Origin of the sequence: Amycolatopsis sp. NPDC004169, from assembly GCF_040610315.1 — a bacterium.
Taxonomy (GTDB): domain Bacteria; phylum Actinomycetota; class Actinomycetes; order Mycobacteriales; family Pseudonocardiaceae; genus Amycolatopsis.
On record NZ_JBEXMD010000014.1, the window covers coordinates 169,706 to 215,903 of the forward strand.

A 46,198-nucleotide genomic window follows, 5' to 3' on the forward strand; every position below is an offset into this window, starting at 1 on the left:
CTTCCCCGTGCCGCCGACGATGAGGATCTTCTGCATATCGGACAGTCAACTCCCCGACTCGAAGACGATCCATGGGAGAACGTCGAGAAACCCTTTGCGATCGTCTACGGTGAGCGGGTGGACGTGCTCAGCGACCTGCTGGTCCGGGCCCGCGCCGGCAACACCCGAGTCCGGCAGCTGATCCGGCGGCCACCGTGGTCGGTGACCTACGCCGATCCACCACCGTTGACCGTCGTGGCCACCCTCGGCGGATGCGCCTCGGCCAGGTTCGACGACGCCGGCGCCGCGGCGGCGCCGCTTGCCCCCGGGGATATCGCCCTCATCAAGGGACCCGGCCGCCACACGATCGCCGACGACCCGTCCACCCCACCCGGCTTCGTCATCCACCGGGGAAAGAAACACTTCCCCGACGGAGGCGAGGTGAAAGAGCAGGCCCAGCAGCCCTCGGCACCCCGCACCTACGGCGACAGCCTGCCCGGGGCAACCACCATGCTGCGCGGCGCCTACGACCTCCACGGTGACGCCGGTGCGCGGCTGCTGGACATGCTTCCACCACTGGCGGTCGTGCCCGCCGGGCCACGGACCCGGCCGGCACTGGATCTGCTCGCCACCGAGATCGCGCAGGACGAACCCGGCCAGGACGCCGTCCTCGCCCGATTGCTGGATCTGGTGCTCGTGCTGGCCCTGCGCGCCTGGTGCGCCGGGCCGCAAGCAGAGCTCCCGGCCTGGTACCGGGCGTTGGAAGATCCCGCCATCGGCGACGCTCTGCGTTTGATGCACGCTGATCCCGCCCATCGATGGACCGTCGCTGCGCTGGCCACCAGGGTCGGCATGTCCCGCGCCGCCTTCGCCGCCCGCTTCACCACCTTGGCAGGCCAGCCACCGCTCACCTATCTCACCGGCTGGCGGATGACCTTGGGAGCGGACCTGCTCCGGGACACCGAAGCCACCGTCGCCGCCGTCGCCCGCGCGGTCGGCTACGAAGACGCCTTCGCGTTCAGCGTCGCATTCAAACGCGCCCGCGGCGTCAGTCCCTCGACCTGGCGCCGCACATGCGGCGACACCGGCGCCACGACCGGCAGGTGAGCAGCCACCTCCGTCCGGCCGCAGCAATTCGGAACAAGCACCACCCCGCGCCGCACAGAGCCGACGTAACGTCAGCGGTCTTCTCGTCCGGGTCGTCGGGCCCTCGCTTGGGAAACAGGCACCGCCAAGTCGCCGACGACATGCTCGGTAGAGCCCCCATGGAGCGGCAGCCGCCACAGCTGCGGGTGGGCGGGGCCGGCGCATCGAGAGTAAGAGCTGCTGCTTCATCATGGCTGCCGAGGAGGTCCAACTGCTGACACGGATGCGCGCAGCGCGCGGGCGTAGACCCGGACAGCCTCGCTATACCAGCGCCGGGTGGCGTATCGCTCCACCGCCGCCACCAGCACGACCAAGAACGCGGTCAAGGCCCACGAGAACCCGTCGGTGGCCAGGTTCGTCGCCACTCCGACTACAGCGGCGCACCACATCGCCGATGTCTGCTCAAGCCACTGGTCGGGCCTACGTCCTGCGAGGTGCCGATCGTGCTACAGCCGCCTGGTGGTGACCAAGGAGGGTCCGTGGACCGCGTCCACCTGCTCACGCCCGGCTTCGGTAAAACCGAGCTTCTCCAGCACGCGGCGGGAGGCAGCGTTCCACTCCCACACCGTGGCCCACACACATCTGTACCCGGTCGACCTGGCCCAGTCCAGGACAGCCAGCGAAGCCTCCGTCGCGTAACCCCGCCCCCACGCACGACGCAGCAGCTCGAAGGCCAGCTCCGGTTCTTCCTCGAACCCGCGCGTCCTGTCGATCAGCCCGCAGTACCCGATGACGTCGCCGACGGCTTTCCGCTCGACCGCCAACAGCCCAACCGACAACCGGCCCGCACGAATCGCCTGCTCGAGCTCGGCGACAGTGGGATGACCGTCAGCATCGATCCGCCGATGCGACGGCACTCGCGGATCACGTTCGACCCACAGCTCGCGCTGCACAGCCGCCTCGGCCACCCGCCACGGCCTAAGCAGCAGACGATCGGTCTCGAGCACCACCTCAAATCCCCCGGTCTCTCCAGCTGCCACGAGAACGATCTCCCACGCACACGGCCGGTCATGCCGAAGAGCGGACGCCGATGCGGTCAATCGGTACAGCCCGTTGCGACTGCATCGGCTCTCTCAGTCAGGCATCCGACGCCGGCCAGGTGCCGTCGAGAAGAAACTTTCGACACGGAGCCCGCGTGCGGCGAGGCAATGACGAATCCAGTCCTGTTGGTGCCGACTTCGGTTGTCCCAGGTGAACTGCAACGCGTCTTGAGGGCGACGCGGACCGGCCGGCCGCAATCCGGGCACGAGGTTGTCGCACAAGTCCGCCAGCTCATGAATCTGCTGCTGGTAGTCACAACCAGGGAAGAACTCTTCACACATGCCTTCCCGCCGATGCGACATCGCCCTCATCAGCAAAACCGATTCGTGAACCACCGTAACGATCGCCTCCGCGACCACCGACGTCCGGCCGGACTTGCGCCGCCACATGAAGCTCAGTCTCCCAGAACCGTCCTCGCCGGCTAAATCGTCGCGCAGGACAGAACCAACGTCATATCTCCGGATTAGGTCCTGATAAACACCGCCACACCCTGCGCCTGACCGGCGGCCGAGGCAAGCAAGAGCGAACGTGCTCAGGAACCGGCACACCGGCCGCGACAGCATCGACGTACTCTTTAGCGCCTTGCGCTCCGAGATCGGACGCAAACACCCGCACGAACCGGAGCGCCTCGAGGCGCTGACTGGAATCGATCAGCTCGGCGATCCGGGACCGCAGCGGGTCACCGCGTTCAAGCCCGCGAACCTGCTCGAGATAGTCCTCGATCCACTCACCGGACTCAAGATCAACGGTCGCGTGCAGCGTGTGCAAACTGCCGTCCACCCCATCGACCAGGAAGGGACCGTGGCCCACCACCATGTCGATCATTTCCTGGGTGCGCACATAACGCTCGCTCTGAGTGTGGACCACCCAACCGAGCCGATGCGGACCGATGTCGGTGATCACCATCGTTGGGCCACCCCGCGTCGACCACCCCGCCAGATGCCGCTCCACGACCTGGACGGCCCACGCCTTCGACACCATGACGACAGACTATGGGAGGAAGCACGCAGTAGCCGTCCCGCCGGGGATCGAGATCAAGCGATCAGGCTCCCGGCGCGTCAGGCTATACGCCCCCCATAGCATGGGCGCCGGCGTAGAGATCACGGGAAGCCACACGCACCCAGGCCAGCTGAACGACGTCCTCACATGCCGCTGACCGGTCGTCCGTCCGGGGGCACGCTCGTGCCGAATTGAGACGCACGGCGGAGGCTGATCGAGGACAATCCCCGCATGCATCCTGTAGCCGGCTGGATTTTCGAGGAGAACCTGACCAAGGTCGTGGAGTTCATCGCCGCGCTCGTCGGCTACAGCTTGGACGAGTTCGACGACGGTGCTCTGGAAGCCGGTATCCCGAAGACGGACGCAGACCTTTCACCCGACACGTGGTTTGAGTATCCGGTCACGGGAGCCCCAGACCTCACCCTCCGAATCGCACGCGATCATGGCACCGGAATCCTGAGCATGATCATCGACGGTGAGGTAGACGACGTGCTCGCTGCTCGCTTCGAGACGCTGCTGGATCTCCACTGACAGACACCGTCGGTATCCGCTGTGCCGCGAGCCGCCGACGGCGGACGGGCAGGCGCGCGCTCATGCCGACGAGCGCACGGGCCGACGTGACACATCGGGTCCAGTTCGCTTCCCACGCGCGACCGGCGGCCAGCGGAGCCTGACCCGGATCGCCTGCTAAGCCTGCGATCCCAGCTGATCCTCGGCGATTCCGTTCATCTGGTCGCGAAGTTGATCGGCCATCGACACTCCGAGCGCCGCGACGACTCGATCCTGCGCCGAGCGCCACAACACGAGCGCCTGCTCGAACCGCCGGCGCCCCTTCTCCGTGAGCGCGACGTTGACGCTGCGGCGATCGGTGGTGTCCTTGTCCAGACGGATCAAGCCACATCCTCGTCACCGGCGCCACCGGCAAGACCGGAACGAACACCACACGCACGCTGCTCGACCAGGGACACCATGTCCGCGCTCTCGTCCACCGAGCCGACGACCGGGCCAACCGGCTTGCCCGGGCCGGCGCCGAGGTCGTCGTCGCGGACCTGCTGGACCTCGACGCCGTGAGCCGGGCCGCCAACGGTATCGACGCGGCCTATCTCACCTATCCGATCGCCCCGGGGTTACTGGAGGCCACTGCCACGCTGCTGCAGGCGGCCGAGGAGAACGGTGTCGGCGCCATCGTCGGCATGTCGCAGATCTCGGCCCGGCGCGACGCCGCCAGCAACGCCGCCCGCCAGCACTGGCTCGCCGAACGCCTCCTGGACCACTTCACCGGCGCCGTCATCCACATCCGGCCGACGTTCTTCGCCGAATGGCTGATCAACTTCTGGGACCCCACGACCGGTGAGCTCCGGCTACCGTTCGCCGACGCGCGCCACGCCCCCATCGCCGCCGAGGACCAGGGCCGTGTCATCGCCGCGGTTCTGGCGGCCCCCGAACCGCACGCCGGCAAGACCTATCGGCTGCACGGGCCGGTGGAACTCGACCACCACCAGATCACCGACGCGATGAGCCGGACCCTTGGCCGAAAGATCACCTACGTGCCGATCGAGCTGGACGAGTTCCGCTCGGCGCTCGAACAGCGCGGGCTGGAGCCTCACTTCGTGCAGCACCTGATCAGCGTCGCGGTCGACTACCGCAACGGGATCTTCGCCGGCACCAACGACAACGTCCGCGCGCTGACCGGCGTGGAGCCGCTCACCGTCGAAGCATTCATCGAACGCAACAAGCAGTACTTCGACGGCCGCGAAAGCTCGGGCAACCGCTGAACCGGGCCTGTCGACGGAAGGATCAAGCCTCGGCGCGTCGCTGACGCAGCAACTCGGCCGCGATCGAGTACGGGGGTGCCGCCGCCTCCGACCGAGCAGCGTGCTCGACGATCGCGTCCTGCAGGAAGCGAGCACCGGTGGGTCGCGGATACCGGGCGTAGACCGGCCGCACCCGGTCGGCGTCGAGGTCGGTGAAACGACCTCCGTCGATGAACACGCCCTTGTGCGTGAGGTAGGTCAGCACGCCGCGGCGGTCGGCCAGGCCCAGGGAGGAGTGCAAGGCGATCGCCTCCCACACCCGGTCGACGTCCGCGGCGGGGACGCCGTGCTCGGCCAGCACCGAGGCCGCCAGGTCCGCGCCCTCCACCTCGAACCGGGCCTGTCCCGCCGCAAGGGTGCCCAGGCCCAGGTCGTGCAGGACGCAGGCGGCGAAGAGCAACTCCTCGTCGTAGGCCGCGTCCTGCACGGAACCTTCCTGCTCGGCCACGAGGCGGGCGAACAGGAAGCTGCGGATGCTGTGGTCGGCGATGGGCCTGCTCTCCGACTGCCGGGCCAGGGCGAGGCTCGCGTCGGCCAGTGGCCCGCTGGGTAGCGCAAGGGCGTCGTTGTTCATGCACTGGACCGTAGGAGCCGGCCGGCGCACCGAACAGTGGCCCGAGTGCCATCCATCGCTATCATCGGGCCATGACCATGTCTGCGGATCGGCACCGGGTCGCGGTCCTCGTCCTGCCCGGCGTGCCGGCGCTGGAGTTCGGCATCGCGACCCAGGTCTTCGGGACTGATCCGCACTACGAGCTGATCGTGTGCACGGCAGGCGGCCCGGGACCGGTGCCGGGCGCCGGTTTCACCGTCACCGCCACGGCCGGCCTCGCCACGCTGACCGAGGCCGGCACCGTGATCGTCCTGGCCTACCAGGACATCGGCACGCCACCGGCGGCCGACGTCCTGGACGCCCTGCGCGCGGCACACGAGAACGGCGCCCGGCTCGTCTCCATCTGCGTCGGCGTCTTCGCCCTCGCCGCGGCCGGCCTCCTCGACGGACGCCCCGCGACCACGCACTGGCAGTACGCCGCTCAACTCCGCCGGCAGTACCCGGAGGTGCGGGTCGTGCCGGACCGGATGTACGTCGACGACGGCGACATCCTCAGCTCCGCCGGGGTGACCGCGGGACTCGACCTCTGCCTGCACCTTATCCGCCGCGACCGGGGCCCCGCAGCGGCCAACACCCACGCACGCTTCCTCGTCGCCCCGCCGCGGCGCACCGGCGGGCAGGCGCAGTACGTCGAACGGCTCCGCGCCGACGCGACCGGCGACCAACTCGCTCCACTGCGGGACTGGATGCTCGACAACCTTGCCGGCGACCTCACCATCGACGCTCTCGCGAAACGCGCCCACATGTCCCGGCGGACCCTCATCCGCCGGTTCCGGGAGGAGACCGACACCTCGCCGATGGCCTGGCTGGCCGACGCCCGCATCGACCGCGCGCGCGAACTACTGGAGACGACCACCCTGCCCGTGGAACGAATCGGCCGCCTCACCGGACTCGGCGCGCCTTCTTCGGTGCGCGCGGCATTCCACCGGCACCTCGGCACCTCACCCCAGGAGTACCGGGCGCTTTTCCGGCACAGCACCACACTCTCATGCCGCTGATCGTGCGCTTGCCGCCGAATCGGCGAGTGGACACGTCGGATGCGTGGAGCGGCCCGTGACCGAAGCGGCCACGGGCCGTCGCCCTCAGATCAGGATTCAATGAACGCGAGCAGATCCGGGTTGAGGACGTCGGCGTGCGTGGTCAGCATGCCGTGCGGATACCCCGCGTACGTCTTGAGCGTTCCGTTCTTCAGGTGCTCGACCGCCCGCGGCACCGAACTGCCGAACGGCACGATCTGGTCGTCCTCCCCGTGCATGACCAGGACCGGCACCGTGATGCGCTCGAGGTCGGCGGTGTAGTCCTCCTTCCACGAAAACACCGTCTCGTAGGCGGCCTGGATGCTGCCGGCCATGCCCTGGCGCCACCAGTTCGCGATGACCGCCTCCGAGGGCACCGCTCCCGGGCGGTTGTAGCTGTAGAACGGGCCTTCCGGGACCTCACGGAAGAACTCCGCACGGTTGCCCAGGATGCCCGCCTGCACCGCGTCGAACCACTCCGGTGGCTGCCCGGCCGGGTTGTCCTCGGTCTGCACCAAGTTCGGCGTCAGCGAGGCGACCAGCACCGCTTTTGCCACGCGGTCCTGGTACCGGGCGACGTACCGGGCGACCTCGCCGCCGCCGGTGGAGTGGCCGATGTGCACCGCGTCGCGCAGATCGAGGTGCTCGGTCAACGCCGCCAGGTCGGCGACCCAGTGGTCCATGTCGTTACCGGTACCGATCTGTGACGACCGGCCGTGGCCACGCCGGTCGTGCGCGATCACCCGGTATCCCTTGTGCAGGAAGTAGATCATCTGGGCGTCCCAGTCGTCGGCCGTCAGCGGCCACCCGTGGCTGAAGACGATCGGCTGTCCGGTACCCCAGTCCTTGTAGAAGATGTCCACGCCGTCGGAGGTGGTGATGAAAGGCATCGCGTCGTTCCTCTCCATCGCGGTCCACCCGCATCCAACGAGATCCGGCACGATTCTTTGTGAGCGACCACGACGGGCGATCCACTGGTCGTCAACTGCGCGTCAACAAGAGGACGCCAGCCCGGCCAGGAATTCTTCCGTCCGGCGCGCGAAGAGATGAGCACCGCGTTGGACCGACAGGGTTCTGGCCTTCTCGGCCGCCGCGCGGACGACCACCTCGGGCTCGCCGGCGGCATCGAGCAGACGCGCGCGCAGCAGCAGGAGCAGGCCCTCCGCGTACCGCTGGTTGTGCGCCTCGAGGAACCACTCGGCCCGCTCGAGGGTGCCACGCGCCTGCTCGGTCATCCCCGCGGCGAGGAACATGTCGGCGATCAGCCCGTAGTGGAACGCAATGCCGAACCGCACCGGCTCGAGCAGCGTCGTGACCAGGACCCGCTCGGCCTCGGCCGCGGCTTCCGCCGGATCGCGGCCGGTCAGGGCCCGCGCCCAGCACGAGGTGATCCTCAGGTACGAGTCGACGGAGTGGAAGATGTGCCCCGGGTCCGCGGCACTCCAGCGCCGCGCTGCTCGCGTCGCCTGGTCGAGGTCACCGGCCATGGCCGCCGCCATGGCGGAGAAGTGGGCCCAGACAGTGATCGCCTGCGGATCGTCGCCCGCGTCGGCTTCCTGGTCGTCGAGCAGTGCGTGGGCCGCGTCCAGCTCGTCGTGCATGGTCTCCACCACGGCTTGCAGCAACGGGCGGAGCGTTCGCACCTCACGGGGCAGCTGGTCCCGCTCCGGAGCGGGACCGGCGTCGAGCGGCACCCTGCTGCTTTCCCGCAGGTATCGCCACGACTGGTCGATGTCGCCGAGATCCCACTGGTGCAGTCCCCACGCCGCGGCTCCGAACGAGCGCAGTACCGGGTCCGCGGCGGCCTCGCCCTGCTCGAACAGCCGGCGGGCCAGTTCGGCACGCTCGGGCCGGGCGCCGCTGGTGGCCAGAGCCAGGTGCAGCAGCAGGAACTCGGTGGCTTGGGTCGTCCGGCCGAGGGCGTCGGCGAGGTGCCGGGCGCGTTCCAGGAGCTCGGCGTACGAGCGGACGAAGTCGTGCTGGCTCCAGAAAACCGTGACCAGCAGCGACACCGCGGACAGCTCGAGTTCCGCCTGACCGGCCTCGCCGGCGAGGCGCGCCGCCGCCTGCAGGTGCCGCTCGGCGGCTTCGAAGGCGAACTTGGTCACCGCGTGCCGTCCGGCCCGCACGAGCGCGGTCGCCGTGCGGACCGGGTCGGCCAGCGGGCCGGACGCCCACAGGTGGTGCGCGAGCTGCTCGGCAACCCGGTCGTCGGCCCCGCCCCCGCGTTCGATCGCGTCCGCGATCTTCAGGTGCAGGGCGGCCGTACGCGACACCGGAAGACCGGCCACCACGGCTTCCCGAACGAGGTCGTGGGAGAAGCGAAAGGTGTACGGATCGTCCGGGACCGGCTCGACCAGGCCCAGCGCTCCGAGGGGTTCGAGCAGGTCGAAGCAGGCCTGGACATCGAGCTCCAGCACGGCGGCCGGCAGGCGCAGCCCGACCTGCCGCCCGATGAGCGCGGCGACCTGCAGCAGATCGAGGGCGGTCTCCGCCAGATCGGCCGTCCGCGTCCTGACGACGTCGCGAACCGTGGCCGGGACGGTCCCGGCGGTGGAAGAGACACCGTCGAGACGTCGCGACAGCTCCATCACGAGATAGGCGTTGCCCGAGGTGCGGGCGTGGATCTCGGCGGCCGCCCCACCGGGGTCCCGCCCGGACTCGCGGTGGAGCAACTCCGCCACCTCGTCGACCGTGAACGCCCGGAGCGGGATGCGGCGGTGTCCCGGTACCCGGCTGACCGCGCCCAGCGTCCGCGACAGCGCCGCGGTGGGTGCCGGGGCGCGATCTCGGAGAACGGCGACGAGCACCGTGCGGTGCGGCGGCCGGGCGACGAGGTGACCGAGGAGCTGCAGCGAGGCGGGATCGGCCCAGTGCAGGTCATCGAGGACGATCTGCACCGGGCGTTGTTCCGCCACCTCCCGGACCAGGGCCAGCACCTGCTCGAAGAGGCGGAACTGCGTGCCGCTCTCCGGCAGCGGCCGGACGCCGTCGCCGCCGTCGCGTGACTCGATCAGGCGACCGAGCTCACCGTCGAGCCACGGCTTGCGTGTGCCGGCGGGAAGGCTGTCGAGGATGGCCCGGAACGCTTCCAGCCACGGCCACATCGACGGCGTTCCCGCTCCCTCCAGGCACGAGCCCCACGCCACGAGCGCGCCCCGCCGCTCCGACTCGGCCGTGGCTTCTCGCAGCAGGCGCGTCTTGCCCACTCCCGGCTCGCCCTCGATCACCACGACGGCGCTTCCGCCCGCGAGCGCCGTCGTCAGGGACTCCCGCAGCACGGCCAGCTCCGCGGTCCGCCCGACCAGGCCGGCTCGAGCGCTCCGGCCGCCGTCGTCGGCGGCCGCCGTGGGCAGGGTCTGGGTCAGCGCACGCCGCTGGGCCGTGCGCAGCGCCGCTCCGGGATCGATGCCGAGCTCCTCGGCGAGACGGGCCCGGATGGTCCGGAAGACGGCGAGCGCTTCCGCCCGGTGCCCGCCGGCCGCGAGCCCGATGATGAGCGCCGCGTGCACCGCTTCGTCCAGCGGGGCCATCGACGCGGCCAGGCGCAGCGCCGGAAGAACCCGCTCCGGCCGGCCACGGCGTACCGCGAGGTCCGACGCCACCAGGCACGCGTCGAAGAACTCACGGTCGAGGGCGACGAAGACCGGCACCGGCCCGAAACCGTCGGCGGCCGGCCCCCGCCACAGTGCGAGCGCTTCCGCGAACCGGTCGAGCGCCGCTTCCTGTTCCCCGCCGGCGGCCGCGGTGCGTCCCGCCTCGACGAGCCGGCGGAACGTGACCAGATCCAGCTCGCCGGTTCCGCAGTCGAACAGATAACCGTCGCCGCGCCGCTGGAGGTACGACCCCGCGTCCCGGACGGTAAGCCCCGGTTCGAGAAGCCGGCGCAACGAGCCGACGTACTTGTGGATCACGTTGAGTGCGCTCGCCGGCGCTTCCTGCCCCCACAGCAGATCGATCAGCTCCACCCGGCTGACCGGCTGCCCCACCCGGGCGAGCAGCACGGCCAGCAGAACCGCCTGCTGGCGAGGCCCCGGAGCGAGCTCGGCCCCGTCACGCCACAAACGGACCCGGCCCAGGATCTGCAAGCGAACCCGGGCACCGAGCGGAGCGGGCGGTGGGGCCAACGCCTGGCGACTCCCCGAATCGATCTGACCGGCGGACTCCCGGAATCTAGCACCGCGCGAGCGCTCGCGGAGCCCGGCGTTCGGGCCTCCTGCGGAGTAGATCTTCCAGGAAAGCGAACCGGCACAAGCAGTGGCGTTCCCGGGCCGCCGGCGGATCAGCCCACGGTGACCACCCGCGCCCAGCCAGGTGGTGTGTCCGGCACATAGCCGGGGTTGTTCTCGTCCGGTGGTCGATGCCGGGGGAACAGGCCCACGATCGTCCGGCCCGGCGGTCTCTCGTCGGGCCAGGGCGTCTGGCCGTCGGTCAGCGCCACGAAGACGTCGGGGCGAGGATTGCCTTTCAGCGCCTCGGCGAAGCCGGTGCGCAGGTCCGTCCCGCCACCTCCCACCAAAGGGATTCCCTCGGCGCGGCACAGCTGATGGGTGATGTGGGCGGCGGCGTCGCACGACAGCACCGAGACGAGATCGCGCCGCCCGCCGACGGCTCGGACGATCGCGGCGATTTCGAGGAGCGCTGCTCCCAACTCGGCGTCGCTCACCGAACCGGAGGTGTCGACGATCACGCAGACGCGCGGCGGCCGGCGCCGCAGGCTCGGCAGGACGACGCCGGGCAGGCCGGCCGACCTGCGCGAGGGCCGGCCGTAGGTGTAGTCCTCCCCCGCGCCGGACATCGCCGAGCGGACCGCCGCGCCCAGCAGTTCCCGCCACGGCTGCGGCGGGTGGAACGCCTCCTCCGCCCAGCGTCGCCAGCCCTTCGGGACGTCGCCTGGGCTGCCGTTGATGCCCTGTGCCACCCGGAACCGGACGGCGTCGCGTTCCTGCGCGCTGAGCCCGTGCGCACCGTCGGGACCGAGATCCCAGTCGCGCTCCAGCCCGTCCGCGCCGCTGCCGCAGTCGAGCCAGGCGTATCCGGCGGTGTAGGGCCCGAGGCGGAACTGGTGCAGGTAGTCCTCCATCAGCTCCCCCTCGCGAAGCCTGAGCGTCGCCGGGTGGACGGCTCCCTCGGGCCGCACCAGGCCGTCGCCGAACACGTCGTCGTTGATTTCGCAATCCGCGGCGATGTTCATCCGCAACCGCTCCGCGGGCCCGGTCAGTTCGTGCTTCGCGGCGAACCGGTCGCTGCGCCCGTGGTGGTCACGCAGCAGGTGCGAGACCTCGTGCACCCAGACCCCGGCCAGCTCCGCCGGCGGAGTCCGGTCCACGAACCCCGGCGAAACGTAACAGCGCCAGTGGCGGTCCACGGCCATCGTCGGCACGCGCCGGGATTCCACCGCGTGCAGGGCGAACAACGCCGTCGCCAGGTACGGCCGGTTCCGGACGGCGTACAACCGGGCGGCGAACAGCTTCTCCTCGTCCATGCTCGGCACTGTCATCGGCGCTCACCCACGCCGACGGCGGCCTGATCCGCCTGCCGCGACAGCGCCACCGCCCCGGACAACCGCTCGATCGCCGCCGGCACCTGCCAGCCGTCGCGGCGCAGCGCGGCAAGCGTGGCGGCCGGCACGACCACCAGGTCCGGGGCTCCGGTCTCCAGCGCCCGCGCCAGCAGGGACCACGCCGCGTCCCAGCGGGCCTGCTCCGGCCGCTTGCGCACCGCCGCCACCACGCCGTCGAGCACCGTCCGACGCAGGTCACCCCGCTCGGGCAGCACCGCCGCCTCCGGGTCCGCGAGCAGCGTTTCGGGGTCCGGCAGATCCATCCGATCCATGGCGGCCAGCAGCTCCAGACCCGGTCCGTCGCCGACCGCTCCGCGCACCAGCATGGACACCACCTCCCGGGAGACGGCCGCCGCAGCGCCGAAAGCAATCAGGCGCAGCGCCATCTCCCAGCTGCGCGGGGAGGGCCACGGACCGCCACGGCGCGCTTCGTTCTTCGGCAGCTGGTGCGCCAGATCGGGCCGGGCGGTCAGGAGACCGCACACAGCTCGGCGGGCGAACGTCACTGCGTCGGGCAGCCGCTCCCGGTCCAGCCCGGGCAGGGCCGCCTCCGGCCACGTCCCGCCCAGTCCCCGCAGCACGACGTCGTGGTCGTGGGTCCACTGCAGGTGGACGAACCGGTTGGCCAGCGGCGGGCTCAGCTCCCACCCGTCGGCCGCCGAGGAACGCGGGTTGGCGGCAGCGACGATCCGGATGCCGGGCGGTAGCCGCAGGGCACCGACCCGCCGCTCGAGCACGACGCGCAACAGCGCGGCCTGAACGGCCGGCGGCGCCGTCGACAGCTCGTCCAGGAACAGCAGACCGTGGCCGGCCCGGGCCAGGCGCACGGCCCAGTCCGGCGGGGCCATCGGCACTCCTTGCCGCGCGGGATCGTCGCCGACCACCGGCAGCCCGGCGAAGTCGGACGGCTCGTGCACGCTGGCGATCACCGTGGTCAGTGGCAGTTCCAGCGCGTCCGCGAGCTGGTTCAGCGCCGCGGTCTTGCCGATGCCCGGCTCACCCCACAACAGCACCGGCAGATCGGCGGACACGGCCAGCGTCAGGGCTTCCAGCTGAGCGTCGGCACGCGGCTCGGTGGTCGTCTCGTGCAGCAGTGCCAGCAGCTCGCCGGCGACGTCCAGCGGTCGGCGGTGCGGTGGTTCGGCAGAGACTTTCCTGGCAGCAGACAGTTTTGATCACCTTGGGTCGAATCGGGGCCGGGCGCCGGCCAGGCGAAGTGGGCGTCAGTGAACGTTCGCGTGGCGCGGATGGCGGCGGCGCACGCGACGGCGGTTGTCCTTTGTGGACGGAAGCGGCCCGCATCCGGCGAGTCCGGTCCGGTACAGCCCGTGGAGCACTTGGCGGCGAGCCGCCGTTTCCAGTTCGTCGCGCAGCGCCCCGCCGCGTACGAGCACGTCCGGCCCGAGCAGGGTTTCGACGGCGGCGCAGGCCCCGGCGGTGTCGCCGTGGTCCAGCCGCGCGCGAACCTCCTCGAGGTTCTCGGGATGCCGATGGGCTTCGTCGATGGCCTGCAGGCACGGCACCTCGGGCCCGCCCAGCGCACCCAGCAGCTCCTCGCGGCGGATCTCGCCGGGGTCGTGGTCCAGCGGGGCGAGCACCCCGTTCACGACGGCGATCCGATGCGTGGCACCACGACACTCGACGAGGCGCAGAGGTTCTGAGCCGCTCGGCCGGCGTTCTGCACCGGCCGGCCGGCCGCCGGGTCGCAGCGCCGACGCGACGAGCGGGTGCAGCCGCTCGACGTCGACCAACCCGGCGTGGAGCAGCCGCAGGTCGGGCAGGACCCAGGTCGCGGCGTCGGGCAGGACCGGCACCGCGCGACCGCCGACCGCCTCGTCCGGTGGCCCCAGGTTCAGCAGCACCCGGTGCCTGCGGGTGAGCCGCACGGCGACGACGTTGCCCGGGCTCGTTTCCGCGCTCAGCAGCAGCGCCGCCTCGGCGGCCCACCGGTCCACGGCGCAGGCGTCCACCCCGACGGGAATGCCGGCGTGGGCGGCATTCCCGTGCGAAGGCCAGCGGCCGGATCGCTTGAGCAGCTCGCCGGCCCGGCGCACGTCCCACAGGTGGCGGTGCAGGTCGAGGCGATACCGGCGGTCGGGGCGGGGATGGGGATGGAGCCCGGCGCCGGGCTCGGATGGCTCCCACAGCGCGAGGCTGATCCGCTGGCCGCCACCCGCCCACGCCGGTGGCGTGCGCACCACGAGGTGGATCGCGCCGCCGCCGGTTGCCGCCGGGCCGTAGCGAGCCAGGGAAACCGTGAGTCCCGGTCGCAGCAGGCCGTTGGGGCCGATACGCGGAAAATGCCACCGCAGCAGGTCAGGAGCCAGGTGCCGGAGATCGGCGCGGACCCGGGCGACCAGCTGGCCGCCATGGGCACGGCCGGCGGCCCGTAGGTCCAGATCCACATCGACACGCGCGGCCGCGCAGGCCCCGGCCCAATCACCCACCGCACGGCGAGCGGTCGCCGACTCGATCATCGACGGCGGCACTGCGAACTCACGGACGCGTGCCCAGAAAGAAAGGCGGAAGTCTTCGTTCGCGGTCAAAGGGTGCATCAGCACCCACCTTTGACGAACGAGACCCCCGATCTGTTCGAGTAGGTCATCATCGCGATAAGAGTAGCAGGCTCGACGCGGCAAGAGCGGCCGTATCGAGGTTCGAGCGGATGGTTCGGGTTGCGGCGGCGACAGACGACGTCGGTCGGGTCGGCTCGTTCGCATCTTCACGGAACCCTGTAACAGGGTGCGGCCGGCAGCGACCTTCACGTGTGCTCTTTCCGTCCCGTCGCCGCCTGTTCGCGGTGCTCGCCGCTCTGGTCGCCGTTGTCGGTTATGTGCTGGTGCGAGCGCCGTTGGAGACCAGCAACGCGCTGGCGAGCGTGCTCGCCGGTTTGCTGGCGCTGGCCGGGGGATTCGCCGCTCTGGCGCGATTTCTCGCCGTGCGCCGGAAAGCCGTCGACACGCTGGCCGAGGGGACCGCGCTCGCCGCGGAACTGCTGGACCGCTGGGGGCCGGAGCTGGTCGCGCGCCGGCTGCGCTCGGGTGCCGATGACGCGCTGCCGGTGCAATGGCACCAGGTGGGCGCGACCGCGAAGCCGCGCCGCGTCGTCACCGGAAATCCCGAGCAGGCCGTTCTGGACGTCGCCGCCGCCTTCCGGGCCCTGCCGAAGCAGCGTGCCGTGCTCCTCGGCGAGCCCGGCGGGGGCAAGACGTTCCTCGCCATCTCCCTCGTCGTCGGCCTGCTGGCCGAGCGGACGGCGGGCGACAAAGTCCCCGTGCTGCTTTCGCTGTCGGCGTGGGATCCGGTCGCGGACGATCTCGACACGTTCATCGTGCGCGCGCTGGCCGCCGCCCACTACGCCGGAGCCGAACGCATCCCGCGGGCGCTGCTGGAGCAGAACGTCATCTTCCCGGTGCTCGACGGCCTCGACGAACTGCCCGAGCACCTCCGTCGTCGCGCGCTCAGCCGCATCAACGCCACCCTGGCCGGCCATCGTCCGATCCTGCTCACCTGCCGTTCCGTCGAGTACGCGGAGGGCGTCGCCGCCGGGGCTCCCGCCCTGCGCCAGTCACCGGTCTTCGAGGTCCTGCCGCTGACGCCGGGCCAGATCGGCCGGCGCCTGCAGGACGACGTGCGCTGGGCGCCGGTCGCGGATGCCGTCCGGGCGGACCCTGCCGGTCCTCTGGGCATCGCGTTGTCGACGCCGTTGATGCTTTCGTTGTTCACCAAGGCCTATGCCGACCGGGACCCCTCCGACCTCCTCGCCCTCACGAGCGGCAACGACGTGCGGGACCGCCTGGTCGACGTCCTGATCGACTCCGTCTACCCCGAGCACGGCCACGGGTGGACGGCGGGCAAAGCACGGCGGTACCTGACCTACCTGGCCCGCCACCTGCACCAGCACGCCGAGCGGGAGCTGAACCGGTGGCGGCTGCCCAACCGGGTGCTGTCGCCGTGGACCGGCGCGCTCGTCGGCTTGGCCGGCGGCGGGGTCGTCGCGGCGGTGCTGGCCCCGCTCCACATCAAGGATCCGACGAAAATCCTGAGCTCGCCGTTCACCTCGGCGGCCGTGTTCGGGCTCTTCTGCACGATCCTGTGGTTCCTGGGCTTGGGCCGCCGGGTCGACCAGCGGCGGCTGGGCTTCCGTTCCGGCGCACGCGACGGGGCGCTCCTGGTCCTGGTGCCCGCCGCCATCGCACTGGTCATCCTCCTGGCGACCGACAGCATCAACCGCGCGCCGGACCGGAGAGTGGCGGGGGCGGTGAGCTTCGTGTTCACGATGGCCGCACTCGCCGCCGTCTGCGCGCTGGCGGTCGGTCTCCACCGGCACCTCATCGCACGCGCCGCCGTGGTCGGCCGGGCCGAGCCGGCCGACGTCCTGCGCCGCGAGCGGCGCGCAACGCTGCTCGGTGCGGCCGGCACCCTGGTGGTGGCCGCCACGCTCACGGTTTCGCTGTGTATCGCGGCCGCCTGCCTGGGCATGCAGGCCGGCCAGCGGGTCGCCGCCACACTGGGCATCCCCGTTGTCATCCGGCCGGTCCTCGACCAGATGCCCGAACCCACCGAAAAGAACGTGACGGCGTTCGCCGTCCAGACTCTCGTGATCACCGTGCTGCTGGTGGTCGCCGTGCTGCTCACCAGCCGCTGGCCCCGGTACGTGGTCGCCAAGGTGCTGCTGGGGGTAGCCGGCCGGCTGCCGCTCCGGCTGGAGCGATTCCTCGCGGACGCACGGGACAAGGGGCTGCTGCGGGCCGGGGTCGCCGGGTACGAGTTCTGGCACGTCGCCCTGCAGGAGCGGCTGGTCATCGAGAGCAAGGACGTGCGGACCGGGCGCCCCGGTGTCCGCGTGGCCGCGTTGTGGCTCTCGGCCGTCACCGTGGTGGCCGCGGTGGTGGTGGTCGACCTGGCCCAGCCCGCCGCCTGTGGCTCGACCGGTCTGCCGCACGCCGACACCACCCTCGTCACCGTCGTCGATGCGGACGGGACCGCGCAGTGCGCGGCGGTGCTCGACGCCGACGACGTGGCGAAGCTGATGGGCAACGGCTCCTCGGTCACTCAGGCGGAGAAGGTGCTCGAGCCGGACACCGAGACCAGCGACCTGATCTCTCCAGTGGCGGTTCTCGGACAGTTCTCGGACATGGCTCCCGGCACGTTCAATGCCGTGACCGAGGGCATCGACGCCTCCCACGTCACCAGAACGTACCGGCTGTACACCACACCGCAGAACGGCCCGATCGCCGATTCCGCCGTCTCCCTGCTCTCCTCCAAGCTCACCACCGGGTACACCGCCCTCTTCGTCCGATTCGACGGATCGGTCCTGGTCGCCGGGAACGGAATTCCGTCGCTGACCACCAGAGATCCGACCAGAATCGCCCAGGCGGTCATCGAGAACACGATCGGGCTCCCCTCCGCTCTTGCGGCAGACAACGTCCTGGACGGGGTCGACGCCGGTGAATGCACGATTCTCCAAGCCGAGCGGTTCGCGAAAACCATCGATCTGAGAGGCAAGTACGTCAGCGAGAGGGTCTTGAGCACGTTGACCGCGTGCGGCAAGGTCGCGATCGCGGTCGACCAACCGATCAGGGCGTCGTCCGCGCCGGTCGAAGTTCGGTACGTGACCGACGAACCTCTGCGGAAAGCCGAGGAATGCCAACGGACACTGCCGTTCCGGAACGAGGTCTCGGTGGCCGCGTGTACGGTCGCCAAGTTGTCCGACCGGATCTACAGCGGACTCGTCAGCTGATCCGCAGCTACCGACGAGCAGGCGGAGGCGTGCTCCGGCTGCTGTGGGACGAATGTTTCCCCCCGGGCTCGAGGAGTGGTGCGAATGTGGTGGTCGAGGCCTCGGCGTCGACGTGCGCCGCAGTCGTCCGGGCTCGGGGTGTTCCTGCTCGGGATCGGCATCGGTGTGCTCACCAACCTGGTGACCGCCAGCCCGGACCGGTGGCCGGGGTGGGCTCAGCCGGTGGTGAAGTGGTCGTGGCTGATCGGCGCGGCCGTGGTCGCGGCGGTCAGCGTGCGCGCCGGGTGGCTGTGGTTCCGTGCGCGGCTACCGGCACCCGAGTGGACGGGCGAGAACCCGTATCCGGGCTTGGCCGCCTACGGCGGTGACCGGGCGCCGGTGTTCTTCGGACGTACGGACGATCGGCGTGACCTGGTGCGACGGGTGCAGGGCGCCACGGCACCCTCGCTGCGGTTCGTGCCGGTGGTGGGGCCGTCGGGCAGCGGCAAGTCCTCCCTCGTACTGGCCGGGCTGCTGCCGGCGCTCGGTGACCGGTGGACGGTTCTGGGACCGATCACCCCGGGCACATCCGGTGTCGACGAACTCAGGCAGTTGTTGGGCACGCAGGTTCGCGGGGCGGCGGAAACCGTGCTGGCGGCGGTGCAGGACGGCGGCCCCGCACCGGGGCCGGAACCCGTGTCGAAGGCTGTGCGGTTGGCGAGAGGGACTCGGCCGCGAGTGCTGCTGGTCGTCGATCAGTTCGAGGAAGCGGCGGTCCAGCACACCGAAAAGGAACGAAACCTGTTTCTGGCGCTGCTGTACGCGCTGGTGACGCAGGATCAGAGGCTGCACGTGGTGGCCACGGTGCGGTCGGAATGGATCGGCCGGTTCCAGGAAGGACCCGGCGCCGGCCTGTTCACCGAGCCGTTCATGGTGAACGCGCTCGAGCCTCGGCAGATCCGCCAGGTCGTGGCCGGGCCCGCCGGCCTGACCGATACGACGTTCGAGGCCGGCCTGGTGGAGGAGATCGTGCGCGACACCGGCCGGGGTGACGCGCTGCCGCTGCTCAGCTCGCTCCTCAGCGTGCTGTACGACGGCCTGGGCCGCGATCGGTACATCAGCTGGGCCGACTACGGGAATGCCGGCAAGGTGGGCGGGGCGGTCGCGGGCCGCGCGGAAGCGGCGGTGGCCGCGTCCGGGCGCGAGCTGGACACCACGCTGACCACCCTGCTGCTGTTCGTGGACCTGCAGGGCGAGGAACCCACCCGCCGACCGGTGTGGGACGACACGCTGGCCGCCGCGCAGCGGGATGTCGTGGTCGCGTTCGTCCAGGCACACTTGCTCACGAGCGACACCGGCCCCGACGGTCGCGTTCTGTACGAGGTGACGCACGAGGCCTTGCTGCGCCAGTGGCGGCCACTGGCCGACCACATCACGACACACCGTGGCACGCTGCAGCGGATCACCGAGTTGCTGGCGCTCGCGAAGGCGTGGGTGAACGCCGGGCGGTCCACCGGCTACCTGGTTCCCGTCGCACGATTCGCCGACCTGACCTCGGACACCACAGTGGCGCTGCCCGAGCCGCTCGCCGAGTTCGCCGCCGCGTGCACGGATCACGACGAGACCGATCTTCAGCGCCGCGCGAACGTGGCGGCCGAACACGCTCTGGAGATCCTCGACGACGACCCGGCGACCGCGATCAGCCTGTCGCTGGCCGCGTGCACCGAATTGGCGCCGACCTCGACCGCGAGCACCGCGCTTTACCGGTCGCTGGCCACCGGCCTGCGGCACGTCCTCACCGGACACAGCGCGGACGTGTGCTGTGCCCGCGTCGCACCAGACGGTCGCCTCGCCACAGCGGACAAGCAGGGCACGATCCGGATCTGGTCCGCGGAGGGCACCCTGCTGCACGAACTGACGGGAGATCGTGAGCCAGTCAGTGCGCTCGCCTTCGGACCGGACGGCCGGCTCGCCTCCGGGGACGCGGCGGGACGTGTCACCGTGTGGGGTACCGACGGAAAGATGATCCACCACCTCGACGACAACATGGACCGGGTCACCGACCTGGTGTTCGCCGCCGACGGCCGGCTTGCCGCCGCAGGCCACCACGTGCTGAGCCTGTGGGGTTCCGACGGAAAGCCGATTCGCCGGTTGACCGGTGACGGAGAGCGGACAGCTGTCGTGTTCGCGCCCGACGCCCTGCTGGTCACCACCGGTGAGAACGGGGAGATCCGCACCTGGGGCAGCAGTGGCCCGGAACAACGCCGCTTACAGCCTGCCGAGGAGTCGCCGGTCACCGCGCTGGCGGTGGACAGCGATGGGTGGATCGCTGCAGGCTACCGAAACGGCGAGGTGCGGGTCTGGCAGCCGGACGGCGCTCCCCCATGGTCTGATGACTCGGTAGAAGACACCCCCGTGACGATCGCCGGGCCGGTGCGTGATCTCGTTTTCTCCCGCACCGGCCACTTGTTCGCAGTCGGCAGCAACGGGAGTGCGCTCAGCTGCACACTGAACGGCTCGCACCAGAAGTTCATCAAGGCAGCCGATCCGGACATGACATGGGGGGTCACTTCGCTGGTGTGCGGACCGGATGAGCTGCTGGCCACAGTCACACCAGGCGGGGTGCGGTTGTGCGTTGCCGAAGGCGTGGTCGCTCGCATCAAGATGGCGGACTCGTATTTCGCGACTGTCCTCGATTTCAGCATGCACGGCCGGCTTGTGACGGCCACATCCAGCACGGTGTACGTCTGGGACGTCAATCGGCTCACGCGATTGCTGCCTCGAGGTGCAGGTGCTGCCCGGTTCAAAGAACTTGCCGTTTTGGGTGCCGGGCTGATGACGGATGCGGTCAGCGTTCTCCGTGCCGATTCCGGGTGGTGGGCAGTCGGCCCGGGACGTCGCCGCGCCGAAGCCGATGGCACGACCGTGAAAGTCAGGACGGCCGACGGTACCCTGATCCACACGCTCGCCGGAGGCCAGGACCTGAACGCGCGCCACCTGGCGTTCGCCCCCGACGGGCGTCTCGCCGTCGCATTCGGCCACACGGTGCGGGTCTGGGACTGTGACGGCACGTTGCTGCACACCCTCGACGCGCACGAATCGCCGGTCGGCCGGATGAGCTTCGCGCCGGACGGCCGGCTCGTCACCGCCACCACCGGCGGAGCGCTCCGGATCTGGAACACCGCGGGCGAAGTCCAGGTGCTCGAAAAGGCCGAAGACAACGAAGGAACTCTTGCCTTCGCGTGCGCCGAAGACGGTCGGCTGGCGGCCGCATCGGCCGGCAACACCGCTCGCCTCTGGGACCGAGACGGCGTCCTGCACCATGCACTCACAGGTCACACCGAGCCGGTCGAACACCTGGCCTTCGCCCCGGACGGCGCCCTGCTCACTGCAGCCGGGGACGGCAGCATTCGCCGCTGGAGCCGGGACGGGGCCGCCGTGCAGGTGCTCGGCGTCCCCCGCGACGGCAAGGTCCGCGGTCTCGCGGTCACCGACGCGGGGTTGGTCGTCGCCGGCGGCGGCTGGGATCACACCATGTGGGTGTGGGCCCCGGATGGACGGCTGCTGTACGAGCTGCTCCCCGGCGACCACAGCCTCGGTATCAGCATGCTGGCGTGCGGCCCGGAAGGCCGGCTCATCACGGCCGGCGTCGACAGAGTCAGATACTGGCCGGGAGTGCTTCCCCTGGCGGATCTCATCACCGACGCCGGACGATGCGCCCTGCCACCTCTCGCGCCGGCACTCCGCCACCGCTGGATGTTGCCGGACGAATCCGAGACGACGTAGGTGCGAGCAGCCATTCGCAGACCCCGTTCGGCTACGCCAGTCCGGACGAGCGGGTGCCCGCACACCAAGCTGAGCGCTGAACGGAACCCCGAGGCGCTAGCGCCCTGCGGCGGTTCAGGCCATCAGAGCGACGAGGGTGGCCAGGGCGGGTGCGCCCTGGCCCAGCAGACCCTTGATCCGGGCCCGCCGGGGGTCGAAGGCGATCAGGGCCACGCTCGCCGCGAGCATGGACGCTCCCGCGGCCGAAACGAGGGCGCGGCCGACCGCGATCGCCCCGGAATCGGCCGCGATCAGCCCCGCGAGCACCTGCAAAGCCAGGAATGCGTTGTAACAGCCCTGATGGAACGCCCACGGGCGGACCACGTCGACGTCCGCCGCGCGTACCTCGAACATCGCGTGCACCTCGGGGCGCGCGAAGCGGATGCTTTCCATCGTGAACATCCACAAGTGCATCACCGCCGCGATGAGCGCGAAGACCTGCGCGGGGATGTTCACCGGGGTCGCGCCAGCCGCGAGGGCGCGTCCGGGAGCAGGGCGCCGGTCTCGTCCAGTTCGGCCAGCAGTGCCGGGACGCCGACGGTCAGCATCTTGGTGCGGACCGAGCCGAGCAGCTTGGCCATCGCGAACCCGCCGATTCCGGTGAATCCGGTGTGGTGGTAGGTGAAACGGGTTCCGCCGGCTACCGGCTCGAGCCGGTAGCGGACGTGGCTGGGTGTCTCCCCCTCTGCGCCCACCCACGTGTAGTGCAGCAGTTCGCGCTCGCGGACCTCCAGCACCTCGCAGTCGACGATCCCCCGCCAGCCGGGCATCGGCTTGGCGACGAACCGGAACTTGGTGCCGACCACCGGCTCGAAGCCGACCGCGCGGGCGCCTTTGCCGGTCGAGGTCCAGTACGGGATCAGGTCCGGGTCGGTCATGGCGCGCCAGACCTTCACGGGCGAGTGCGGGTAGTCGCGGACGATGTGGATCTCGGACATTGCGGACTCCTACCTTCAGTTGCTGTAAATTTACAGTAGCAGAAACTTTCGTGTGGCTGAAGTAGGATGGCCGCATGACGACAGCGGGAACCGGCCGGCCGGCCGTCGAGGGATTGCGGGAGCGCAAGAAACGCGCGATGCGCCGGCAGCTGTCCGACACCGCCGCGCGGATGTTCCTCGAACGCGGCTTCGACGCCGTCCGGGTCGCCGACGTCGGCGAAGCGTGCGGGGTGTCCGAAAAGACCGTCTTCAACTACTTCCCGAGCAAGGAAGCGCTGCTCCTGGACCGGCTCGAGGCCACGGCCGACGCGTTGCGCACCCACCTGCCGGACCCGGCGCTGACCCCGGTCGGCGCGATGCTGGCGATCCTCGACCACGAACGGGACGTCCTCGCCACCGCCCTCACCACAGACGCAGACGCCGACGCCGACCGCGCGCTGGCGCAGTACCGGCAGTTCGGCGACCTGATCCGGAACACGCCGTCGCTGCGGGCCTACCAGAGCGACATCGCCGACCGGTTCGTCGACATCGCCGCCGAAGCGCTCGCCACCCGGACCGGGCTGCGCCCTGACGACCCCGAACCGCAGATCGCCGCGGCGACGCTCCTCGGCCTGTGGCGGGTCCAATTCCGCGCCCTCCGGACCCACGTGCGCCCCGGCCACCCCCTGCCGGACGCGATCGACGCCGTGGCCTGCGAGGTCCGCCGGGCCGCCCAGCTGGCGGAAGCCGGACTCGCCGCCTTTCCGGCACCCGCGGAACCACGCTGACCGGCCCCCGCGCCGCCCGCGGGGAACGCGGCCGGACGATCAGGAGTGCCGCAGGAGCGCCCCGATCCCCTCCTTCAGGTCGACCCGTTCGTCCATGACCGTCACCGACGCGCCCGACACGAGCGCCGCCCACGGCACGGCTTCGTCCGCCCGCTGCCGCCGTCCGTCCTCGACGCCGAATGCCGTCAGCCCGTCACGGTCCAGCGCGATTTCGCCGGCGTTGCGGCCGGCCCAGACCTCGGCGTCGCCGGGATCGCCGATCAACAGCGTGTCCACGTTGGCCTCGGCCAGCGCCCGGACGACCTCGGCGAGCCCGGTCACCGCGAGCCCGTCCTCCCGGCCCAGCCCGGTGCGGAAGCTCTCGGCGAGCTCGTCCAGCACCTTCAGCCGCTCACCGGCCAGCACGGTCCGGATCTCCTGCTCCAGATCCTCCTGCGAGGCCCCCGCGGCCCGGCTGCCGGCCTCCAGTTCCCGGGTGACGTCCTGGACCGCCGTCGGCAGCTTCTCGTGCAGCGCCCGGCGGGCCTGCACCTCCCCCACCAGCAGCACCAGCCCCGGCTGCACCGCCGCGACCCGCTCGGCGACGCGTCCGGCGACGTCCTCCAGGTTCTTGTCGCGGGTTTCCTCGACGTCGGCCTGCATCCTGCGGTGCGCCATCCCGCCGCCGCGCACCTTGTGCAGCGGCCAGTCCTCGCCCGTCACCGTCTCGGTGGCGACCTCCCGGCCCTCGCCGTCGCGGGTCACCAGGTCCGCGCCCCGGTGGTCGACCGTCACCAGCAGGTACGGGATCGACGGCGCACCGTGCGAGAAGAACGGCAGCAGGTACGGCAGCGGCGAGACGCGCTCGACCTGGGCGGCCGGCGCATCCGCGAGCCGCCGGTCCACCACGACCCGGCCCCCGGCCGCGACGACCCCGCGCCCGCTCCGGCCGACCGGGGGCTCGCTGTCGCGGATCGCCGTCACGACCGCCTCGGCCGTCGCGTCGTCGGCCCCCCGCTCGCCGAGCCGGGCGGCGATCTCCCGCAGTTTCAGCTCGAGCTGCCGCTCCGCGTCCTCGGTGTCGTGCGAATCCTCGAGGAACACCGATGCGAACGGCCCTTCCGCCGCCAGCACAGCCTTCACCTGGTCCTCGTCCACAGTGCGCTCCTCGATCGTCGAACCGGCCAAACCACCGCCTTACCCGCCCCGGCCGCGGACAAACGGCAACCAGGTGACCCCACCTGAACGAGCAGATCGGCCGACGGCAATGCCGTTCAGCAGCAGGAGGAACAGCACTGCGCACCGCGAGGTCTCCGGCACCGGGTTCCCGCCGGGTCGCGGAACCGGGCAACGGAGACCTCGTCGGTGTTTCCCCTCTCGGCGTGGCTACAGGGCGTTGTGGAAGATGTTCCAGCCCTCGAAGGACACGTCCGCGGGCTGGCACGGACGGACCACCATCTGCACACCCACCTTGCTCTTGGCGTCGGGCGGCACCCAGAGGCACTCACCGGTGTGCCGGAAGCCGATCAGCGACTCCAGGAACACCGAGTCGGGCAGGTTCAAGCCCGAGTTGAACTCCGTGTTGCTGAACGGGCTGCTCCCGCACTCCTCGATCCCCACCGGGGATCCGCCATCGGGTTCGAAGGCCCAGAGGCAACCGCCGGAAGCCACGTTCTGGAACCGGTAGGTCGGGCCCGACCCCAGCTTCTGGAACTGCCAGTCCTGGAGGTCGAGTCCGGGCTGGCACTTCTCCTGGACGACGGGAACGTCCAGGTTCGCCGACGTGGGCTGCAGGCACATGGTGAGGTCGCCCTGGCTCTGGATCTTCACGAACCCCGTCGTCGGCGGCGCCGCGGCCGGAGCGGCCGGTGTCGGCGCGGCCTGTGCCGTGGCCGGCACCGCCATCGCCGCGGCGGCCGCGGCGCCGAGCAGCGCCCTCGAAACCTTCGTTCTGGTGTGCACGTGATCGCCTCCCATTGTCACGTAGCCGATGTGGCGGGCGAAGCGTGCCGCGTGGTGCTGCAAGCAACCTGCAAAGGTCCTTGCAGCGGCTTTCCGGCGAGGGCGTCACCCGAGGTCGCGCAGCCGCCCGCGGACGTGTTCGACGTCGGGGTGGCCCAATTCGGTGCCCAGCCGCAGGGCTGTCGCCCACGCTTTGCGCGCCGCCTCCGGCGCCCCGGCGGCGGCGTGGGCCTCGCCGAGGCGTCTCAGGATCTCGGCTGCGTCGTAGTGGTTGCCGATGTCGCGGAACAGCTCGACCGCCGCCGTGTAGCAGCCGACGGCGCGGTCGTGCCGGCCCAGCAGCTGGTAGGCGTAGCCGATGCTGTCGAGCGTGGCGGCCTTGCCGGGGCGGTCACCGGTCGTGCGGAACAGGTCCAGCGCCTCCCGGCAGCGGGCGAGGGCCGGCTCGGGCCTGCCCTGCGTGGCGTGGGTCCACCCGAGGTTGTTCAGGGCGTAGGCCTGCCCGTTGGGATCGTTGGCGACGCGGAAGAACGCCAGTGCGTCCTCTTTGTGGGCGAGCGCGTCACCGTGGTCGCCGCGCTCGGTCGCCAGCGCGCCGAGCAGGCCGGCAGCCTGTCCCCGGCCCGCCGGGTCGCCGATCTCCGCGAAGGCCTGTGCCGCGGCCTTGACCTCGACGGCGGCGTCCTGCTGGTGGCCGAGCCAGTACAGGGTGCGGCCGAGGCCCAGGTGGGTGTAGGCCTGCCCGAGCCGGTCGCCGGTGCGCCGGGCCACCTCGAGGGCACGGCGCTGGGCGACGACCCAGTCGGGCCAGTAGTTGGCGTAGCACAGGTTGCCGGTCATCGTCGCGGCGATCCGCCAGGCCTGCTCCTCGCACCCGGCGGTGGCGGCCGCGAGTTCCGCCATCGCCGGGAGCGCGGTGCGTTCGGCGGCCAGCCAGCGCATCGCCGCCTGCGGACCGTCGTGGTCCTCGGGCCGGACGCCGGGCCGGGCCGGCGGCAGGGAGATCTTCGGCGGGCCGTACGCCAGCCGGAAGGCCCGGTGCGCGGAGTGCAGGTAGTGGTCGATCAGCCGATGCACGGCCGCCTGCCGCTCGACGGCCGGGTGCCGGGTGTGGACCTGGTCGCGGGCGTAGGCGCGCAGCAGGTCGTGGAAGGTGTAGCGGCCGGGGCGGTGCTCGGTCAGCAGCTGCGCCCCGGCGAGCTCGGCCAGCGCCGCCCGGCACCGCGCGACGGGCAGGTCGCCGAGACTGGCGGCGGCGGCCACCGTGATCTCCGCTCCGGGGTGCAGGCCCAGCAGCCGGAACAGCCGGGCGGTGCCGGCCGCCAAGGCTTGGACGGACGAAGAGAACACGACCCGCAGGTCGGTCTCGGCGTCACCGGCGCGCAACGCGTCCAGGACGTTTTCCGCCTCTCGCAGTTCCTTCGCCAGCGCCGCCAGGGGAAGGGCCCGGCTCGCCTGCGCGCGGGCCGCGGTGATCGTCAGCGCCAGCGGGAGCCGGGCGCACCGGGTGACCAGCTCGGCGACCGCGCCGGGTTCGGTCGCGGTGCGGCCGGACCCGATTCTCCGGTCCAGCAGTGCGTGCGACTCCTGCGGGCCGAGCAGGTCCGGCTGGACCGGGACGGCACCGTGCGTCGCCATCAGCGGTGCCAGCTGATCGCGGCTGGTGACCACGGCCAGGCAGCCCGGCGAACCGGGGAGCAGCGGGCGCACCTGTTCGGCGTTGCGCGCGTTGTCCAGCACGACCAGGACGCGGCGTCCCGCCAGCACGCTCCGGTACAGCCCGATCTGGGCGTCCGGCGTGGCCGGGACGGCCTGCGGCGGCACCCCGAGCGCGTCGAGGAAGCCGCGCACCGCCTCGGCGGGCGGCATCGGCGGCCCGGCCGGGTCGAAGCCACGCAGGTTCACGTACAGCTGCCCGTCCGGGAAGCGGTCACGGACCCGGTGCGCCCAGTGCACCGCGAGGGCGGTCTTGCCGATCCCCGCGGTACCCGTGACGATCGCCGCGGCCGGCGCGCCCGCGGCCACCAGCCGGTCCAATGTGGACAACTCCGCGGCCCGGCCGACGAACCCGCTCACCGCGGCCGGCAGCTGCGCGGGGACGACGCCCCGGCCGCCGGCCACGATCGGCGGGGCCGGCGGCGCCAGCGCCGGGTCCTGCCGCAGGATGGCCGATTCCAGGTCGCGCAGGGCCGGGATCGGGGCCAAGCCCAGCTCCTCGTCGAGGATGCGCCGCAACCGCTGGTAGGTCGCCAGCGCATCCGCCTGCCTGCCGGCCCGGTACTGCGCCAGCATCAGCTGACCGTAGCTCGGTTCGTGGTGGGGGTGCTGCCGGATCAGCGCCTCCAGCTCCGGGATGAGCTGCTCGTGCCGCCCCCGTGCCAGCAACGCGTCCGCCAAGGCGTGCCGGGTTTTGAGGTGCAGCTCGTCGAGGTGGTGCGCGTGCAGGTCGAACCAGTTCAGCCCGGCGAGGTCGGCCAGCGGCCTGCCCCGCCACAGCGCCACCGCGGCCTGCAGCAGCGTCTCCCGCCCGGCGACGTCCGTCTCCCGGGTGCCCTCGGCGAACAGGCGCGTGGCGGCCTGGACGTCGGTGGCTTCGCCCTCGACGTCCAGCAGGTAGCCCGGCGAGCGAGCCAGGATCGCGGCGCGGTCGCCCAGGATCCGGCGCAGGTGGGACATGTGGGACTGCACCGTCGCCGCGGTCGGCGCCTTGTCGTCGCCCCAGACGACGTCGACCAGGCCGTCGGTGCTCACCACCTGTCCCGGCTGCAGCGCCAGCGCCGCCAGCACGGCCTTCAACCGCCGGCCCGGCACCGCACGCGGTGCGCCGTGCACGAGCACGTCGATCGACCCCAGCAGCCGGACCCGCACCCGCCCCACCTCCGCGACCCGGTCGCGTCACCCCCGCTTCCGTTTTACCACCCGGGCCTCGCGGCCGTGGAGAACGAACCGCACCCGCGGAACATAACCGTGCCGTAGCACCGCTGTAACCAATCGTCATTACGGTCCCCGGGACATGTCGATCGGGCAGATGACGGATTCGGCGTCGATGGCGCTTCCCCGGGGTGAACAGGTGCAGCTGGAAGCGGACGCGAAGCAGGTCGACGCGAGAGGGCGCTGGCTGCCCGTGTTCGGGGCGGTGCTGGCCGCCGCGCTTTTCCTGGTGGTGCGCGGGAGTCTCACCGACGACGGCTACATCACGCTCGCCTACGCGAAGAACCTGGCCGTGCACGGCGAATGGGGCATCATCCCCGGCTCGCCCGCGAACTCCGCGACGTCACCGCTGAACGTCCTGCTCCTCGCCGCACTGACCCTGGTGACGCGCGTGGCCGGCGGCCCGCACCCGGTCGTGGCGCTCGGGATCCTGACGGTCCTGTGCGGCGGCGCGCTCGGCTGGGCCTGGCAGCGCATCGGGCGGAAGGTGGCGCTGCCGACCGCGGCCGGGGCGCTCGGTGTCGTGCTGGTGCTGGTCAACCCGTTCGTGCTGTCTGCGATCGGTCTCGAAGTCCTGTTGATCCCCGCTGTCCTGCTGGTCCTCACGGTCTTCGCGCTCGAAGGACGGCCGATCCTGTTCGGCGTGACCGCCGGGCTCGCCGTCCTCACCCGGCTCGACCTCGTCGTGTTCGTGGTGGTGATCGCGCTCGGAGCGCCCGCGATCCGGCGGCGGCTGCTGCCTGCCGCCGGTTTCGCGGTGCTGACGGCCGCGCCGTGGTTCGTCTTCAGCTGGCTCGCTTTCGGCTCGTTCGTGCCCGACACACTGGCCATCAAACAGGCGCAGGCGGGGCTGTTCGCGCCGTGGACCTACCGCACCGGGCCGGTGATGTACTACAACGTCTACCCGGTGACCGTGCTGGTGACGTTCCTCCCGGCCGTGCTCGGCGTGGTCGCGCTCGCCGGCTGGGCCGTCGCCCGGATCTCCTTGCGGCGGCGGGAATTCCCCGCGCTCGGCACGGTGGCGGCGCTGGGTGCCGGCGGCGTCCTCTACTTCGTCGCCTATTCGTTCATCGGCGTCGGCCCGTTCCACTGGTACTACGTGGCCCCGACGACGACGGTGGGCAGTTTCGCCGTCGCGGCCTTCGGTGCCTGGCTCGGGCGCGCCCGCGAGCGGACGGCGCTGCGCACCGTTCCCCCGCTGCTCGCCCTGGGGCTGACCGGACTGCTGGCGCTGAGCGCGGCGGCCGTCGACGTCGCCCAAGGCATCCCGTGGAAGTCGCCGGTCGTCTTCGGGAACTGGGCCAGCGCACCGGACTACGCGCGGGTCGGCACGGCGCTGGGCGCGCGGCTGGACGGCGCGAGCGTGGCCAGTCCCGGGGAGATCGGCACTCTCGCGTACTTCTGCGAGTGCGCCATCATCGACGAGTTCTCCGACCGCGGCCACGCGAAGGAGCTGATCGAGCGGCGGATCGCCACGGCGAACCCGCTGATGAGCTTCGCGCTGCGGGTGAACTACCACTGGCTGGACCGCTCGATCACCCCGCGCGAACCGGACTACCGGCTGAACTACGGCTCGGGGCCGGCGACCGGGCCGGACAGCTGGCCGGTGCAGTCCGCGGCCAGGGGCGCCGGGCACTTCACCCTCACCCGCGAACCGTGACGCAGCGGCTTGCCCACCCGGCACAGGCGATCCCGGCCCCGGAGTCCCGGCCGCGGCGCTGGGTGCTGCCCGGCGCCGTCGCCGTGGTGTCCGCCGCCGTCTTCGCGGTGGTGCGCCCGCACCTGGTCGACGACACGTTCATCACGCTGGCCTACGCGCGCAACCTCACCTTCCACGGGCACTGGGGGCTGATCGCGGCGGAGACGTCGAACACCGCGACGTCGCCGCTGAACGTCCTGCTCCTCGCCGCACTGACGCTGGTCCTGCGGGACGCGGTGCTCGCCGCCGGTGCGCTGTTCGTGCTCTGCCAGGTCGCGCTGGCCCTCGCGCTGCGCCGGGCGGGCGACCGGGCGGGGCTGCCGGCCTGGTTCGCACCGATCGCCGTCGCAATGCTGACGGTGAACCCGCTGCTGCTGTCGTCGATCGGGCTCGAGGTCGACCTCGGCGCCGCCGGCGTCGCCTGGCTGCTGGTCTTCGCGGGCGAACGGCGGCCGGTCGCCCTCGGCGTCCTGACCGGGCTGCTCGCCCTCGTCCGGCTCGACCTGGTCGTGGTCGCGCTGGTGCTCTTCGCGCTGCGGCGCCGGTTCTGGGAGAAGGCGTGGCAGTCGGTGCTCGCCGCGGCGGCGGTCGCGCTCCCCTGGTTCGCCTTCAGCTGGGTGGTGCTCGGGTCGGCGGTGCCGGACACGGTGATCATCAAGACCCTGCAGAAGTCTTGGGGGCCGTGGGACTTCGGCAACGGCCCCGGCCTCTACGCCGAGGTCTTCCCGTGGGCGACGGTCGCGTCGTTCCTCCCGGCCGCGCTCGCGCTGCTCGCCTTCGCGCTCTGCGTGGCGGACGCGGCCCGCGGTGGCCCGCTGTGGGCCCGGGTGCGGCCGTTCGTCCCGCTGGTGCCGGCCGGGATCGCGCACTACCTGGCCTACACGCGGCTGCACGTGCCGCCGTACCACTGGTACTACGGGCCGAGCCTGGTCGCGGCGACGCTCTTCTTCGCGGCCACCGCGACGGCGGCCGTGCGCGTGCCGGCCCGGGTGGTGGCCGCCGGCGCGGTGGCGGGGGTGCTGGTGGTCAGCACCGGGGCGTACGCGGCCGGCGGCCTGCCACGGCGGTTCGCGCCGCTGATGTCCAACCACGACGCAACCGCGGACTACGAGCGGATCGGACCGGAGCTGGGCCGTCTGGTCGGCGACGGCACCGTGCGCAGCGGCGGCGAGATCGGTGTGCTGGCCTACAGCTGCGGCTGCGCGATCGTGGACCTCTTCGACGACCGCGGAGCCGTCGGCCCGGCGATCGCCGAGCGCGAGGCCCGGCTCGGCACGCTCAGCCGGACGCTGCTCGACGTCAACTTCCGCTTCTTCGACTTCGGCGACCGGCCGATCGTCACCGACTACGCCCTGGTGCGCGGGGACCCACCGCCGGGCGCGCTGGCGCATTGGACGCTGACGTCGCCGTGGGCCGGCACGCAGCAACTGTACCTCGTCCGGGGCAATGGGGACGGAACTTGACCGGACTCGTCAGCCGGCTACGACGAAGTTTTCGAAGTTCAGAGTCACGGCGCCGCACGGCGGGGCTGTCGCAGCCGAAGAATCGATCGTCATCGAGATCCGGTCGCTGCCCGCGAGAGGACCGATCGACGAGGGCACGGCGGCACTGGCCCCGGCGCCCGTCCCGACGTGCAGCGTGACGAACACCTTGCCGACACCGAGGAGGATGGTCACCGGGCCGCACAGCTTGGCTTTCTGGTCGACGCTCACCGTGCCCCGCAGGTACGAGCCGGACGGCGGGGTCCCATGGGCCCGGAGGATCATGCCCAATTCCGGCTGGCCGCCCGGTGAGCCGAGCACGACGGGCACGTGACGGCCGACGGTCGCGCCGACCGTCTGTCCGTCCGGGGTGCCACCGGTCGCCCAGGCCAGCTCGTAACCGTTCTCGGGGACGACTGGACCGTCGTCGGCGGACAGGTACAGGCTGAACCCGACCGTCGCGGCCGCACCCAGAACGGCCGCGGTCAGCAAGGTGCTCCAGGCGATCAGCCGCCGCCGGCCGGGCAGCCGTCGAGCGCGTTTCACCGGCGGGGAAGAGGGACCGGCCGATGCGGTCGCCGGTCGGCCGAGGTCGGTGAGGGAGGCGGCCTGAGGGGCGCCACCATTCGGCCCGACCGGCTTCAGTGCGGGCGCCTCCGGTTCTCCCCGCTCAGGCGCGGCCGACCTGGCGGCCGCCTTTTCCCGGCCGAACCCGGCTGGTGTCGATCCGGCCGGCGGCCGCTCGAGCACCTCCGATCCCGCCGGGGCGTCGTCCCGGCCGAGCGCGACCGGCTTCGGCGTGGCCGCCTTCGGTCCGGCCGGCCTCGGCGCCGTTGGCTCCAGCGGGCCACGCACCGATCCGACCGGCTCCGGCACGGCCGTCTTCGACGCCGCAGGCGCGAGCTCACGGGCACGCTTGTCGTGCTCCAGCCTCTGCAGGGTATCGATGGCCGTGAGGTCACCCGCCGCCGCCGACGTGCGCAAGATCTTCCACGCCTCGGACCGCAGGCTGTCCCGTTTGCTGAGCAGCGCCGCGCGCAGGTCCGGATCCAGCGCAGGGGGCAACGACAGGCCCTTCCGGCTGTGCGCGAGGTATACCGGCCCGCTGCTCCGGTCGTTCCGGGTCGGCGTCTGGTGGGGCGTCCGGGACCGGACGCGATCGTAGACGTAGTTGTACAGCTCGACCGCCTCGATCCGGCCGTCCGCGTCCAGGTCCGCGTCGCCGCTGCGCAACCCCGAAATGATCGCTTCGGTGAAGATCGACGGGACCTGCGGGCCGATCGGGGAATGTCCGGTTCCCGACTCGAAAGCGTGCTCGAGGTGGGTCGAGGCCGTCATCACCAGGCAACCACGGCCCGATTTCGCCGACAGCTGGTCCACCACGTCGATCCGGCTTCCCGATTTGGGCACGTGACCGGCGGGGAAAGCGCCGCTGAAACAGCAGTCGAGCCACAACACCACCTGCCGCGCCGGACTGCGGTCCGCCTCGTCGCGGACGAATTCCGCCGGCAGGCTGGTGGCGTTCAACAAGTCGAGCAAGGTGTCGGTCGTCGCGAAGTGGAGTCGGCCGCGGGTGTCCTTGACGCCGTGGCCCGAAATGTGCAGCAGGAGCAAGTCCTGCCGGGTGGCCTCGGTGAAGAACCGGCCGATGGCCACCCGCACCTCCTGAATGGACCCGTCGGGAACGACCTGGACCTCGAAGCCGCCGATGTCCGGGTCCGCCAGCAACCGTTCCAGTTGATCGGCTTCCTTCACCGGACCCCGCAACGGCTTCAGGCCCGGGTCCGCGTACTGGCCAGTTGCGACGAGCAGGGCCAGACGCCGCCCGCCAGGCGTCACCGGAGCACCTGCTCCGCCCCAAGCGCATGGGATATCGTGCCGGGCGTGACGGACATTTCGGTGACAGTTGTCGAGGAAGATCCCACGCTCGCCGACGAGCAGCTCCGGCAACTGCGCGAGGAACTGCTCGGGCTCGACGTCGATTCGGTCGAATTCGGCCAGGGCCGGACGCCGCCGGAAGGCGCGAAAGGGGTCGACGCCTCGACGTTGTCCCTCGTCGTCACCCTCAGCTCCTCCCCAGTGCTGATCATCCTCGGCCGGACCCTGCGCGATTGGGTCGGCAGGGCGAAAGATCGCTCCTTGATCATCCGCAAGGACGGCCGATCGCTGGAAATCACCGGCGCCCGCAGTGGCCGTGATCAAAAACTGATCGAGGCATTCCTGCGGGACGAGCAACTCTAGCGCCCGGCAACGCCCAACCCGCGCCAGGGCGCCGTCTGAAGCTTGCTGCGGCCCAATCAGGAGTCCCGCCACCCGGTGCCCCGGCCGATCTCGGCAGGCGGAGTCGTGGTCCGCGGACGCGCCCGGCGGTACAGGAGAGCCGCGCCTGGTCATGGTCGTCGCCACCGGCCGCTGGTGGCGACGACCCTCACCCGGCGACTCGCGCCGTGCTCGAGCTTCTTGCCGAGCCGCTCAGCGGGCCAGCAGGTCCCGGATCGCGGCCGCGATCTCGCCGGGGGCCTCCTCGGCCATGAAGTGCCCCGCCCGGGTCAGCCGGTGGTCCAGGTCCGGCGCCCACGCCTTCCACACCGCGGCCGCGTCGTAGCCCAGCTGGGCTCCCCAGTCCTGCTGGACCACCGTCACCGGCATGGCCAGCTGGGAGCCCGCGTCGAGGTCGGCCTGGTCGTGTTCGACGTCGATGTCCGCCGAGGCCCGGTAGTCCGCGACGATCGACGGGACCGCCGCCGCGCTCGCCCGCAGGTACTCCGCGCGCACCTCGGCCGGGATCGCGGCCGGGTCGTTGGCCCACGCGTCGAGGAACGAGCCGAAGAACGCGTCCGCGCTGTTCGCGATCATCGTCTCGGGCAGGCCGGGCGGCTGGGCCATGAGGAACAGGTGGTAGCCGACCGCCGCCGGGACGCCGTGGAGGACGTTCCACATGTCGAGCGTCGGCACCACGTCGAGGATGCCCAGGTGGGTGACGGACTCCGGGTGGTCAAGGCCCGCCCGGAAGGCGACCAGGGCACCCCGGTCGTGGCCGACGAGGGCGAAGCGCTCGTGGCCGAGCGCCGCCGCCAGCTTCACGACGTCTTCGGCCATCGTGCGCTTGGCGTACACGCTCCGGTCGTCGGCCGCCGGCTTGTCGCTGGCGCCGTAGCCGCGCAGGTCGGGGCAGATCACCGTGTGCTCGCCGGCGAGGCGCTCGGCGACGTGCCGCCACATCAGGTGGGTCTGCGGGAAGCCGTGCAGCAGCACGACCGGGTCGCCGCTGCCGCCGACGGCGGCCGCCAGTTCCACGCCGCCGGCGCCGGACAGGCGGACGTGGTCGAAGCCGTGGCTGGGGAGAGTCATGGGAGGTGCGTCTTTCTGCTGGGGAACCCGACCCGGCCAGCGTGGCCGCCGCCGATCAGCAACCGATCAGCACGACGGGCGTGGCCGGCACCCGACCGGCGAAGATGGGGCCATGCGAATCGACGTGCTGGGCGCCGTGCGGGCGGTGCGCGACGACGGGAGCCCGGTGGACCTGGGCGGGCCGCGCCATCGCGAAGTGCTCGCCCGGCTCGTCGCGGCCGAGGGGCGGCTGGTCACCACCGACACGCTGGTCGGCGACCTGTGGCCCGATCCCCCCGCCCGCGCGGTGGGCGCGTTGCGCACGTTCGTCACCGCCCTGCGCCGCGCGCTCGAGCCCGGCCGGGCGCCGCGCACGCCGCCCCGGGTGATCGTGACCGAAGGACCCGGCTACGCCCTGCGCCTGCCGCGGGAGGACGTCGACGTCCACCGGTTCGAGGACGCCCTGGACCGGACCCGGCGGGCTCCCGGCGCCGTGACCGACCTCAGCGCGGCGCTGGCGGCCTGGCGGGGAACCGCCTACGCCGACGTGCCGGACTCCGCGTGGGCCCAGCGCGAGCGAACCCGGCTGGAGGAGCTGAGGCTGACGGCCGTGGAGCTGCGCGCCCGCGTCCTCCTCGACGCGGGCGAGGGCGGCGACCTCGTCGCCGAGCTGGGTGCCCACGTCGCGGAACACCCGTGGCGCGAGCCGGCGTGGGGCCTGCTGGCCCGCGCGTTGCACCGGGCCGGGCGGCAGGCCGACGCGCTGGCGACCCTCCGCCGCGCCCGCGCGATGCTCGTCGACCAGCTCGGGCTCGACCCCGGCGCCGGCCTGCAGCGGCTGGAGACCGAAATCCTGAACGGCACCGGGACCGCGTGGCCCGCCTCCGGTGCCCGGTTCGGCCCGCGCACCACGGTGGACCTGGCCCGCACCCTCGCACTGGCGGGCGGCGACGCCCTCGTCCACTCGCGGCGCGACCGGCTGGCCGCGATCGAGGCCGCCGAACGCACCGGCGACCTCGTGCTGACGGCCCGGATCATCGGTGCCTACGACGTGCCCGCGATCTGGAGCCGGGCCGACGACCTCGGGCAGTCGCGCGCCGTCGTGGCGGCGGCCGAGCGCACGCTCGCCGCGCTCGGGCCCGGCAGTCCGCCCGACCTGCGAGCCCGCCTCCTGGCGACCGTCGCCGTCGAGAGCCGCAGCGGCGACCTCACCGCCGCCGAGCGGGACCGCGCGCGGCGAGCCGCGGGCGAGGCCGAAGCACTGGCCCGCGGCATCGGTGATCCCGCGCTGCTGGCGTTCGCGCTCAACGGCGTCTTCCTGCAGTCCTTTTCCCGCCCCGGACTGGCGGCCGTCCGCGACCGGACGGGCGCCGAGATCCTCGACGTGGCGACGCGGCACGACCTGCCGGCCTTCGCGGTGCTCGGCAGGCTCGTCCGGCTGCAGTCCGCCTCGGCCCTCGGCGACCTCGACACCGCGGAGGCGCACGCGGCCGCAGCCGAACAGCTCGCCGCCACCGCCGAGTCGCCGTTGGTCGCGGTGCTCGTCGCGTGGTTCCGGGCCCGGGCGACGGCCGCTCGCAGCACGGAACCCGGCGGCCCGTCCCCCGCGACGGCCGCGGCGCAGTACCGCGCCGCCGAGGACGCCCTCCGGACGGCGGGCATGCCGGGACTGCACCGCGGCCTGTTCCCCTTGGCGCTGCTGGGGTTGCGCCTGCTGCACGGCCGGGCCGCGCCCACCGACCCGCACCTCGACTGGGGGCCGTACCGCCCGTGGACGCAGCCTCACGTGTCGCTCGCCCAAGGCAGGCGGGACGAGGCCCGCGCCGCCCTCGCGGCCGCACCCGAACCACCGCGCGACCACCTGCAGGAGGCGATGTGGTGCCTGACCGCAGACGCCGCGGTCCGTCTCGGCGAGCGCGGGATCGCGGCCGCCGCCGCGGAAAGCCTGCGCGACGCCGCGGGGGAACACGCCGGCGCGGCGAGCGGGATGCTGACTCTGGGACCGGTGGCGCGGTACCTGACCGACGCCGCCGCGAGGAAATGAGCCTCGAACAGTAGCTCGGCCACCGGGGGGCAGGGCTGCGTCGTCCGCGGATTGACGGATTGATAGAGTCATCAATCCAGGAGGTGCCCATGCCCGCCCGATCCCGCACGACCGAGCCGCTCTACCGGATCAAGGCCGACCTGTTCAAATGCCTGGCCCACCCGATCCGCATCCAGGTGCTGGAGGTGCTGGCCGCGGCCGGCGACGAGGGCACGCCGGTCACCCGGCTGCTCGAGGTGACCGACTGCGAAGCGTCCCACCTGTCCCAGCACCTCGCGGTGCTCCGCCGCAGCGGCGTCGTCGTCTCCACCCGCACGGGCAACGCCGTCGAGTACTGGCTTGCCCAGCCGCTCGTCGCGGAGCTCCTCGTCGTGGCGCGGGCCTTCCTGCTCTCCAGCCTGACCCCGGATTCCGACCGGCTCCGGACCGCCCAGGAACTGCCGCCCCTGCCCGGAGCCAGCCCGCAGGCCATCCTCGACGCGATCGCGGCCGACGCGTGAGCCGCCTCGCGGCCGTCCGGGAACTGCTGCCCGGCCGGGCCGACTACGACCTGCGGCTGCCGGTCCTGCGTGCGGACCTCCTCGCCGGTGTCACCGTCGGCGTCGTGGCCCTGCCGCTGGCGCTGGCCTTCGGCATCAGCTCGGGGGCCGGCGCGGCCGCCGGGCTCGTCACCGCCGTGGTGGCCGGGATCGTGGCCGCGGTCTTCGGCGGCTCCCCGGTCCAGGTCTCCGGCCCGACCGGAGCGATGGCCGTCGTCCTGGCACCGATCGTGGCCGCCCACGGGACGGCGTCCGTGGCGCTCGTGTCGATCCTGGGCGGCGTGGTCGTGCTCGCCGCGGGCGCGGCGCGGCTGGGCAGGCTGGTCGGCTACCTGCCCTGGCCGGTCGTCGAAGGCTTCACCCTCGGCATCGCCTGCATCATCTTCCTCCAGCAGATCCCCGCCGCCGTCGGGACGACCGCGCCGCCGGGGCGGAATCCCCTGCTGGGCGCGGTATCCGCCGTCGCGAACGCCGGTGGTGCGGTGGGCTGGACGGTGGCCACGGTCGCCGTCGTGGCGGTGATCATGCTCGCGCTGCCGAAGCTGCACCGCGGCATTCCGGCGTCCCTGGTGGCGGTGATCGTGGTGACGGTCGCCGCCGAAGTCGCGCACGCCCCGGTGCCACGCATCGGGACGCTGCCCGGCAGCCTCTCCCCCACGCTGCCGCACTTCGACCTCGGCGTGGCCCACGACCTCGCCGGGGCGGTCGTCGCCGTGGCCGCGCTGGCCGCCATCGAATCCCTGCTGTCGGCCCGGGTGGCCGCGACGATGACCCGGGGCGGCCCGCCGGTCGGGCCCACCCGCCCGGACCGCGAGCTCGTCGGCCAAGGTCTCGCCTCGATCGCCGTCGGCCTGTTCGGCGGGATGCCCGCGACCGGCGCGATCGCCCGCACCGCGGTCAACGTCCGCTCCGGGGCGCGCACGCGGCTCGCCTCCGTCGTCCACGCGCTGGTGATCCTCGCGGTGATCTACGCCGCCACCGGGCTCGTCTCGCGGATCCCCCTGTCAGCCCTCGCCGGTGTCCTGCTGGTCACGAGCCTGCGCATGGTGCCGCTCGCCACGATCCGCGAAGTCGTCCGGGCGAGCCGGTCGAGCGCGGCTACCTTCGCCGTGACCGCGCTCGTCACCGTCGCGGCCGACCTCATCCTCGCGGTGGAGATCGGCTTGCTGGCCGCCGCGTTCTTCGCGCTGCGCCACCTCGCCCGCGCCGCACGCGCCGGCCGCGACCCGCTGCCCGGCCCGGCCGCCGACGGCGACGAGCACATCGCGGTGCTGCGGTTCGAAGGCGCGGTGTTCTGGGGCGCTTCGGAACGGATCATGACCGAGCTCGCGGCCGCGGCCGACGACGTCCTCGTCGTCATCCTGCGGTTCTCCCGCCTGCACCTGCTCGACGCGACCGGCGCGAAAGCACTGGGCGAGACCATCGGGGAACTGGAGGCGCGAGGCGTCACGGTGCTGCTGAAGGGAATCCAGGCCCACCACAAGCACCTGCTGACCACCACGGGCGCCCTCCGCACCGGCAGCAGGCTGTTCACCAGCCTCGACGACGCGGTCGCCGAGGCCCGCGCGCGGGTGAGCGCCGCATCGGCCCGGCCTCCCCGAGCCGACCTGGCGAATTCCGCGGCCGACGTGTGACCAGGTGGCTTCGGTCGGGTCTTCCCGAGGCTTCCGTCGCCCATGGTGCGCTGCTGGCGAAGATCCCCGCCGGGAACGAGCCGCACGGGTTGTGCGTCTGGCCGCAGCCGGGCCGGTACTCGCTGGGCCACACGGGCATTACGCGGTGAGCAGTTCCCCGGCAGCACGGGAAGGCGGCCGGTGGCCACCAGCCGGACCGGACGGCTGGTGCCGGTTCCGATCCGGGTGGGCGGGCGGCCGGTTCAGCTCACTTCGTTCAGCTTCCCGGTGGCGACGTCGAACACGAACCCCCGCACGGAGTCCTTCTTCGGGATGAACGGGCTGTTCTTGATGCGGGCGATCGACTGGCGGACGTCGTCGTCGAGGTCGCCGAAGGCTTCGGCCGCCCACGCCGGCTTGACGCCGACCTCCTCCTGGATGGACCTCTTGAAGTCGTCGTCGGTGAAGGTGAGCATGCCGCAGTCCGTGTGGTGGATGAGGATGATCTCCTCCGTTCCGAGCAGGCGCTGGCTGATGGCCAGTGAGCGGATCTCGTCCTCGGTCACGACGCCACCGGCGTTGCGGATGACGTGGGCTTCGCCTTCGTTGAGGCCGAGGACGCCGTAGACGTTGATGCGCGCGTCCATGCACGCGAGCACGGCGACGTGCTTGGCGGGCGGGAGCGGAAGCGGCCCGCTGAAGTTCGCGGCGTAGGCGGCGTTGTTGGCCAGCAGTTCGTCGGTGACCGACATGGGCGTTCCCTTCTCGGCGGAACAGGATGTGCCGAGTCGATCGCTGACGGCGGCCGGGCGCAAATGCGCCCAGGAACTGGGCAGGGGTTAGCCCGATCGGGCGACCGGGCCAATCCGTGCGGTGCAGTGCTTCGAAAACGAGCTGCGGCCCTTCGCCTCGCTCAGCAGCTCTTCGTCTCCGCGAGCTCCCTGACATCTCCGTCTGCAGGCTTCGGACGGCGCAGTCGGGCCGTGGCCGCCGCCGCGAGGAGGAACACGACCGCCTCGTAGACCATCGCCGAGCCCATCGCGCCGGCGGCGTAGACCACCCCCGCCAGCGCCACCCCCAGCGTGCCGCCCAACTGCTGCGAAGTGGGCAGCAATCCCGACACGGAACTGGCCACGTGCCCCGGAACCCGGTGCAGCACCAGCGAAAACGCCGATGCGGTGAAGACCCCGAACGCGAAGCCGCCGGCACCCAGCACCGTCCACAGGACCGGGGCCGGCCCGGCCAGCGCCGGGACCACGAGCAGGGACACCACCGCCAGTCCCCCGGACGCGGCCGCCAGGGCCGCGGCACCGAACCGGCGGGCCGCGGCTTCCGCGACCGCGCTGCCCAGCAGGGCGCCGACCGCGTACGGCGCGACGGTCACCGCCGTGACCAGCGGATCGCGGTGCAGCGCGCCCTGCAGGTGCAGGGAAAGCAGCAGGCTGAACGACGGGATCCCGGCGTTGAACAGCAGCACCGCCCCGATGCCCCACCGGGTCGTCGCCGCGGTCAGCGCTTCCGGGCGCACCAGCGGATCCCGCACCCGCCGCTGGGACACGGCGAACGCGGCGAGCAGGCCCAGCCCCAGCGCCAGGCTCGCCCACGTCCAGGCCGGCCAGCCCGCGTCCTGCCCGAGGGTCAGCGGCAGCACGAGCAGGATCAGCCCGGTCAGCGACAGCGCGGCCCCGGCCGGATCCACCCGGCTCGCGCCCGCCGGTCCCCGGCCGTCGGGCAGGATCCGGACCAGGACCAGCGAAGCGATCCCGACCGGCACCGGCAGGGCCAGCGCCAGCCGCCACCCCAGCCCGAACGGGTCGAAGTGCAGCAGCACGCCGCAGCACAGCGGGCCGGCCAGCGACGCCACGGCCATCGTCGCCCCGTAGCGGCCCAGCACCGCGGCCCGCCGCTGCGGCGGCACCGCGGTCTGGATCAGCGACAGGATCTGCGGCGCGACCAGGCCGCTGCCTGCCCCCTGCACCAGCCGGGCGACCACGAGCGTCCCGGCGTCCGGCGCGGCGGCCGCGGCGAGCGACGCCAGCGTGAACACGACCGTGCCGGCGACGAACACCCGCCGGTAGCCGAACCGGTCGCCGAGCCGGGCCGCGGTGATCAGCGAGCAGGCGTAGGTCAGCGTGTACCCGACCAGCGCGAGCTGCCCCGCGCCCGAGCCGGCGGCCAGGTCGTGGCGGATGCGCGGCACCGCCAGCTGCATGACCGTGACGCTCATCAGCTGGACGAACGTGCCCGACAGCAGCACGGCCTGAGCGGCGGGCCTCATGCCTGCTTCGCGATCCGGCCGAGGAGTTCGGCGAGCTCGGCCGGCCGGGTCAGGAACGGCGAGTGGCCGCCGGGCAGGGAGTGCACCGCGAACGGGTGCTCGGGCGTCAGGCGGTCGGCCTCGGCGATCATCAGGTCCTGCGTGGCGGGCGGCAGCGCCCGGTCTTCGGTCAGCCGGACGTAGCTGCGCGGCACCCGGCCCCACCGCCCGGCGGTCACCGGGTACGCCCCGGCCAGCGACGCCACCGGCTCGTCGGGGTGCAGCGTCAGCCGCCAGCCGGGCCGGTCCGCAGGCCAGTCGGACAGGAACGCCCGCCGGATCGCCTCGACCTCGGCGGGATCGGGTGAGAGCGGGTTGATCCGGAAGGCGCCGAGGACATCCGCGTCGCCGGTCCAGGGCGCGTGCGCCGCGCCGGCGTTGACCGGGTCCGTCACGTACTGCCCGAAGCTCGGCCGCCCGGCGGGGACGAACGCCGACAGGTAGACGAGGTGGTCGACCAGGTCCGGGTGGCGTTCGACCGCGGCCGAAGCCGGGCCGCCGCCCGCGCTGTGCGCGACGAGGACGACGCGGGCGAACCGGCGGCGCACCTCGGCGAGCTCGGTGACCAGCGCGTCGGTGAGCACCTCGGTGGTGAGCCCGGCGAGCGCGGAGGGTTCGGTCGCCAGCCCGGGCTGCCCGGGCCGCAGGTAGCCGGTCGGCAGCGGCGCGGTGACGCCGTGCCCGGGCAGGTCCACCGCGACGCCGGCGACGCCCTGGGCGGCCAGTGCCCGCTGGGTGGCGGCCCAGTGCAGCGAGGAGTGCCAGGCACCGTGGACGAACACGCAGGCGGTGATGTCGTTCATGACGCCCACTCCACCGCGCCCCGGACCCGCTATCCAGTTTCATAGCTGAATCACCCTCGGGCGATATCCTGAACGTATGGAGTCCCGTCATCTCCGCTACGCACTGGCGCTGGCGGAGCACCAGCACTTCGGCCGCGCGGCCGCGTCCCTCGGCATCGCCCAGCCGCCGCTGTCCACGCAGATCGCGGCCGTCGAGCGCGAGGTCGGCGAGCGGCTGTTCGACCGCACGCCCCGCGGGGTGTTCCCGACCGCGGCCGGCACCGCGTTCCTGGCCAGGGCCCGGCGCGCGCTGTGCGAGATGTCGGCCGCCGCGGTCGAAGCCGGCCGCGCGGCCCGCGGCGAGACGGGGCAGCTGCGCATGGGGTTCATCGGCTCGGCGTTGCTCGATCCGCTGCCCGGCGTGCTGGGCCGGTTCCGCAGGGCCCGGCCGGACGTCCGGCTCGACCTGCGGGAGATGAGCAGCCCGGAGGGGACGGCCGCCCTGGTCGCGGGCGAGCTCGACGTCGCGGTCGGCCGCGGCGCGCCGCGCGGGGCGGGCGTGGATGGCCTGGTGACCGTCCCGATCGGCGCCGACCACCTGGTCGCCGTGGTCAGTGCGGCCCATCCCTTCGCCGGCCGCGCAGAGATCCGGCTGGAGCAGCTCGCGGCCGAGCGGCTGATCATGTCGGCGCCCACCCAGGAACCCGCCGTGGCCGCCCGCCTGCGCGAGGAGTTCGGCGCGGGCGCGGCCGCGCTCGACGCCGCCACGATGTCACGGGACATCCACACGATCATCGGCCTGGCGGCGTGCGACGTGGGTGTCGGCCTCGGCCCGGCCCGGATGCGGCTGGCCGGCCGCAAGGACGTCCGCTTCTGCGACATCGCCCCGCAGGTCCGCCTCCCGGACCTGCAGCTGTCCTTCCGCGCGGCCGACGACTCCCCGGTGCTCGCGGCGTTCCTGGACGTCGTCCGCGCCAACTGCGCGGAAGTCGGCTCCCGCCTCGACGACGTCCTCGCCCGCAGAGAAGCCCGGTCGGTCAAGCAGTAGTCACCGCCGCTGATCGACGCAGCCGGGGAACCTTCGCCTCGGCTCAGCCGACCGACGCAGCCGGGCGAGCTTTCCTTCGACTCAGCCGATCGCGAGGTTCGCGATCGACGGGGTGGTCGGCTGCAGCGATCCGGTCGCAGGCTCCACCGTCACCGCGACCCCGTCGACCCCGGCGGGCAATACGGTTTCGACGGTCCCCTCCGGGTGGATCAACCCCGCCGAGCGGGGCGCTCCCGGCCCGGTCAGCCACACCTCGTACGCCTGGCCCGCATCCAGCCGCGGCAACGCCTGCGCGGCCACCAGGACCTTGCCCAGCCGCCGGGAAACCGTGGCCGTGACCGAGCCGCCGCCGGCCGCGGCCGTGCGGAGCGTGGTCACGTCGGGTGCGGACGTCACCGCGCCGTCGGCCACCGGGACCGGGCGGCCCGGGACCGACTGGTCCAGCCCGATGCTGATCCCGCCGGCGAGCACCGCGGCCGCGGCGGCGACGGACGCGATCCCGATCAGTGCCCGCTTGCGCCACGGGCTGCGTCGCACCGGAGAGGTCGGCTCGGCGACGCGGGGAGGCAGCTGCCGCGTTTGCGCGACCGCGGCGAGCACCCGGCGGCGGAAGCTCTCGTCCGGACCGACCGCGACGGCGGTGCCCAGCAGGGCCGCGGTCTCGCGGAAGCCGGCGACTTCTTCGGCGCAGGACGGGCACTGCCCCAGGTGCCGGGTGAACGCGGCCCGCTCGAGGTCGTCGAGCGCGTCGAGGGCGTACGCGCCGGCGAGGAGGTGGGCGTCGGCGGTGGTCATCGGGGCACTCCCAGCGCGTCACGCGAGCGGATCGGAAGCCTCCCGGGTGGTGCGGCCCTGGAAGGCGGTGTGTCACGAGGCATTCGTCCCGGACGGCCCGTGCGGCTTGGTGTGGTGCCGAGAAACCCCGCCGGTCACCCGCACGGGGGACACTGGCAGTCCACAATGGATCGTGCGCGGCACCCGATCCGGTGTGACGGGGGCAGCACGACCAAGCCGCCGGCCGCGCCGCCCCGAATGGCCGGTATGACCGTCACCCAGCTCGACCCGGAAACACCGGCCGCACCGCCGCGTGCCCGGCTGCGGTTCTTCGCCGCCGCGTTCACCGGCGTCCTCGCCCTGGCCGCCGCGCTCGCGGCCGGGCACCTGGTGGCCGGGTTCATCAGCGTCAACGCCTCGCCCTACCTCGCGGTGGGCAACGGCGCCATCGACCTCACCCCGGTCGAGCTGAAGGACTTCGCCGTCCGCACGTTCGGCACCTACGACAAGCTCGTGCTGCTGGGCGGCATGGCCGTGGTCATGGTCGGCGTCGCCGCGCTCGCGGGCGTCCTGTCGCGCCGGTCGCCGGTGCCCGGGACGGTGATCATCGCCCTGTTCGGGCTCGTCGGCGCCTTCGCCGTGTTCGAACGGCCCGATCTGGGCGCGGAGGCGCTGCTCGCGCCGATCGCCAGCCTGGTCGTCGGCATCGCCGTGTTCCTGCTGCTGCACCGGATCGCGCCGCGCGTGTGGCGGGAACCGGACTCCGGCGAGAAGTCCGGGACGTCACGGCGGGCGTTCCTGCTCGGCGGCGCCGGTGTGGTCGCCGGCGCCGGCGCGGCGGGCCTGGGCGGGCAGCTGATCAGCTCGTCGCGCGACGCCACCGCGTCCCGCGACGCGGTGGGCAAGCTGATCCCGGCGCGCACCGCGCCGACGATCCCGGCCGACGCGGACTTCGCCAAGCTGGGCACGCCGCCCTTCCTGACGCCGAACGGCAAGTTCTACCGCGTCGACACCGCGCTGTCGGTGCCGCAGGTGCGCACCGAGGACTGGAGCCTGCGCCTGCACGGCATGGTCGACCGGGAAATCCGCTACAGCTACGGCGATATCCGCAACCGGCCACTGGTCGAGCGCACGGTCACGATGACGTGCGTGTCCAACGAGGTCGGCGGCGACTACGTGTCGACGTCGAACTTCATCGGCGTCGACCTCGCCGACCTGCTCGCCGAAGCCGGCGTGAAACCCGGCGCCGAGCAGCTGTTCTGCACCAGCGTCGATGGCTGGACCTCGGGCACCCCGGTCGCCGCGGCGCAGGATCGCGGCCGCGGCGCGATGCTCGCGATCGGGATGAACGGCGAACCACTGCCGCTGGAACACGGTTTTCCGGCCCGGCTGGTCACCCCCGGGCTTTTCGGCTACGTCTCGGCGACGAAATGGGTCGTGGACATCGAAGTCACGACGTGGGCCGCGCGCCAGGCGTACTGGCTCAAACGCGGCTGGAGCCGGGAAGCACCGATCAAAACCGAATCGCGCATCGACTCCCACCGGGGCTTCGCGAACGTCCGGCCGGGGAAGGTGCGCGTGGCCGGGGTGGCGTGGGCGCAGCACACGGGCATCGAGAAGGTCGAGGTCCGCGTCGATCAGGGCCCGTGGCAGGAGACCACGCTGTCGCAGGAGGTCAACCTGAACACGTGGCGGATGTGGTGGGCCGAGGTCGACATCCCGGCCGGGGTGCACCAGGTGTTCTGCCGCGCCACCGACAAGTCCGGCTACACCCAGACCGACCAGCGGGCGGGCACCGTGCCCGACGGCGCGACAGGGTGGCACAACGTCACCTTCACCGCAGCCTGAAAATTTTCTTCCCGATCCACCAATCCGGTTCCCGCCGGGTCGCGAATACCCGATAACAGGGGCGGATGAAAACCACCGCCTCAGCCGCGCAATCCATTGGAGTGAATTCTCGTGCGTAACCTTCGTATTGCCGGAATCGGCCTGACCGCGGCCGCCGCGCTCACCCTCACCGCGTGCGGCAGCAGCGACACCGCTTCCTCGGGCAGCTCCAGCGCCCCCGCCCCGTCGTCCTCGATGGCGGCCCCGTCCTCGAGCATGGCGTCCGGCAGCGCCAACGGCGTGACCACCAACGCCGATGTCTTCGGCCCGGCGTGTTCGCAGCTGCCGCAGGGGTCCGCGCCCGGCTCGCTGGACTCGATGGGCCCGCAGCCGGTCGCCTCGGCCGCCTCGACCAACCCGCTGCTGACCAAGCTGGTGGCCGCGGTCAA

General features: G+C 72.1%; 37 protein-coding genes and 1 pseudogene (1 of these 38 only partly in view). 16 read left to right on the forward strand and 22 right to left on the reverse strand.

Annotated features, from left to right (window positions below):
- A protein-coding gene (locus tag ABZX11_RS21095; protein WP_354915367.1) for a hypothetical protein crosses the window boundary here: on the reverse strand, window positions 1-36 show its start. 276 nt of this gene lie to the left of the window's left edge; 36 of the gene's 312 nt are visible here — the first part of the coding sequence; its start codon is at window positions 34-36; the stop codon falls past the left edge of the window.
- A gap of 81 nt (window positions 37-117) precedes the next feature.
- On the opposite strand from ABZX11_RS21095, the gene ABZX11_RS21100 reads away from it, so the two are divergent.
- Window positions 118-1,086, forward strand: coding sequence for an AraC family transcriptional regulator (locus ABZX11_RS21100; protein WP_354915246.1), 969 nt, complete (start codon window positions 118-120; stop codon window positions 1,084-1,086).
- Between the two features lie 485 nt (window positions 1,087-1,571).
- Here ABZX11_RS21100 and ABZX11_RS21105 read toward each other — a convergent pair whose 3' ends face one another.
- The 3 genes from ABZX11_RS21105 to ABZX11_RS21115 all read right to left on the reverse strand — a co-directional run bounded on the left by ABZX11_RS21105 (window position 1,572) and on the right by ABZX11_RS21115 (window position 3,147).
- On the reverse strand, window positions 1,572-2,075 hold the full coding sequence (locus ABZX11_RS21105) for a GNAT family N-acetyltransferase (protein ID WP_354915249.1): 504 nt from the start codon (window positions 2,073-2,075) through the stop codon (window positions 1,572-1,574).
- Window positions 2,076-2,198: 123 nt separating this feature from the next.
- Window positions 2,199-2,555, reverse strand: coding sequence for a hypothetical protein (locus ABZX11_RS21110; RefSeq protein ID WP_354915252.1), 357 nt, complete (start codon window positions 2,553-2,555; stop codon window positions 2,199-2,201).
- A 61-nt stretch (window positions 2,556-2,616) separates the two neighbouring features.
- Window positions 2,617-3,147: a YrhB domain-containing protein gene (locus tag ABZX11_RS21115; protein WP_354915255.1), complete on the reverse strand. Its 531-nt coding sequence runs from the start codon at window positions 3,145-3,147 to the stop codon at window positions 2,617-2,619.
- 249 nt (window positions 3,148-3,396) lie between these two features.
- Here ABZX11_RS21115 and ABZX11_RS21120 point away from each other — a divergent pair, with 249 nt between their 5' ends.
- A complete protein-coding gene (locus tag ABZX11_RS21120) occupies window positions 3,397-3,696 on the forward strand; it encodes a hypothetical protein (protein ID WP_354915258.1) in 300 nt (99 codons plus the stop codon).
- Window positions 3,697-3,852: 156 nt separating this feature from the next.
- On the opposite strand, the gene ABZX11_RS21125 is transcribed toward ABZX11_RS21120, so the two are convergent.
- Window positions 3,853-4,059: a hypothetical protein gene (locus tag ABZX11_RS21125; protein ID WP_354915261.1), complete on the reverse strand. Its 207-nt coding sequence runs from the start codon at window positions 4,057-4,059 to the stop codon at window positions 3,853-3,855.
- A gap of 5 nt (window positions 4,060-4,064) precedes the next feature.
- Here ABZX11_RS21125 and ABZX11_RS21130 point away from each other — a divergent pair, with 5 nt between their 5' ends.
- Window positions 4,065-4,940, forward strand: a complete 876-nt coding sequence (locus ABZX11_RS21130; protein WP_354915361.1) for an NAD(P)H-binding protein — start codon at window positions 4,065-4,067, stop codon at window positions 4,938-4,940.
- 22 nt (window positions 4,941-4,962) lie between these two features.
- Here the strand turns inward: ABZX11_RS21130 and ABZX11_RS21135 are convergent, their stop codons facing one another.
- Window positions 4,963-5,553: an HD domain-containing protein gene (locus ABZX11_RS21135; protein WP_176177012.1), complete on the reverse strand. Its 591-nt coding sequence runs from the start codon at window positions 5,551-5,553 to the stop codon at window positions 4,963-4,965.
- 71 nt (window positions 5,554-5,624) lie between these two features.
- On the opposite strand from ABZX11_RS21135, the gene ABZX11_RS21140 reads away from it, so the two are divergent.
- Window positions 5,625-6,590 carry a helix-turn-helix domain-containing protein gene (locus ABZX11_RS21140; protein WP_354915265.1) on the forward strand — a complete coding sequence of 322 codons (966 nt, stop codon included), beginning with the start codon at window positions 5,625-5,627 and terminating at the stop codon, window positions 6,588-6,590.
- 89 nt (window positions 6,591-6,679) lie between these two features.
- Here the strand turns inward: ABZX11_RS21140 and ABZX11_RS21145 are convergent, their stop codons facing one another.
- The 5 genes from ABZX11_RS21145 to ABZX11_RS21165 form a co-directional block, all read right to left on the reverse strand.
- On the reverse strand, window positions 6,680-7,498 hold the full coding sequence (locus ABZX11_RS21145) for an alpha/beta hydrolase (protein WP_354915268.1): 819 nt from the start codon (window positions 7,496-7,498) through the stop codon (window positions 6,680-6,682).
- 102 nt (window positions 7,499-7,600) lie between these two features.
- The gene (locus ABZX11_RS21150; protein ID WP_354915271.1) at window positions 7,601-10,696 is read right to left on the reverse strand and encodes a BTAD domain-containing putative transcriptional regulator; all 3,096 of its coding nucleotides are present in this window, start codon (window positions 10,694-10,696) and stop codon (window positions 7,601-7,603) included.
- Between the two features lie 194 nt (window positions 10,697-10,890).
- On the reverse strand, window positions 10,891-12,108 hold the full coding sequence (locus ABZX11_RS21155; protein ID WP_354915274.1) for a VWA-like domain-containing protein: 1,218 nt from the start codon (window positions 12,106-12,108) through the stop codon (window positions 10,891-10,893).
- On the reverse strand, window positions 12,105-13,202 hold the full coding sequence (locus ABZX11_RS21160) for a MoxR family ATPase (RefSeq protein ID WP_354915277.1): 1,098 nt from the start codon (window positions 13,200-13,202) through the stop codon (window positions 12,105-12,107). The genes ABZX11_RS21155 and ABZX11_RS21160 overlap by 4 nt, the downstream gene beginning before the upstream one ends.
- 192 nt (window positions 13,203-13,394) lie before the next feature.
- Window positions 13,395-14,936 carry a hypothetical protein gene (locus ABZX11_RS21165; protein ID WP_354915280.1) on the reverse strand — a complete coding sequence of 514 codons (1,542 nt, stop codon included), beginning with the start codon at window positions 14,934-14,936 and terminating at the stop codon, window positions 13,395-13,397.
- A gap of 2 nt (window positions 14,937-14,938) precedes the next feature.
- On the opposite strand from ABZX11_RS21165, the gene ABZX11_RS21170 reads away from it, so the two are divergent.
- Entirely contained in the window at window positions 14,939-17,914 is a 2,976-nt protein-coding gene (locus ABZX11_RS21170) for an NACHT domain-containing protein (protein ID WP_354915283.1), read from the forward strand.
- Between the two features lie 138 nt (window positions 17,915-18,052).
- Window positions 18,053-21,679, forward strand: coding sequence for an AAA family ATPase (locus ABZX11_RS21175; RefSeq protein ID WP_354915286.1), 3,627 nt, complete (start codon window positions 18,053-18,055; stop codon window positions 21,677-21,679).
- 114 nt (window positions 21,680-21,793) lie between these two features.
- Here ABZX11_RS21175 and ABZX11_RS21180 read toward each other — a convergent pair whose 3' ends face one another.
- Window positions 21,794-22,174, reverse strand: a complete 381-nt coding sequence (locus ABZX11_RS21180) for a DUF1304 domain-containing protein (protein WP_354915289.1) — start codon at window positions 22,172-22,174, stop codon at window positions 21,794-21,796.
- The gene (locus tag ABZX11_RS21185; RefSeq protein ID WP_354915292.1) at window positions 22,171-22,656 is read right to left on the reverse strand and encodes an SRPBCC domain-containing protein; all 486 of its coding nucleotides are present in this window, start codon (window positions 22,654-22,656) and stop codon (window positions 22,171-22,173) included. Before ABZX11_RS21185 ends, ABZX11_RS21180 begins: the two co-directional genes overlap by 4 nt.
- A 74-nt stretch (window positions 22,657-22,730) precedes the next feature.
- Between ABZX11_RS21185 and ABZX11_RS21190 the strand changes: the two genes are divergently transcribed.
- Window positions 22,731-23,423 (forward strand): TetR family transcriptional regulator, encoded by a 693-nt coding sequence (locus ABZX11_RS21190; protein ID WP_354915295.1) that lies wholly within the window; start codon window positions 22,731-22,733, stop codon window positions 23,421-23,423.
- Between the two features lie 39 nt (window positions 23,424-23,462).
- Here ABZX11_RS21190 and ABZX11_RS21195 read toward each other — a convergent pair whose 3' ends face one another.
- From ABZX11_RS21195 to ABZX11_RS21205, 3 genes are all read right to left on the reverse strand, one after another.
- The gene (locus ABZX11_RS21195; RefSeq protein WP_354915298.1) at window positions 23,463-24,590 is read right to left on the reverse strand and encodes a Vms1/Ankzf1 family peptidyl-tRNA hydrolase; all 1,128 of its coding nucleotides are present in this window, start codon (window positions 24,588-24,590) and stop codon (window positions 23,463-23,465) included.
- 198 nt (window positions 24,591-24,788) lie between these two features.
- On the reverse strand, window positions 24,789-25,364 hold the full coding sequence (locus ABZX11_RS21200) for an RICIN domain-containing protein (RefSeq protein WP_354915301.1): 576 nt from the start codon (window positions 25,362-25,364) through the stop codon (window positions 24,789-24,791).
- Window positions 25,365-25,469: 105 nt separating this feature from the next.
- A complete protein-coding gene (locus ABZX11_RS21205; protein ID WP_354915304.1) occupies window positions 25,470-28,232 on the reverse strand; it encodes a BTAD domain-containing putative transcriptional regulator in 2,763 nt (920 codons plus the stop codon).
- A gap of 145 nt (window positions 28,233-28,377) precedes the next feature.
- Here ABZX11_RS21205 and ABZX11_RS21210 point away from each other — a divergent pair, with 145 nt between their 5' ends.
- Both ABZX11_RS21210 and ABZX11_RS21215 read left to right on the forward strand, forming a co-directional pair.
- Window positions 28,378-29,955: a hypothetical protein gene (locus ABZX11_RS21210; protein WP_354915307.1), complete on the forward strand. Its 1,578-nt coding sequence runs from the start codon at window positions 28,378-28,380 to the stop codon at window positions 29,953-29,955.
- The gene (locus ABZX11_RS21215; protein ID WP_354915310.1) at window positions 29,952-31,457 is read left to right on the forward strand and encodes a hypothetical protein; all 1,506 of its coding nucleotides are present in this window, start codon (window positions 29,952-29,954) and stop codon (window positions 31,455-31,457) included. The genes ABZX11_RS21210 and ABZX11_RS21215 overlap by 4 nt, the downstream gene beginning before the upstream one ends.
- Before the next feature lie 9 nt (window positions 31,458-31,466).
- On the opposite strand, the gene ABZX11_RS21220 is transcribed toward ABZX11_RS21215, so the two are convergent.
- Window positions 31,467-33,425 (reverse strand): caspase family protein, encoded by a 1,959-nt coding sequence (locus ABZX11_RS21220; protein ID WP_354915313.1) that lies wholly within the window; start codon window positions 33,423-33,425, stop codon window positions 31,467-31,469.
- Here ABZX11_RS21220 and ABZX11_RS21225 point away from each other — a divergent pair.
- Window positions 33,375-33,716 carry a hypothetical protein gene (locus ABZX11_RS21225; RefSeq protein WP_354915316.1) on the forward strand — a complete coding sequence of 114 codons (342 nt, stop codon included), beginning with the start codon at window positions 33,375-33,377 and terminating at the stop codon, window positions 33,714-33,716. The two genes, ABZX11_RS21220 and ABZX11_RS21225, sit on opposite strands and share 51 nt — an antisense overlap.
- Window positions 33,717-33,947: 231 nt before the next feature.
- On the opposite strand, the gene ABZX11_RS21230 is transcribed toward ABZX11_RS21225, so the two are convergent.
- Window positions 33,948-34,826, reverse strand: coding sequence for an alpha/beta hydrolase (locus ABZX11_RS21230; RefSeq protein WP_354915319.1), 879 nt, complete (start codon window positions 34,824-34,826; stop codon window positions 33,948-33,950).
- A gap of 112 nt (window positions 34,827-34,938) precedes the next feature.
- Here ABZX11_RS21230 and ABZX11_RS21235 point away from each other — a divergent pair, with 112 nt between their 5' ends.
- The 3 genes from ABZX11_RS21235 (at window position 34,939) to ABZX11_RS21245 (ending at window position 39,022) form a co-directional block, all read left to right on the forward strand.
- The gene (locus ABZX11_RS21235) at window positions 34,939-36,849 is read left to right on the forward strand and encodes an AfsR/SARP family transcriptional regulator (RefSeq protein WP_354915322.1); all 1,911 of its coding nucleotides are present in this window, start codon (window positions 34,939-34,941) and stop codon (window positions 36,847-36,849) included.
- 89 nt (window positions 36,850-36,938) lie between these two features.
- Window positions 36,939-37,349, forward strand: a complete 411-nt coding sequence (locus ABZX11_RS21240) for a metalloregulator ArsR/SmtB family transcription factor (protein WP_176176994.1) — start codon at window positions 36,939-36,941, stop codon at window positions 37,347-37,349.
- Window positions 37,346-39,022: a SulP family inorganic anion transporter gene (locus tag ABZX11_RS21245; protein WP_354915325.1), complete on the forward strand. Its 1,677-nt coding sequence runs from the start codon at window positions 37,346-37,348 to the stop codon at window positions 39,020-39,022. Before ABZX11_RS21240 ends, ABZX11_RS21245 begins: the two co-directional genes overlap by 4 nt.
- A 242-nt stretch (window positions 39,023-39,264) precedes the next feature.
- Here the strand turns inward: ABZX11_RS21245 and ABZX11_RS21250 are convergent, their stop codons facing one another.
- The 3 genes from ABZX11_RS21250 to ABZX11_RS21260 all read right to left on the reverse strand — a co-directional run bounded on the left by ABZX11_RS21250 (window position 39,265) and on the right by ABZX11_RS21260 (window position 42,121).
- Window positions 39,265-39,753: a carbonic anhydrase gene (locus ABZX11_RS21250; RefSeq protein ID WP_354915328.1), complete on the reverse strand. Its 489-nt coding sequence runs from the start codon at window positions 39,751-39,753 to the stop codon at window positions 39,265-39,267.
- A 161-nt stretch (window positions 39,754-39,914) separates the two neighbouring features.
- A complete protein-coding gene (locus tag ABZX11_RS21255; RefSeq protein WP_354915331.1) occupies window positions 39,915-41,279 on the reverse strand; it encodes an MFS transporter in 1,365 nt (454 codons plus the stop codon).
- The gene (locus ABZX11_RS21260; RefSeq protein WP_176176972.1) at window positions 41,276-42,121 is read right to left on the reverse strand and encodes an alpha/beta fold hydrolase; all 846 of its coding nucleotides are present in this window, start codon (window positions 42,119-42,121) and stop codon (window positions 41,276-41,278) included. The genes ABZX11_RS21255 and ABZX11_RS21260 overlap by 4 nt, the downstream gene beginning before the upstream one ends.
- A gap of 76 nt (window positions 42,122-42,197) precedes the next feature.
- On the opposite strand from ABZX11_RS21260, the gene ABZX11_RS21265 reads away from it, so the two are divergent.
- Window positions 42,198-43,148, forward strand: coding sequence for a LysR family transcriptional regulator (locus tag ABZX11_RS21265; RefSeq protein ID WP_354915335.1), 951 nt, complete (start codon window positions 42,198-42,200; stop codon window positions 43,146-43,148).
- Between the two features lie 81 nt (window positions 43,149-43,229).
- On the opposite strand, the gene ABZX11_RS21270 is transcribed toward ABZX11_RS21265, so the two are convergent.
- On the reverse strand, window positions 43,230-43,943 hold the full coding sequence (locus tag ABZX11_RS21270) for an anti-sigma factor (protein ID WP_354915338.1): 714 nt from the start codon (window positions 43,941-43,943) through the stop codon (window positions 43,230-43,232).
- A 246-nt stretch (window positions 43,944-44,189) separates the two neighbouring features.
- On the opposite strand from ABZX11_RS21270, the gene ABZX11_RS21275 reads away from it, so the two are divergent.
- Window positions 44,190-45,770 (forward strand): molybdopterin-dependent oxidoreductase, encoded by a 1,581-nt coding sequence (locus ABZX11_RS21275; protein WP_254897328.1) that lies wholly within the window; start codon window positions 44,190-44,192, stop codon window positions 45,768-45,770.
- 111 nt (window positions 45,771-45,881) lie between these two features.
- Window positions 45,882-46,198: pseudogene (locus tag ABZX11_RS21280) on the forward strand (fasciclin domain-containing protein); the annotation flags it as partial.

What these genes read in the sequence shown, in the direction of transcription:
- ABZX11_RS21110 (WP_354915252.1), bottom strand. Translation starts at nt 2,555, where the DNA reads ATGTGGCGGCGCAAGTCCGGCCGGACGTCGGTGGTCGCGGAGGCGATC.
- ABZX11_RS21115 (WP_354915255.1), bottom strand. Translation starts at nt 3,147, where the DNA reads ATGGTGTCGAAGGCGTGGGCCGTCCAGGTCGTGGAGCGGCATCTGGCG.
- ABZX11_RS21120 (WP_354915258.1), top strand. Translation starts at nt 3,397, where the DNA reads ATGCATCCTGTAGCCGGCTGGATTTTCGAGGAGAACCTGACCAAGGTC.
- ABZX11_RS21135 (WP_176177012.1), bottom strand. Translation starts at nt 5,553, where the DNA reads ATGAACAACGACGCCCTTGCGCTACCCAGCGGGCCACTGGCCGACGCG.
- ABZX11_RS21140 (WP_354915265.1), top strand. Translation starts at nt 5,625, where the DNA reads ATGACCATGTCTGCGGATCGGCACCGGGTCGCGGTCCTCGTCCTGCCC.
- ABZX11_RS21145 (WP_354915268.1), bottom strand. Translation starts at nt 7,498, where the DNA reads ATGCCTTTCATCACCACCTCCGACGGCGTGGACATCTTCTACAAGGAC.
- ABZX11_RS21155 (WP_354915274.1), bottom strand. Translation starts at nt 12,108, where the DNA reads ATGACAGTGCCGAGCATGGACGAGGAGAAGCTGTTCGCCGCCCGGTTG.
- ABZX11_RS21185 (WP_354915292.1), bottom strand. Translation starts at nt 22,656, where the DNA reads ATGTCCGAGATCCACATCGTCCGCGACTACCCGCACTCGCCCGTGAAG.
- ABZX11_RS21190 (WP_354915295.1), top strand. Translation starts at nt 22,731, where the DNA reads ATGACGACAGCGGGAACCGGCCGGCCGGCCGTCGAGGGATTGCGGGAG.
- ABZX11_RS21210 (WP_354915307.1), top strand. Translation starts at nt 28,378, where the DNA reads ATGTCGATCGGGCAGATGACGGATTCGGCGTCGATGGCGCTTCCCCGG.
- ABZX11_RS21230 (WP_354915319.1), bottom strand. Translation starts at nt 34,826, where the DNA reads ATGACTCTCCCCAGCCACGGCTTCGACCACGTCCGCCTGTCCGGCGCC.
- ABZX11_RS21235 (WP_354915322.1), top strand. Translation starts at nt 34,939, where the DNA reads ATGCGAATCGACGTGCTGGGCGCCGTGCGGGCGGTGCGCGACGACGGG.
- ABZX11_RS21240 (WP_176176994.1), top strand. Translation starts at nt 36,939, where the DNA reads ATGCCCGCCCGATCCCGCACGACCGAGCCGCTCTACCGGATCAAGGCC.
- ABZX11_RS21250 (WP_354915328.1), bottom strand. Translation starts at nt 39,753, where the DNA reads ATGTCGGTCACCGACGAACTGCTGGCCAACAACGCCGCCTACGCCGCG.
- ABZX11_RS21255 (WP_354915331.1), bottom strand. Translation starts at nt 41,279, where the DNA reads ATGAGGCCCGCCGCTCAGGCCGTGCTGCTGTCGGGCACGTTCGTCCAG.
- ABZX11_RS21260 (WP_176176972.1), bottom strand. Translation starts at nt 42,121, where the DNA reads ATGAACGACATCACCGCCTGCGTGTTCGTCCACGGTGCCTGGCACTCC.
- ABZX11_RS21265 (WP_354915335.1), top strand. Translation starts at nt 42,198, where the DNA reads ATGGAGTCCCGTCATCTCCGCTACGCACTGGCGCTGGCGGAGCACCAG.
- ABZX11_RS21270 (WP_354915338.1), bottom strand. Translation starts at nt 43,943, where the DNA reads ATGACCACCGCCGACGCCCACCTCCTCGCCGGCGCGTACGCCCTCGAC.
- ABZX11_RS21275 (WP_254897328.1), top strand. Translation starts at nt 44,190, where the DNA reads ATGACCGTCACCCAGCTCGACCCGGAAACACCGGCCGCACCGCCGCGT.